We start from the raw sequence: 57,671 nt of genomic DNA, 5'->3' as shown, positions 1-57,671 counted from the left end.
AAGTCTGTGGGAAAGGTAACAAATCTGCCCCGGTCCAGTTCAGGCGTCTGCTGCGGCGCCCTCATTGTCTGCTGCCAGTGGCTATTCCAGCCCTCCCGGTTGGCAGCGCCACGAACAACGGCGCCGCAAGGGAACTCATGCCACAACACGCTATGTTGATGACACCAGTCAGCCACCGCTTTGTCTCTTTCCCAGGTCTGATTCAGACCTGTTTCCTGGTGACTGTAGAGGCGACGAATGGCAAAACTCTGGCCAAGCCTGTCGAGTACTGACAGTAATTCATCTCTGAACACCGCCAAACCCGCATCCATCAACCGTAGATGACTCTGCAAATTCACCAGAGATTGCCAAATAAAGCGCCAGTGGCGTTGGCTGTAATGGGGATTAGCAATCAAGCTGGGCTCGAAGCTGTAAAACACCAGAACAGGAAAACCTGAGTCGATGGCCGCCTTAAGTGGTGCATGGTCTTCCAACCGCAGATCCCGCTTTAACCATACCAGTGCAACCGGGGGCCTGTGCTCGCACCTCAACTTGTCATTTTTCAGCATGGCCAGTCCACCGCGTCAGTATGATCCAACTGATCATCTGCTTTATCCCCTCGCCACAGGCGCACAAACTCACCTGCCGGGTCATGCTTTGCGGTTTGCCAGGCAAGATCAAAGTGTTTTGGCTGCTGACCGCCAAACGCTCCGGCTATGTACTGCCAGTTGCCCCAGTTCACAGGGAGATCGAAATCCACCAGCTGCTGCTGGAAGTAACCGGCACCGGCACGCCAATCTATACCCATTTCATGGATCAGGGCGCTGGCCACCAGCTGACGACCGCGGTTGCTCATATAGCCGGTTTGGTTAAGCTGATTCATGCAGGCATTCACCACAGGCCAGGGCGTATTGCCTTCACACCATTTGCGGAATCTCTCCGGGTAGAAACAGCCAGCCAGTCCTTTGCCTGATCGGCCTTTTTGCAAAAACAGAGCTTTGGGGAAAAAATGTCCGTACCAATGAAAGTATTCACGCCACAAGAGTTCCATCGCTATCCACTCAGTTGAGGCATTGCCGCCCCAGCGACTTTCATAATCTCTCAGCTGATGCCACACCTGTCGCACACTTAAACAGCCCGATGCCAGCCAGGGTGACAGCTTGGTGGACTGATACCAACCATCCAGTCTGTCTCTGGTCTCTTTGAAACTCTGCGCATGACCACTGGCCAGATAAGCCTGCCAGTTGGCCATTCCCTGGGACTCGCCGCCGATATAACCTGAGCTCACTGTGGCAGTCAGCTCAGGTAGTTCCGGGGTTAACCTCACTTTGGAAATAGCTGAAGGCCAGTGCCCGGAGCTGAGTATCGGCTCCGATACCTTCAACTTGCTGTCGGCGAGTTTTCTGAATTTGCTAAAGCTGCGGGGAAAGTCGAGGTGATTAAATGGCAGCAATGCGTGCTGAAACAGGGTGTCAGTATCCAACTGGACGATCTCAAGGCCGCCACACTGCTGTTGCAGGACTTTAAGTCTGCGTCGCTCCCAATATCCCTGAGGACGGGAGCAAAAGAGTTTGTCTGCCCGGCAGGCCCGAACCAATTGCACCATCCCTGTCAGCCAGTCACCTGTCACCAGCTCAAGGTGATGACCGGGGTAACTCAGGCTCTGCTGCAGATGATGAAGGCTCTCCAGCAAAAACCTGCGTCTGTGCTTACCCAGCATCAGATTGCCAAACCTGTCACCCTGGTTGTTGTCGGGCAAATAGGCGACCAACTGCAACTGACCCGCCTGCAGGCAGGCCTGCATCAGCGCATAGTTATCCGACAGTCGCAAGTCCTGGTCAAACAGATAGAGTATTCGGCTGGCCACCTTGTCTCCGGAATTGGTTATTGGTCTCCAGAAGTACGCAGCGGCAGGGGCGAATGATCAGTAAAAGCGGTGACTGAAACCCAGATTATTTGCCCGGTTTGGCTTTTGGCCAGGGCTGCTGGGAGGCGGGTGACCAGGCAGCCATTTGTGCCTTCACGCCGTCCAGCTCAAATGCAGCCCCCTGAAGCGGCTCTGCGCAGAATTGATAATCCAGCCCCTGATAGTTGAACTCCAACTGCCAGGCATGCAGATAACAACGGTCTGAGGCTTCACCACCATACAAGGCATCCCCCAGGATTGGGCATCCAAGACTGGCCAGCGCGACCCGAAGCTGATGGGTTTTGCCACTCAAGGGCTTAAGCAGATACAGGCGCATGCCTTCATCAACCGACTGCGAGAAAAACTGAGTCACAGCGGGATTTGCCGTACTGCGCAGCAGCTTGTATTGGCTACGGCGGGATTTCGCCATATCACCAATCACCCAACCCTGTTTCTTTTTGGGCTTACCTTTGGCCAGAGCCAGATAGTACTTCTGTACCTTATGGGCGCTGAACAGCTCAGTAAAACGTGCTGCCGCCTGGGAAGATTTGGCCAGGATGATCAGGCCTGAGGTAGGTGTATCCAGCCGGTGGACCGGATAGAGTTTAATATTCAGATCCAGCTCAACCCGGGCAACCACCCCGGCTTCGCCATCCTGACTGTGAAAATGCACATCGGCCGACTTACTGATCACCAGGAAGTCGGCCTCGTCTTGAATTATTTGGTACAAAATTAGGTCCGGAACGTGACAGTCACCATCAACCCGGGATGATTGTCACTGAGCTCAATCCGGGCCTGATGGCGGGATAATATCGCTTTTACCATGGACAGGCCAAGACCGGTACCCGCGTGGTGGCGGCTGGGGTCCAAACGCACCAGGCGTTCAAACACCCTGTCTTTATCCAACTCGGGAATTCCCGGGCCATTATCACTGATGCGGATGACCGCACCTTCCTGTTCAATGCGGATTACTGAGCCGTCACCTGAATACTTGATGGCATTGTCGATCAGGTTATACAGAGCCATAAACAGCAAGCTCTTATCACCTGTGATCTGACAGTCAGTGCCCGTAGTCAGCGACAGCTGTTGATCCTGCATCTCAGCCACTGCAGAGGCCATCTCTTCCAGGTCACGGCAAAGATCCACCAAGCTCACCTGTTGCAGCTCCAGCTTCTGTTGCCCCTCTTCGATGCGGGTCAACGACAGCATGGCGTTGAAGGTTGCCAGACACATATCCAGCTCCTCAATCAACACGGCACAGTTCTCCGGTACCTCTTCGGCTGGCTTGTTGGCCAGCTCCTCAATGCCGATTCGGATATGGCTCAGGGGCGTTCGCAGATCATGGGCGATATTGTCAGTTACCCCACGCACCGCATCCAGATTGTTCTGCAGCGTATCCAGCACCCGGTTGAACTGGGTAGCCAGCATATCAAACTCGTCAGGATGTTCGGATGTGGGGAAACGGGTATCGTAATGCCCCTGCTCAATGCGTCGGCTCAGCTTGCTATATCTCACCATACGGCCCAGTAAGGCCTTGGAGAACAGGTAGCCTGCCGCCAGCGTGAGCAAAATCGTCACCATCATGGCCGTCGCCGCAGCACTGATGAACTTATCGATCAAGGTCGCCAGCTGATCGGTACGGCTTGCCAGCAGCACAGGACCATAACGGGTATGCACCAGTCCACCGGTGAAGATATGCAACTTCTCCGGGCCACCGGTCAGAATCGGGAACTCTTTGGTTTCCGGCAGATAGGGCATATCCGTCGGCATAAAACTGAGAGCCCCCTCCAGCTGGTTGTCGTGCTGCCATACCACCAACATGGTTTTGGGGTCGGCAGTTCGCACCTGGGCAGCAAATGCCTGCCTGCCAGAGGTCAGCGCCAGCTGCTGGTATTGAATGCGCTCAGACTCCAGGTGGATCTCCACCTGGTGCTGCTGCTCCAGAATCAGCTCGCGGTACATGGCGAATAACAGTGCCCCGATGATAAGGGTCACCAGGGTGGTAAAGATAATGGTTATTCGCCAGGCACTGCTTTGAAGCGGCTTAAAAACGTTGACGGAGCCGATAACCTGCACCTCTTACCGTTTCAATCAACTCACCATATCCCAGCTCCTCAAACTTGCGTCTCAGCTTGGCGATATGTACGTCGATAACATTGGTGCGCGGGTCAAAGTGATAGTCCCACACAGCCTCAAACAGCAGGGTACGGCTGATCACCTGATTGGCATGTTCCATCAGGTATTTTAATAATTGGAATTCTTTAGGTTGCAGGATCAGTTCCTGACCACCCAGAGTGACATTGCGGGTCAGCAATTCCATCTCCAGTGGACCCACCTTAATGGCGGTTTGTACTGGTTTGGACTGGCCGCGTTGCATCAGTTTCTCAGCACGAACCAGCAGCTCAGAAAAGGCAAAGGGCTTGGTCATATAGTCGTCGCCACCGGCACGCAGGCCTTTGACGCGCTCATCGACATGGCTTAGAGCAGACAGGATAAGTACCGGTGTTTCATTTCCGGTTGCGCGCAGTGCGGCCAACACCTTAAGGCCGTCAAGCTGAGGCAGCATCCGGTCGAGAATCATCAGGTCATAGTGGCCACTGGTTGCCAGCAGCAGGCCCTGATGGCCATCACTGGCCGTTTCGATATTGTATCCCTGCTCGGAAAATCCCTTGACGATATAGTCAATGGTTGTGGCGTCATCTTCCACCAACAAAACTTTCATTATATCTCCTTATGCCCGGTACTCCGGGAAAGAGACCAGGCGAAACAGGATAGTCGGATTCAACTCCAGGTCAGCAGCGGCAGTGGTTTTTGTTGGTCGATGTCGAACGCGAGCTTGACCTTGCCATCTGCATTGAGCAGTTCAAGTTCAAGGTAATTGATCCCGAGGTCTCGATCCAGCTGTGCTTCGACCACAAACGCCTGATGCGTCTGCATTGCCTGGTTTATCAGTTGAGAAAAGGTTTGATTGTGCTCAAGAATTTTTGCTGCAGCCTGAAGTTCATTTTTATCTTCAGAAGTCAGATTTCCTGTTTGTCGGCGCAGCAACTGGCCATCGCGGGCGCGATACACCAATTCTGTCATGCTTTTATCTTTGGGATTGATCACATCAATCTCATAGGTCAGCACACCGTCATCCAGCTCTGTGCTGAACTCGGCGATCACTCCGGGGAATTGGCGTTCGACGTCCTGCATCAGTTTGATTGGCGCAACATGCTGCACCTGAGACAGATGCTGCCACAGGTCAGATTCGGCGAAAGCAACGCCGGAAATCAGCATTAAACCAAGCAAGAGGCGCGACACTTTATTCTCCAGATTCAACAAACTAAGTAAATTGCAGCGACTTCAATCTAACATAGATGAAGCCGGGGAAATGCGGCATAAGCCAGACAATCCCCAAATATGCAAAACCGATCTCACTTTGCCCCGGGCTGAAGCAGGTTCAGCAGGCAAAGCGGAGATCAGTTTAAGGATAGATTACTTGTGATCTGCCACAGTCTCTGTGGCGGGCGTATCGTTCAGCAGATTGATAACGTCAATTTCCACTTCCTGACCGTTCCAGTCACTATCGACTTCACCCACAAGTACAACCGGGGTGTTTTCATCAATATGAATGTTGCGCAGCAGGTCATCATCAATTTCAATCACCACAACACCGGATTCATCCTGGAACTGGTACTTCTCGTCACCCAGGCTCTTGATGATTTTTCCGGTCAGTTGGGTTTTAGCGCCGTCTTTGGCGTCTTTAACCGCGCTGGCAGTGGTGATCTGGGCGTCAATACCCGGACCTGTATAGGCAGCCATGGCGCTGGCTGAAACCAGAGAAGCCATTAGCAAAATGGCAGCAGCTTTGTTACTCATAGCGAATACCCTCATATTTTTTGGGATATCTTAGCTCAGAGCCACTGAAGCTGCCGTGAATCGCGGATTAAGTTTCGCTAATGTTAATGGTAAGGAACCAAATGCTTAGCAAGGTTCGAGGATATGAATTTGGTCAGATTTCAGCGCGACTGTAGTACGCACACCTTCCGCCAGCGCCAGCTTGGTAGCCAGGTGCAACGGCACTTCGGTATTCAATTGCCCCTCAATCCCCACCACATTACAGATAAGCCGCACGGTTTCACCCATCACCAGCATGGAGTCAATAATCACATCCAGCTTGTTGAAGCTGCGACATAAACGGCCACTGGCAATAGCGTTAAAGCGGATGCCCTGATTGGGGATAACCCAACGCACCTTACTGCCAATATCCAAACTGCCGCCATAATCGCTGGCGATCAGTATCTCGCCCATCTTCAGCCAGGTAATGCCCTGCTCTTCATCCTGAGCCACCACATGGGCATTAAACAGATTACGCAGGCCCATCTGTCGGGCAACGGCTTCATTACGGGGACGGGCAAGCACCTCATGGGGTTTGCCCTGTTGCAGCATTTTACCCTGACTGATCAGTATCATGCGGTCAGCCAGCAGCAGCGCCTCGTTAAGATCATGGGTCACCATAATCACAGGCACAGCCAACTGAGATTTCAATCTGGCCAGTTCCAGATACAGGCGCTCCCGGGTTTCTCTGTCTACTGCGGAGAAAGGCTCATCCAGCAGCAGAATCGAGGGTTCCCGCGCCAATGCACGCGCCAGCGCCACACGCTGTTTTTGGCCACCGGACAGCTGGGATGGCAAACGGTCCGGCATCCCCTGCAGGTTCACCCGCTCCAGCCAGTCCAGTGCTCTGGGCACTCTCTCATCCAGAGGGATATGATCCAGCGCGCTGACCACGTTTTGCAGCGCAGTCAGATTGGGGAACAGGCCGAAGTGCTGGGGTACATAGCCAATGTGTCTGGCCTGAGGCGACAAACAGGTACCGTTATTGTCGAACCAGACAGTATCGCCACTGCGGATCTCACCCTGAGTGGGTTTGCCCAGACCGGCTATCATTCGCAGCAAAGTGGTTTTACCGCCACCGGAAGGCCCCACTACAGCCAGCACTTCACCGGCATGGCAGGTGAAATCAGCATTCAGCGGGATTGGCAGGGTTTGATTAACCCGGCAATGCAGATCAACGGCCATGCTGACCTCCCAAACGACGGGTGAAACTGGTCGTCAGGGCCAATGCAGTAATCGCGAACAGCAGCAGCACCAGCGACATGGTACCGGCAGCATTGAAGTCAAACGCCTGTACACTGTCGTAAATAGCAATGGAGATAGTCTTGGTTTCGCCGGCAATATTACCGCCCATCATCAACACCACGCCAAACTCCCCCAGCACATGGGAGAAACAGAGCACAACCGCGGTCAGGACACCTGGCCATACCATGGGCAGTTCAATCCGCCACAGTGAGGTCCAGCGGTTCATACCGCAACAGGCAGCGGCATCCCGCACATCCTGGGGAATGGTTTCAAAAGCGCGCTGAATCGGCTGCACTGCAAAGGGAATATTGACGATAACTGACGCCACCACCAGACCGGAAAAATGGAACACCAGCTGCTGACCAAACAGGCTTTCAATCAACTGTCCCAGCCAGCTTTGACTGCCCAGTCCGACTAAAAGGTAATAACCAATTACAGTGGGAGGCAGCACCAGAGGCACCATGATCAGGGCCTCAACCCAGGACTTACCCCGGAACTGACCATAGGCCAGCGCCCTGCCGGTAAGAACCGCCATAGGGATCAAAACAATAACTGTGATGGCACTCAGCTTGACGGACAACCACAGGGCTTCCCAATCCATAGTCCAGTTTCCTATTCAGCCGGCAGACCGAATCCGTAGTTGAGGAATACCTGCCTGGCCCTGTCGGACTGCAGATACTGATAGAAAGATTGCGCCACTTCTCCGGCATTGGGCAGCAGCACCATATCCTGAGCCAGACTGCCGTGGAATTCATTCGGCAACTCAATATAGTTGGCGCGGGCCATAAACTGCGGCGCTTTTACCAGCGACAAAGGCACTATGCCGCCCTGCGTTGAACCACTGATAGCGAACTGCGCCGCCTGAGAGGCATTTTCACCATAGATGAGTTTGGGCTCGGCTTGCTGCCACAGGCTGAAGTGCTCAAGGTACTCTTTGGCACGCTCTCCATAGGGGGCATGTTCAGGGTTGGCGATGGCAAAGCGCTTAATTTTTCCCGCCACCAGCATGGCCTTAAGGCCATTAAGCTCTGTATCCAGGGTCAGTGGCGAGTTTTTCGGTGCCGCCAGAGCCAACCGACCGACGGCGTATTCCACCGGCTCAGCGCTCACCAGACCGTCCGCCGTCAGTTGATGGATATACTTCTCATCCGCCGACATAAACAGCTGAAACGGTGCACCATTTTTAATCTGGGCAACAAAGTTGCCGGAGGAACCATAGGAGATTCTGACCCTGTGTCCCGTGTCACGGGTAAAGCCTTTGGCGATGTCGTCGAGGGCAAACTTGATATTGGCTGCAGCAGCAATCGCCGGAGTATCAGCAAAGGCCGGTACCATCAGCGTTGGCAGCAATATCCCCAGCCCCAAAGAGATGGACATCAGGAATCGCGACAGCGACCGGGTCAGGATTTTCACAGCAGATTACTCCTGTTCCCACATTTTGGCAGCCTGCTCGTCGGAGTCACGGGCTTCCACCCAGTGCTCACCCTGCTCACCGGCTTCCAGTTTCCAGAAAGGTGCCTTGGTTTTAAGGAAATCGATCAGGAACTCACAGGCAGCAAAAGCAGCCTTGCGGTGGGCACTGGATACGCCAATAAAGACGATCTGCTCACCCAGAGCCATAGTCCCCACACGGTGGATAATGGTGACATGGTTCAGGGGCCAGCGCTCGCGGGCCTCAGCCTCAATCTGCTCCAGCACAGACTCTGTCATGCCCGGATAGTGCTCCAGGGTCAGGTCGGTCACACTGCTGCCGTCGTTGAAATCACGCACTTTACCCACGAAGGTCACAACAGCGCCGTCACTGTGGTCGACGGCAATTCTGGCGTACTCGGTTGGTACGTCGAAATCCTGAGTCTGAACCCGAATCATATTAACCTCCGGTAACCGGTGGGAAGAAGGCCACTTCGTCGCCATCTTTGACACCAGCTTCCCAGTTGCTGATGGTCTGATTCACCGCCACCAGCAGCTTATCGTTGGCCATCACCCGGCCCCACTTCTCGTCCTGTGCCGCCAGATGGGCGCGCAGGGCTTCAGTAGTGGTCAGGCTTTCATCGAAGGCCACTTCAACTTTGGCCGTGCCCAGAAGCTCACGAACCTGAGCAAAAAACAGTACATTAATCATCTTATTACACCTTGAAGTGACCGGATTTTCCGCCACGCTTCTCCAGCAGGCGAACCTGGGTAATCACCATATCTTTCTGCACCGCCTTACACATGTCATAGATGGTCAGGGCTGCAGCAGAGGCCGCTGTCAGGGCCTCCATCTCTACGCCTGTCTTACCGGACAGCTTGCACAGAGAGGTAATGCGCACACGGTTATGTTCAACCTGAGGCTCAAGCTCTACCTCAACCTTGGTCAGCATCAATGGGTGACACAGAGGAATAAGGTCTGAGGTTTTCTTGGCGGCCTGAATACCTGCGATACGGGCAGTGGCGAACACATCACCCTTGTGGTGACTGCCGCTCATAATCATTGCCAGCGTATCCGGCGCCATTTCGATAAAAGCCTCGGCACGGGCTTCGCGCTCGGTAACCTGTTTGTCGGTCACATCAACCATGTGAGCGTTGCCGTCGGCATTGATATGGGTAAAAGCCTGGGTCATGGGAAATCCTTAACGTTTATTCTGCCACCGACTTCAGGTGAGGCACGAAATTACAGGGTCTGTGGCGTGCGTCCAGCTGCTCGGCCAGAATCTTCCAGCCAGTGCGGCAGGCGCCGGTTGAACCGGGCAGACAAAATATTGCTGTGCCATTGGCCATGCCACCCAGGGCACGAGACTGCACAGTGGAGCTGCCCAGCTCCAGAAAACTTAAATGACGAAACAGTTCGCCGAAACCTTCAATGCTGCGGTCAAACAACACGCTCACGGCTTCCGGGGTATTGTCCCTTTTGGTGAAACCTGTGCCACCGGTTGAGATCACAACCTGCACATTCTCATCGGCAATCCACTGAGAGATCACGCTGCGGATAAGGTACTTGTCATCTTTGATCAATTTGCGGTCCACCAGCTTGTGGCCGGCTTCAGTCAGTGCATCTTCCAGAAACTGACCAGAGGTATCATTGTCAAAGGTACGGGTATCCGACAGGGTCAGCACGGCAATATTCAGCGGCTGAAACTGGCTTTGAGTACAGTGTCCCATAAAGCTTCCAACTTAAATTGTTCAAACGCGATGGCGCATCGCTGGCGGCAATATCAGCCGCCAATCGATGCCAGATGCTGGGTTACCCCGGTCACACCCTGGTGCAGATAGTGGGTTTCTTTCTTGTTGTGCAGCTGCTGATGCAGCCGCTCAATCAACTCACCCTGTTGCTCAGGGGACTGCAGCAGATCCCTCAGGTCGACACCTGACTCGGTAAACAGGCACAGGTGCAGCTTACCCTTGGCGGATACCCGCAGTCGGTTACAACTGGCGCAGAAGTTCTGCTCATAGGGCATGATCAGACCGATACGCCCCTGGTAATCAGGGTGGCTGAAGTTTTGTGCCGGACCATCTTCACTGCTGCTGATATCTTTGCTCCAACCGCTTTGCAGCAGTTGCGCACGAATATCGGCACCCGCCAGATGGTGGGCCTTGAAGTAATCATGACCAAGACCGGTTTCCATCAGCTCGATAAATCTCAGGTCGATTGGCGTGCCCTTAATCCAGTTAAGGAAAGCAGGCAGATCTTTGTCATTGAGATCTTTCAGCAGAACCGCATTCACCTTTACCCGCTCGAAACCGGCTTCCAGCGCCGCATCGATTCCCCGCATCACCTCATCGAACTTGTTCTCGCCGGTGATCTGGTAAAACATGCGCGGGTCCAGGCTATCCACAGAGACATTGATACGGCGCAGGCCTGCGTCGTACCACTCTTTGGCGTGCTGGGCCAGGCGATAACCATTGGTAGTAGTCGCCACAGTGCGAATATCCTGATGGTCTGCCACCAGACGCACTATGTCAGTGAAGTCTTTGCGCAGGGTTGGCTCACCGCCGGTAATACGTACCTTGCGGGTACCCACTTTGGCGAAGGCACTGATCAGGTTTTCAATCTCATTGAGATTAAGAAACTTGGGCTTACCGTCCGGACGATAGCCGTCAGGCAGACAGTAGCTGCATTTGAAATTACACACATCGGTAACCGACATGCGCAAATATTGAAATTTGCGACCGAAGTCGTCTTGAAGCAGGGACATGATCACCTTTCCAAACACGGGAGGCGAAGTCATTTCTTTCTTCACCCCGGTGGCTTTTTCACCACGGCTAACAACCCGTATCATGTGGACGTAGGGTTAGAAGCTCGGAGAACCGTCAATACCGCATTATATGCTCAAAAATCGTCGAATTAACACCTGAATTGCCGCTAATTCATCCAGGCGTTAACCTTTGCGTGAACTATTTGTGACACTGGTCACCCATAAAAAATAAATATTGAACCATGCCGCACATTATCTCTCGCTGGGACACAGTACGAATTTGGGGTATGGTGGACAAAAAATCTCAACCCCGTCCAATAAAACAACAAAAACAATTGGAAAATCACCGGGACAACAAAAGGAGTGAGGGAGAATGGAACGCGAATTTATGGAGTTTGATGTTGTCATCGTGGGCGCAGGTCCGGCCGGCCTGGCCACCGCTTGCCGCCTGATGCAGATTTCCAGGGATTCAGGCAAAGAACTGACGGTATGCGTGGTAGAAAAAGGCTCCGAAGTGGGTGCCCATATTCTGTCCGGTGCCGTGTTCGAGCCCAAAGTACTGACCGAACTCTTCCCTGACTGGCAGGAGCGTGGAGCCCCACTGCATACCCCTGTCAGCCACGATGAAATTTATCTGTTTAAGTCTGAAAGTGACTCAAAGCTGATGCCCGAGTCGCTGACGCCCAGAAGTATGCACAATCAGGGCAACTATATTATCAGCGTGGGTAACCTGTGCCGCTGGCTCGCCGAACAGGCTGAAGAGATGGGCGTTGAAATCTTCCCCGGCTTTGCCGCCAGTGAAATGCTGTACCACGAAGATGGCAGCGTCAAAGGCATACTGATTGGCGATATGGGCATAGGTGCCGATGGTCAACCAAAAGATGGCCATATGCCGGGTATGGAACTGCACGCCAAGTACACTGTGTTGTCTGAAGGGTGTCACGGCCATCTGGGCAAACAGCTGATTGAACAATTCCACCTGGATAACGGCAAATCACCTCAACACTATGGCCTGGGCTTTAAAGAGTTGTGGACAGTACCGGATGAGCTTCACCAGCCTGGCAAGGTGGTCCACAGTGGGGGCTGGCCACTGAATCAAGGCGCATCGGGCGGTGGCTTCCTCTATCATTTGGAGAACAATCAAGTAGTAGTAGGCCTGATTGTTGACCTTAACTACTCAAACCCACACCTGAGCCCCTTTGATGAGTTCCAACGCTTCAAGACCCATCCTGTGATTGCCACCAATCTGGCCGGTGGTGAAAGGGTTACCTATGGTGCTCGCGCCATTGCCAAGGGCGGCCTGAACTCACTGCCCAAGATGAGCTTCCCCGGTGGCCTGATGATCGGCTGCGACGCCGGTACCCTGAACTTCGCCAAGATTAAAGGCACCCACACAGCGATTAAGAGTGGCATGCTGGCAGCGGATACGCTGGGCGAAGCTCTGATGGCTGGCGTAGAGGGCGGCAAAGATCTGAACTGCTTCCAGGACAGGTTTGAGCAATCCTGGCTCCATGAGGAGCTTTACCGCTCCCGCAACTTTGGCCCGGCCATGCACAAGTTCGGCACCTTGCTGGGTGGCGCGTTCAACTATGTGGACCAAAACTGGTTTGGCGGCAAATTCCCTGTCACCTTGCGGGATGACAAGCCGGACTATGCCCAGATGGCGGCCGCCAGCGACTATCCAAAGATTGAGTATCCCAAGCCGGACGGCAAACTCACCTTCGACAAACTCTCTTCTGTCTATCTGTCCAACACCTATCACGAGGAAGACCAGCCCTGTCATCTCAAGCTGACCGACCCTAATATTCCGGTGCAGGTGAATCTGATCAAATATGATGAGCCGGCCCAGCGTTACTGCCCTGCAGGAGTATATGAGATTGTTGAGGATGAAGGTCAGCCAAAGTTTGTGATTAACAGTCAGAACTGCATCCACTGTAAAACCTGTGATATCAAGGACCCAAGTCAAAACATCACCTGGGTCACCCCTGAGGGTGGCGGCGGCCCCAACTATCCGAATATGTAATCCTGTTTCAGGGCAGGACCACTGAAACGTAAAAAGCCGGGCGGTGCCCGGCTTTTTAATAACATGTTGACCAGTCAGTCTTTGTACTTCTCGGCGATCTCCATAAACTGATGTTCAATTTCAAAGAAGGCATCGATCAGGTCCGGGTCGAAGTGACTGCCGCGCCCTTCGCGGATAATTTCCAGCGCCTTGTCATGGGGCATGGCATCCTTGTATACACGCTTACTGATCAGCGCGTCGTACACATCGGCAATCGCCATCAAGCGGGCCGACAATGGAATATCCTCACCGCTCAAACCATTGGGATAACCACTGCCATCCCACTTTTCATGGTGATAGTGGGCAATATCCTTGGCTGCGGTCAAAAAGGAATCCTCCGTACCTATCTCCTGCTCCGCCATCTCCAGCGCATGGAACCCAAGGTAGGCGTGCCCCTTCATGATTTCGAACTCTTCAGCGGTCAGCTTGCCCGGTTTTAGCAGCACGTTGTCGGCGATACCCACTTTACCCACATCATGCAAAGGCGCAGACTTAAAAAAGGCATCAATGATTTCCGGGGTCAACTCATCACAAAATCTGGGGTGATCCTTCACTTTCTCAGCCAACAACTTCACATACCACTGGGTGCGGCGAATATGGTAACCGGTTTCCTGATCCCGGGTTTCGGCCAGACTGGCCAGCGCCGAGATAGTCACATCCTGCACTTCGCTGACCTGCTTCATCCGCTTGCGAACTTCCGCTTCAAGGAAGGAGTTCTGATCTTTCAGAAAATCCTGAGACGCTTTTACCTGCAGATGCGTACGCACCCGGGCCAGCACCACGGGCGGACTCACCGGCTTGGCAATGTAGTCGCTGGCCCCCAAATCAAAGCCGTACTGCTCATCCCTGCTTGAGTCTTTGGCGGTAAGAAAAATCACCGGAATATCAGAATACTTACTATCTGCCTTAAGGCGGCGGCAGACCTCATAGCCATCCATCATTGGCATAACAACATCGAGCAATATGATATCTATGGGCGTTTTTTCCACTATCTCCAGTGCGCGCTCGCCATTGTTGGCGGCTTTGACCTGATAACTGTCCTTCAGCAAGCCATTCAGCAGCTGCAGGTTTTCAGGTGCATCGTCCACGATCAACACGTTCGATTTTGTTTTAGTTTCCACTGTGTTGTCCTCTTTGCCCGGTTATGGGCCATTTGCCACAAAAAACTCCCCTGTGACCTACACTTAATCTGGTCGGCAAGTGCATGCCATAAATTAAATCTAGTCGGTGTCAGCAAAAATAGGCAACTCAGGCGATAACAGGACAACACAATGAGCTCGATTCGGATTATTTTCCTTGTTCTCTTTTCAGTGATCACCCTGTTGATGATCACGATGGGCATATTGTTCGTGCAAATTGAGGAACAAAGCAGGAACCTTGATCAGCGTATGTTGCTGACCCAGGAGCGCATCTTGTTGGCGCAGGAGTTAAAGCAGAGCTCAGACAATCTGACTAAATTCGCCAGAGCCTATGCAGCCACAGGTAATCCCAAGTGGAAACAACTGTTTAACCAGGTCCTCGCGGTACGCAATGGCGCTTCACCTGTACCGGATGGCCATCAGTTTGAATACTGGGACAGGGTTGCCATGCCCTCTGAAATACTGCGCCCGGGCAACAACCCGGATAAACGCTATGCCTCGTTGCTTGAGCGCATGTCTGAGTCCGGCATTAATGAGATGGAACTGGGCCTGCTGCGCCAGGCACTGGCCTACTCAGATAACCTGGTCAATCTGGAGCGCCAGGCGTTCGATGCCGTGGAAGGATTGGAGCGCAACAAGAAAGGGATACTTAAGGTCTCACCAGACCAACAAAAAGCACTGGATCTGCTGTTTGGAAACAGTTACTTCCAGGAAAAAGGGCGCATTATGAGCCCGATTGGCGACTTCTACCGTAACGTCAGCGACAGAGCCACCAGCGAATGGCAGGCCTCCAGTGATCAACTGCATACCCTTAACTATCTGCAGATGTGGATCTTCTCTATTACCCTGCTCGCTCTGGTCAGTTGCTTTTTCTTCCTGTGGCGCTGGTATCTGTCACCGGCAGACAGAATGCAGAAGCGTCTGGTGAACCAGGTCGCCAAACGCGACTATGAGTTCCAGCTCAGAGAGAACAACAAGGGTGCCTTTACCCCCCAGGCCAAAGCACTCAACCTGATTTTCAGCGAAGTCAGCAACCAGCTGAAATCCAACGCCTCCATTAAAGAGTTCACCGATGTGATGCGTGACAGTGAGAACGGTGAAGATTTCGGTCGTTGCATTATCGACTTCCTGGCCAGTCGCTTCCAGCTGCCTTTGATTGGCCTGTACACCTATGACAACGACCAATTGGTTCGTATTTCCGGCTTTGGCTACAGCGAAGACGCCTCCAAAGAACTGACTGCAGCAGACAGTATCCAGATGAGTCTGCTCTACTCCAAAAAGCACTTCGCCCTGCGTGACCTGGGTGACAAGTACAAGATCCCTCTGGTCAGCGGCGAGCTGACTTTGTGCGAGTTGCACTTCTTCCCTCTGCAGGTGAATGAAAGGGTCATCGGCTTGCTGGAGTTGGGAACCGCCTCGCCACTGCAGGATGCCAGTCTGGATTGGCTGGGGCTTATCCGCTCTGATCTGGCCATCAACCTTGAGCTGACCCGTAACGCCGAACAACAAGCTAAGGCTGAGCGTCAGATTGCTGAACAACTCGAATTTAACCAGCAGGTACTCAATGCGATTCCAAGCCCCATGTACTTCCGGGATGCGGAAGGCAAGTACCTGGGTGTGAACAATGGCTTCAGTGACTTTATCGGTATGTTTGAAACCGACATTCTGCAAACCAAGCCTGAGGATCACTTCCCTGCCGATATCGCAGCTATCTTCGACAATGCCGAAAAAGCCCTGATGGACTCTCCCGGCGCCACCCAGTACGAATTAAACCTCAAGAATGCTGAAGATCAGCAACGTCATATCAGTATTTATGAGGCGACCTACTACTCCAGCAAAGGCGCGCCAAAAGGTATTGTGGGTCTGTTTGTAGATGTTACCGAACAGAAAGACCTGGAGCTTGAGCTGCGCTCCGCCAAAGATGCCGCCGATGATGCCTCCAAGGCCAAGGGTGAGTTCCTGGCCAATATGAGTCACGAAATCCGTACTCCAATGAATGCCATTATCGGTATGGCTCACCTGGCCATGAACTCAGGCCTGAACGACAAACAACAGCACTATGTCACCAAGATAGATAATGCCGCCAAGTCCTTGTTGGGCATCATCAATGACATCCTCGACTTCTCCAAAGTGGAAGCGGGCAAACTGTCAGTGGAGAACATCGACTTCCTGCTGGATGAGGTGCTGGACAACCTCGCCAATGTGATTGGTATCAAGGCTGACGAGAAAGGACTGGAGTTCCTGTTTGATATCGAACCCAACCTGCCTACTGCTCTGGTGGGTGACCCTCTGCGTCTCGCCCAGGTGCTGATCAACCTGTGTGGTAACTCCATCAAGTTTACCGAGAAGGGCGAAGTGATTGTCCGGGTCAAACAGACCGAACAGTTCGACGACGGCATCATGTTGCAGGTGGAGATCCAGGATTCAGGTATTGGCATGTCAGAAGAGCAACTGGGCCGCCTGTTCAAATCCTTCTCCCAGGCTGATGGCTCTATTACCCGCAAATACGGCGGCACAGGTTTGGGCCTGACCATCTCCAAGAGTCTGGTGGAGCTTATGGGTGGCCGTATCTGGGTGACCAGCGAGCCGGGTAAAGGCTCGATCTTCGGCTTTACCATCAAGGCGGGTCTGCAGGATGCCAAGGCCAAGCGCTTCTACCAGCCCCAGGCCGATATGAATAACAAGCGCATTCTGGTCGTGGACGACAATGATGCCGCCCGCGAAATTATGCTGGGATTACTTGAAGCCATGACCTTCAGGGTCACCACTGTCAGCACAGGCTTTGAGGCGATTTCCGCGGTCAGCAAGGCCGAATCCGATGGTGACCCCTATGAAGTGATCTTTATGGATTGGATGCTACCGGGTATGGATGGCATAGAGACGACTCGTCAGCTCAGAGAGAAACAGCTGGCCTCAGCACCTAAGGTGATTATGGTCACCGCCTACGGCCGCGAGATAGGCCTGAGTGGCGAAAACGAGAAACTGTTCGACGGTCTGGTGATCAAGCCGGTGAATCCATCGCTGATCTTCGACTCCATCATGAATGCCTTCGGTATTCAGCGGGAAACCACCCTGCCCAGCCACAGGATCAAGAAGGACGCCGACGGCAGCGCCATGAAGGATGCGCGGTTGTTGCTGGTTGAAGACAATGAAACCAATCAGGAAGTGGCCAAAGGTATTCTCGAGCCTTATGGACCGGTAGTAATTGTCGCCAACAACGGCCAGGAAGCACTGGATGCACTGGCCAAAGAGAAGTTCGATCTGGTGCTGATGGATATGCAGATGCCAGTGATGGACGGTATCACTGCCACCAAAGAGATCCGTAAAGATCCAACTTTGCATAAGCTGCCGGTGCTGGCCATGACAGCTAACGCCATGGATCAGGATGTAGAAACCTGTTTGAAAGCGGGGATGAACGACCATATCGGTAAGCCGATCAATGTCGATGAACTGGTCTCCAAAATCTGCCGCTGGCTGGATACAGATGACAACCAACCGGGCCCTGATAAACCCGGCACTGACAAACAGGAATCCAGTAATGTTATCGAGCTGGAGCCTGAAGCGGTACAGGAGGAGCAGCCAGCTCAAAACACCGCGCCGGAGCCGGTTGCCCAGCAGCCAGCCAAGGCAGAGCCAGCCCCTGAGCCCGTATCAAAGCCAAAACCCGCTGAAGCCCCTGCGACTGAACCCAGTGGCAGCGCCAATACCCAGGGTGACTATCAGGCCCAGGTGCTGGATGTGGATGATGGCCTGGGAAGACTTGGGGGTAACCAAAAGCTCTACTGGCAGATCACCGATTCCTTCTTGCAAAGCCGTAAACAGGAACTGGATACCCTTAGAAATGCACTGGAAGAGGCCGACTATGATTATCTGCGCCTTGCAGGGCATACCATTAAAGGCGCCGCAGCCAATATCTCCGCAGACAGGCTGTCACAGCTGGGACGCCAGCTGGAAACCAATGGTGCCAACAAGGAGCTGCCCGACGCCGACTTTATTGACACCCTGCGGGATCTGATGGAAAGACTGGAGCAGGATATTGTCCATCTTGGCCCACAGAAAGATGCACAGGAGCAGACTCCAAGAGAGGTCCGCCCCTATGATGCCGACGAGTTTATGATGGAGCTGCAACAACTCTCTATGCTACTGCAGAATTTTGATACCCAGGCCATAGACTTTATCGACCTGCTGAAGCAAAACGCCGATGCCCTGGATCACCTGGGCATAGACTTCAGTCTGGTTGAATCAGCGATTAACGAGTTTGACTTTACCAAGGCACAGACCGAGCTGGATAAACTCATCACCCAAAGTAAAACCGGTACCTAATTGCAGATGGGCGGACACGAATGGATCAGCAATTAAAAACAACCAACAAAACAACTCTGACCCTGCTGGAACAGATGGGCTTAAATGAGTACGAGATAGAGCAACGAAAGCAGCTGTTTGGGTTTGAGTCCAGTGATGCGGTGATTCTCAGAGGGTGCCATGACCTGATCGATGCCGAACTTGAAGATCTGCTGTTTAAGTTCCATGACTTCCAGACCGGCGTGCCCGAGATTGTCCAGCTGATAGGAGATTCAGACACCATGGCCCGTCTGAGTTCGGCCCAAAGTCGCTATATTTTGCAGTTGTTCAGCGGTGACTATGGTATCTCCTATGTCAACGACATACTGCGTATCGGCATGGTACACAAACGTATTGGAGTAGAACCCAAACTCTATTTCTCAGCCATGCTGGAACTGAAGAACATTCTGTTTGAAGTGATGCGTAAAGAGCTGCAATCCGAAGAGGAGTACGACAGAGTCACCAAGGCGTTGGAAAAGCTGCTGATGTTCGACAACACCCTGGTGTTCGACACCTATATTCACTCCCTGGTATCAGAAGTGCAGATAGCCAGGGTCAGATCGGAAGAGTACGCCAGAGAGTTGGAGCTCAAGGTAATGGAGCGAACCAAACAGCTGGAGGAGCAATCCCGCACCGACCCACTCACAGGCCTGCTGAACGTCAGACATTTGCAATCCATCATGAATCAGGTGCTTAAAGCCGCTCAACGCAGGAATGAAGCTGTCTGTTTTATCTATATGGATATCGACAATTTTAAGCCCATCAACGATGAGCTGGGGCACCTGGCGGGGGATAAGGTACTCAAAGGTGTTGCCAGACTCATCAAGTCCTGCTGCCGTGAGGAGGACAGATGTTTCCGCTATGGCGGCGATGAGTTCTGCATACTGCTGCCCAATTGTGATGCCGAACATGCAGAAAAGGTGGTCTGTGAGCGCATCAGGGTAGCCCTGGGAAAGGAGTGGGAGTCTTTGGAGATCAGCATGGGGCTGGCAGATACCCAACCGCCCGACTACATCTCGTCCGACGATCTGATCCGCAAGGCTGATGCGGCCATGTACGCCAACAAAAAACAGAGTAAGGCAGCCAGAGCCGAGAGCGGCAGCAGCGATGAGCCCCCCACAGAGAAATCGGCCTGATCCCCGGCAACAGAAAGCCCGGCATTAAGCCGGGCTTTTATTATGCGCGTCGTGATTATCTGCGGAGACCAGCCGTGGCATCCCTCGCCTTGGCAATCGCCTCGGCAACAATCAAATCACTGAACACCTTATTAAATACATCCAGGCGACTGGTATACACCTTGTACAACCTGCGGGTATCGGGTTCAGCGGCATCCAGCTGGTAACGTTTGCAAAAAACGGAGTAGTTGACCGGTTTGCTCATTTCGCAGCCTTTTCGCAATATGTGTTGCCTGAATGTTAGGCCAATCTATTATTTGAATCAATACAGGCAGATATAACCGCAATATTACTAATATAAGATACCAAAGCATCCAAAACAGTCAGATTTAAAGTGATCCGCATTGCAAACAACGAGTTAACTGTGTCAGGGAAGTGATTTGGGCAGGATTTGATCGGCGAATATTTTTTATCCAGAACTATGCCCACAAGCCAAAATACCCAGTTTCCCGACGGTCCTGGGCATAAAAAGGGCTTTTACCCTATTTCAGGCACAAAAAAGCCCGGATATTCCGGGCTTTATCATCACTTGCTACAGCGGGGCTGTTACATGTCGCAAGGCTTCAGCGGCTTACGCAGCTGGGCACGGACGTTATCCATACCTGAGTAGAACTCTTTCATCATCAACAGGCCCATCATCTTACCGTTATCAGTGATGATCAGCTCTTCCGGGTTGTTCGGGTCATTCTTCAGCGCGCCGATCGCCTTCATGGCGGTCATCTCTTTAAACAGCGCAGTATCCAGGTTCACACCAAAGGTGTCGCGGAAATACTTGCGGGACAGACGGCCTGAGAACATGCCCAACAGGAAGCGATACTGCATCACATCTTTCTTGCTGTACTTCTTCTGCTGCTCCACGCCCATCTTACCGGCAGCAATACGCTCCTGGTACTTGCGCAGGGAGAAGGTGTTCACATATAGGGTGTCATCCAGGAAGCTGAATGAGCCCGAGCCCACACCCAGATACTCGTCATAGTCGATCACATACTCGTCGAAGCCTTCATCGTTGGCCTTGCCGAACGCCCAGGCTGTCAGCTGGTTGTACTGACCATTGAGTGAGTTGAGGATCTGGCGGTACTGGTTAGCCATATCTTTCTGCTCAGCCGCCAGCTTACCCTTCACGCTCTTGCGGGTCTGATGGGTGATCATCAGAGGGTAAGTGGTGATCTGACGAGGGTCCAGTCGACGGGCCATCTCCAGATCGTGCTGAATAATCTCTTCTGTCTGACCTCGGAAGCCGAAGATCAGATCCACGTTAACGATAGGGAACAGCTCTTTGGCTGCCGCCACCTTGTCAAACACCTGCTGACCACTGCCGAACTTCTCAAGACGCTCGGTCATCTTCAGAATGCCGTCGTCGAAGCTCTGCACACCGATAGACATACGGTCTACTAGGCCCTTGAGCATCTTGAACCCTGGGGTATCCAGATGGCGGGGATCAGACTCACAGGACACTTCCTTGATGGAAGGGAACAGCTTGCGCGCGTGTTCAATGGTCTTCACCAGCTCGTCTTCCAGCACGGTTGTGGTGCCGCCGCCGATATACATGGCTTCGAAGTCGTAACCCAGAGACTTCACCATATCCATCTCTTTACGCAGAGAGATAAAGTAAGCACGGGCCTTGTCTTCCTTAAACAGGAAGCGGTGGAAGGTACAGTAGGAACACAGGGTATGGCAGAAAGGCACATGGGCATACAGCATGTACTTCTTGCCCGGCTGTGGCACTGGCATCACCTCGGCAGACACAGTATCCAGACGCAGGTTCTTATCCACATAGTGTTGCATCACCCGCTCCATACCGGACAGCATCCAGTTGGGAACAGTGATATTGGCTTCATACGGCTTAATCAGGCCATTATCCAAAGTGTGAATTATCTGCGACATAGTGTTTCCTGAAGATTGGTGATATCCGCATCCGGCATCTTACCGGAAGGCCACGCAGCCATACCTCAAAATGGTTAACTTTGTGAGCAACAGAGGTTAACGGGAATAAATGTCGTAAACCGTGAGGCAGTCGGAAATTACGTTCTCTAACCAAAAAATAACCAGCAAATTGTTAACTCGATCTCATAATTCAGATGTTGCTAATCATGTGATTTAGTCAATAAACACAATATTTTGGGCTGAAAGCAGCCCTGTACCACCAAGTCTAGTAATTGCCATTGCATGGGGCGGGCTCAGAAGCGCCAGGAAACGCCCAGATTAATATTGAAAACCGTAAGGTCGCCCAAAGGGATAAGCTGATACTCGGCATTCACGCCGAATTGGTCGGAGAACCTGTGTTCGAAGCCAAAAGCGCCGACAAACCCCTGATCATGAGCGCGTTGAGGCACTTTATTGAGGTCGTAATCTATATCGAACAAGCCATAGCCGACTTTGCCATACAGACTGCCGTCACTGTAGATGGGAAAGGCTCGATAAACCGAGGCTCTGGCACCTGAATATTGCAGATTGCGGATGCTGGAAATCGGGTCCCAAATCCCCCGAAAATAGCCGCCTTCGCCCCCCATATAGCCCAGCTCCACGCCCCAGTCATCGCTGAGCATATAGCGATACCAGAGATCCAGAGCCACGCCATCACCGCCGTCGTATACATCGTCATTGCGGTTATCGTATTCCAGCGCGCCATAACCGACGCTGCCGCCGACAATATGGTTACCCTCACTGGCGTGAGCGGCCCCCACTGCCAGTGTACTTATCAGTACTGCCGTCACTCCAGACTTCACCATTACCTCCAACTGCCATAAAGGGGTTATGTGTTGTCTTAAGTGTATGGTTTTGCAGCTGTATAGGAACTTAATGGTTGAGGTTATACCTCAGGTGTCGGTGGGACTTTTTGATCAGGTGTTCTGTTTGGAGGTGAAGCATGGGATTAGAATCCGATGGCTATTCGCATCATTAAGTGAGCCGAATAGCATGTCTATTCTCATCATTTGGTGATGAGATTAGCGGCCTTCCTTTGCCAGCAGTCATATTCGACAGGTGCTACTTGCACCAAGAGTGCGGCCAACTGTATCCATTTACATTAACTACGACAGTAAATCCCATATTTAGCCTCTGACTCAGAAGCGCCATGACAGGCCAAAGTTGAAACTGTCGCCGGTTAGTTTATCCAGAGACAAACGCTGATACTCGACATGCAACCCCAGGCCGCTATTAAATCTGTGCTGAAAGCCCAGCGAACCGACAAATCCCTGGTCACTGGTATCCTGACCGACATCATCAAGATCATAACGAACGTTATAACTGCCATAGCCCGCTTTGGCATAAAGACCGCCTCTGCGATACAGAGGAAGTTCGCCATAAACAGATACTCTGCCACCGTGATATCTGAGATCGCTGATATTGGAAATAGAGTCGAATATGGCGCTGATGATGCCGCTTTCACCACCCATATAACTCAGCTCAGCGCCCCAGTGCTCACTGAACATATAGCGATACCAGATATCCATAGTCGCGCCATCGCCGCCGTCATAAAGCTGGCTGTTACGATGCTCAAACTCCAGCGAGCCGTAACCTACACTCCCCCCTATCAAATGGGGACTATCTTCCGCCTGTGCACAGCCAATAGCCATCGCACCCAACATCAAAGCCACGATTGATGCTCTCACTGAAACCTCCACTATTAATTGTGAATTATGGTGTCAGCCATAACCCAGCAACACTGTGGATACCAGCGTTAAATCGGCAGTTGTTAGTGATAACAGATAATATTAAACGAATAGGTTAATACCTTAGCTCTAGTAAGAGTTTCATGAGCCAGTATAGGTACAGGCAAGCATTCGCCCTTTAGATCTCCCCTGCGGCCCCAAGCGAAGTTGCCATCCATCGTCAAATGACCTCAATTACGCAACCGCCACCGATTCCCCGAAGCACGTCCTTGTACTTCCTATCCAGCTTGGCAGGTCCTGGGCTCGCGCTTGTGACCTTATCGCTTCGCGATACTCGACTCTGGCATCCTGCTTCGTTCTACCTCCTGCATCCAGGCAGTCGTCCGGCAACTTCGGACGGGGAATTGGTGTAACCTGATTTTCTCCAGCCAGACTCAACTGCGCCACAACACACAAAGTAGATTTAAATCAAGTTATTACCAAAATCGTGCTGTTAGCTTTAGGCATCCAAAGACATCTTTCAGGAACAATTATGTCAGCTAATCCCGAGCTCAAGTTTGAAAGTCGCGACGAGTTTCAACGTCGAAAAATTGCAGAGAAAGTTATCAAACTCCTCAAGTCTGAGATCTCCGTGTCTCCCATGGTGATTGATGGCACTTGGGGGCTTGGGAAAACCGAGTTCTGCCACAAGCTTATTGACTTGATGCAGGAAGAAGACTGTCATGAATTAATCTATATCGACGCGTTTAAAGCCGATCATGCAAATGAGCCATTGCTGACAGTGCTAGCTGAAGTGGTTAAGTCTCTTCCTGATGACAATCAGCGAAATAACCTCATTCAAAAAGCTCTACCAGCACTCAGATATAGCTTAAAAGCTGGAGCAAAAGCAGTTGTCTCCCACTTGCTTAAACAGGACGTAGCCGATGTTGTTGAAGGGTTTGAACAAGAAGTACAGCAAGTAACCGACAAAGCTATCGATACTTCTGTCGAGTCTCTGTTGAAAGACCACGTTGATGCTGAAAAGAATCTGGAGGCACTTCGGAAGAGCCTGGCGACAGTAACTGCTGACAAACCGCTGGTAATCTTCATAGATGAGCTTGATAGATGTCGCCCTGACTTTGCGGTGCTGATGCTGGAGACCATCAAACACACCTTTGATGTTGAAGGCGTACAGTTCGTTTTAGTTACCAATACAGAACAATTAAAGGCATCTATCAATCATTGTTATGGTCCAACGATAGATGCCCAGCGATATCTGGACAAATTCCTGAAGTTCTCATTCACTCTTCCCAGCACAATTAGAAACTACAACTACGAAACTCGCCTTGCTTCTGCACAACATTATATTAATCAAATTTTGCACAGTCCTATTTTGAAGGATAGTGGACTGGAAAGAGACTCATACCTAGCCCTAATGGAGCGAATCATAGAGGTCAATAAAATCTCTCTTAGGGAAGTTGAGACCTTTGTTAGGCATTTAGAGATTTATCAAATGCTGAGCGATGAGGATCCCTTAGGTAATAAGGTATGGTCCTACAAACTACTCCGTTTACTGGGAATATCGCTGTACTGCTTCAATCCTGAATTAGCTAAAGAGACCGTAGGTAACAAACTTGATGCGAAAAGACTAGGAGAATTCCTTTTACTGCAGGGAGAACTTCCAGCCTTAGATCAAAATGGACATTACCCAGAGTATGCGGACATTATCCTTTTCGCCCTAAGTAAAGAGTGCAAATTTAATGTCGATTTTTACAATTCGAGCAACTCTGAATTGGAAACAAAATGGCAAAGTTTAGCAGAGCAGATTTTTGAAGACCGATATTGGATATCAAAAGGAGAACGTCTGAAGGTTGTAATCGAAGCCGTAATCTCACTGGGACTAACTGAGTCAAGATAGCTAAATAAAGAACACATCATAGTCGCAGGTAACACCAGTCCCCGTCCGGAGTTGCCGGAGGGAAATGGATTCAATAGCAAGACCCGTCAGGGATGACGGGGCAGACGCCGCTGAGCCAGGGACGGCGAATCGGCGGCGTTTGCGTACATTGAAGGCATTTTACGATGGGTCACAACTTCGGTTGGGGCGGCAGGGGGTTTGCAAAGGGGCGAAGCCGCCTAGTCCCCTTTGCCCGGGTGTGGGTCGGAGACCCACGACTTTCTGCATGGCGAAGCCTTGCCAAATCAATCAGCGACAGCTGATCAGTTGACTTTTACAAGCGAAGCTTGGCTGATCAACCCAACAGCATGCGCAGCATGATCAATCTATGGCTGACGTCAGCAGAAACACCAAGTCCCCATTGCCGACAGGCAATAAAAAACCCCGCGTCAGCGGGGTTTTTTCAGTACTTAAAAGTTAAGTCGAAGACTTACTCTTTGTACTTCAAAGTACCATTAGCTTTGATTTCATCAAACCACAGGTTGTGATGCTGGGTAGCCCAGTTCTCGTCACAGTAGCCGGAAACCATACACTCCATACCGCCCTCAGACATAGCAGTTGCCATGAAGATGTGAACGATAGAGAAAGCACAGATAATGATGGCAGATACGCCGTGCAGAATCAGTGCCAGCAGGCTCAGGTTGCGGCTTGGTTCGAACAGGTTCGGGAACAGCAGCAGCATACCGGATACAGAGATCACCAGACCAAAGATAGCGAAGGCCCAGAACCACAGTTTTTCACCAGCGTTGGCGAAACCTGCGTCAGGGTGCTTACCTTTGAATGGACCGAAGTTGATGTAACCACCAACTACCATGAACCATTTGATGTCATACATCTTTGGCATCTGGTTTTTAGCCCACAGTACAGTCATCAGCAACCAGCCAATCATGAATGGGATAGCCAGTACGTCGTGTACCTGCTTGGCACCATTCACCAGGCCAGCCCAAACGCCTTCACCCAGGTATGGCTGTATGAAGAAACGACCAGCCAGCAGAACCAGACCAGTCAGGATCAACAGCAGACATGGGATGGCACCCAACCAGTGGATAGCCACGTCAGCTTTGGACCAACGGTAAACCATCTTGCCGGAGAAACCGTGGTGCAATTTGGAGATACCGTTAATTTTGATGAAAACGATAAAGATGGCAATCATACCGAACAGCGCAGCCATCAGAGCTGGCGCCAGCCAGTCGGCACGCAGATCCAGTACACGCAGATCATAGGTGTTGATCGCCTGTCCGTGGAACTCGCTCTTGGAGGCAGTGTAGCCGACTGCACCGTCTTTCAGTTGTGCCCACATCTGAGCATCTGAAGCCTGTGCAACCGCCTGCTCACCACCATTGGCGAAGCAAACAGCACTGAACAGCAGTGCGAATGCTACACCCAAGTGTTTGAACAGTTTGTTCATAATCTATCCTCATTGACTGCCCCGGCAAGCCGGAGCAGTAGATGGATTGTCCTTTAAACCCGGGAATTAACCCCAGGCTGCGTTCTTGGCACCACGGTAAGCCACACGCTCGCGGAAGATTGCAGATACAACATCTGCATCACCAGCCAGCAGAGACTTGGTAGCACACAGTTCAGCACACATTGGCAGCTTGCCTTCAGCAATACGGTTAGAACCGTACTTCTTCATCTCAGCTTCAGAGTGGTTCTCTTCAGGGCCACCGGCACAGAAGGTACACTTGTCCATCTTGCCGCGAGCACCGAAGGCACCGCTCTTAGGGAACTGAGGCGCGCCGAATGGGCACGCGTACAGGCAGTAGCCACAACCGATACAGGTATCTTTGTTGTGCAGGACCAGACCATCTTCAGTCTTGTAGAAGCAGTTAGCTGGACAAACAGCCATACAAGGCGCGTCGTCACAGTGCATACAAGCAACAGAGATAGAAGCTTCGCCTTGCTTACCATCATTGATGGTAACTACGCGGCGACGGTTAATACCCCACTCCAGAGCGGAGGCGTTTTCGTTCTTACAAGCAGTGACACAGCCGTTACATTCGATGCAGCGCTTGGTGTCACACAAAAATTTCAATGTAGCCATATTGGCATATCTCCTGAATTAAGCTGCATTAGGCCTTTTCGATCTGACACAGAGAAGCTTTGGTTTCCTGCATCTGGGTCACTGGGTCATAACCATAGGTCAGAGCAGTGTTACAGGATTCGCCCAATACGTAAGGTACGGTACCTTCCGGATAGTTAGGCTCCAGGCTTTCACCATGCATCACACCGGCAAAGTGGTAAGGCATCCAGGTAATACCCTTAGGTACACGTGGAGTTACCATTGCCATCACCTTGATGCGGCCGCCTTCAGCGCCTTCCAGCCATACCATTTCGCCATCACGCAGACCGCGATCAGCAGCATCAGCTGGGTGGATTTCAACGAACATTTCCTGCTGCAGTTCAGCCAGCCATGGGTTAGAACGTGATTCTTCACCACCACCTTCGTACTCAACCAGACGACCGGAAGTCAGTACCAGTGGGTACTTCTTGTCCAGGTTGTCGGTGATAACCTTGTCCTGAATAGACTTGTACAGCGTCGGCAGACGGTGTACCTGCATGTCAGCGTAGGTTGGGTACTTGGCGATCAGGTCACGACGAGAGGTATACAGAGGCTCGCGGTGCACTGGGAACTGATCTGGGAAGGTCCAAACGATACAACGCGCTTTAGCATTACCGAATGGGATACAACCGTGCTTAACAGCAACGCGTACGATGCCGCCAGACAGGTCAGTCTTCCAGTTCTTACCTTCTGCAGAAGCTTTCTCTTCAGCAGTCAGCTCGTCCCACCAACCCAGCTGCTTCAGCATCTTGTCAGTGAATTCAGGGAAGCCGTCTTCCAGCTCACAACCCTTGGAGAATGAACCTTCAGCCAGGATGTTCTGACCGTTGTGCTCAACACCGTAACGGGCACGGAAGTTACCGCCACCGTCTTTAACGTGCTTGTGCGTGTTGTACAGGATCTGGGTGCCTGGGTGCTTCTGCTCAGGAGTACCCCAACATGGCCAAGGCAGACCGTAGGTTTCACCCTTACATGGGCCACCTTCAGCTTCCAGAGTCTTGTTGGAGAAAGTGCCCCAGTTCATGGTGTGCTGCTTGATACGCTCAGGGCTCTGACCGGTGTAACCGATAGTCCACATACCACGGTTGATTTCGCGGGAGATATCTTCAGTAACTGGCTTGCCGTCTTTGATTTCCCAACGCTTGGCCCACTGGTCGGCAATGCCTACCTTCTTGGCCAGCAGGTACATGATCTCGATGTCGTTCTTGGACTCAAACAGAGGCTGAACAACCTGCTCACGCCACTGGATAGAACGGCCTGAGTTAGAGATAGCACCGGAAGCTTCAAACTGAGTACAAGCTGGCAGCAGGTATACGCCATTCTTACGACGGTGCATTACACCAGCCATAGTTGGGAATGGGTCAACAACTACTACTGTGTCCATCTTGTCCAGTGCATCACGCACTTCAGCCTGACGGGTTTCAGTGTTTACAGACTGACCCCAGAAGAACGCCAGACGGATGTTGTCTTTCTGAGCCAGTTTGTCTTTTTCCAGCAGCACGCCGTCGTGCCAACGGGAGCAAGGAATACCAGGAGTGGTCATTGGCTCACGACCCAGGTAAGTACCGTGGTCGAAACGGCCTTTAACCCATTCCATGTCCAGTTCCCAAACATTGGTCCAGTGCTGCCATGCAGCAGAGGTCAGACCGTAGTAACCAGGCAGGTTGTCGAACAGCAGACCCAGGTCGGTTGCGCCCTGTACGTTGTCGTGACCACGGAAAATGTTGGTACCACCACCGGAAACACCCATGTTACCCAGAGCCAGCTGCAGCAAGCAGTATGCACGGGTGTTGGCGTTACCTACGTGGTGCTGGGTACCACCCATACACCAAACTACGGTGCCAGGACGGTTTTCAGCCATCAGTTTGGCTGCCTGATAGATCACGTCTTCAGATACGCCACAAACGTCAGCGACTTCTTTAGGAGGGAACTTCTTGGCTTCGGCACGGATTTCATCCATAGCGTAGGTACGCTGCTCGATGAAAGTCTTGTCTTCCCAGCCGTTTTCGAAGATGTGCCACAGCATACCGTAGATAAACGGAATGTCGGTACCTGGACGGATAGCACAGTGCAGATCAGAGTGAGCCGCGGTACGGGTGTAACGAGGGTCAACTACGATGATCTTGGCGTTGTTCTTCTCTTTGGCGATCAGAATGTGCTGCATGGAAACCGGGTGGGCTTCAGCAGGGTTGGCACCAATGAAGAAAATCGCATTGGCGTTCTGAATGTCGTTGAAAGAGTTGGTTTGCGCACCGTAACCCCAGGTGTTTGCTACACCGGCTACAGTGGTAGAGTGACAGATACGAGCTGAGTGGTCGACGTTGTTGGTACCCCACATAGCTGCCAGCTTACGGTAGGAGTAACAACCTTCGTTGGAGAACTTGGCAGAGCCCATGAAGTATACGGAGTCAGGACCGGATTCCTTGCGGATTTCCAGCATTTTGTCGCCAACTTCGTTGATCGCCTGATCCCAGGAGATTTTCTTCCACTTGCCATCAACAAGCTTCATTGGGTACTTCAGACGCTTCTCACCGTGACCGTGTTCACGCAGAGCAGCACCTTTGGCACAGTGACCACCGGCGTTGAATGGGTGATCGAAAGCTGGTTCCTGACCAGTCCAAACACCGTTCTGTACTTCAGCGTACAGACCACAACCTACCGCACAGGCAGAACAGATGGTGCGCTTGATTTCGATTGGTGCATCGTATGGTACGTCAGCAGCTTCAGCGCGACGCATCATGCCAGTGCCCATCAGAGAGGCAGCGGCGATACCACCGGTAGCGATACCAGCGTGCTTCATAAACTGACGACGGCTGATACCCAGTGCTGGTTTGTCAGCCACTGGGGCGACATTAGACTTGCGAGTTAATTTCATCGCTGATTATCTCCTGATTAGCTGCGCAGGCTGTTGTAGTAAGCACGGATGTGCGCAGTTTCGTGGTAACCATCTTTGTTTTGCTTGGATACCGCGTTGCCTTCTTTTGCGTGAGCGACACTGATTCCGGAAGCAGCTACCACGGCGGTGGCCGCGCTGCCGACAGTCAGGGTCTTCAGCAAAGATCTGCGGCTCAGATCTGGCTGTTGCTTTTTCATTTTTGCTCCTGATAGAAATGGCTCAGTACTCTCCCCTGAGCCGGGGATAATCTACCTGCCTGTTCCACTCTCAAATGTTGCAAACAAGTAAAAACTCTAGATGGAAGAAGCACTTCCAAATATTGCGGGGCAAATATAAAAGAAAAGGTCGGACGAGTATTGATCCCAGCCCAAAAGTTAATCTTAAAACACGCTTAAATATCAGCGTTTTGCCAAGCGGATCACACTTTCAAATCCCGCACTGGTGATACGCGCGTGCACGCGCAAAATTCGGCCAAAACAAGCCATTAACAATTGCGGAAAATGAAAATAGAAAAAGCCCCCTGAATCAGGTTGAACAGGGGGAAAGGTCACGGAAGAAAAGCAATACAGGGAGAGGAAAAGCGGTAGTGAAAACTATCCGTATTTGTCATTCAGATACGGGGCTCAATGGGTCGCTGGCAGCTCAAACCACAGTGCTTGTGTCTGGCTATCTGCGGTCAGGGTCAGTGCCGTGTCGGCTGCAATCGCCACAGCGTCACCATCAGTAAGATTCAGGCCTCCAGCCTGTAGCTCACCTGAGATCAGATGCAAATAGGCCGGTCCGCCACGACTGCTAAGCTGGATCGACTCCCCCGCCCCAAGCACCAGCCTCGACAGACTGGCATCCTGATGCATAGTCACTGAGCCATCCACGCCATCAGGGGTCACAAGTGGCGTCAGCGCGCCACTTTGGCGGATGCGCGCCTGCTGGTATCCAGGCGCAATGCCACGGGCTTTAGGCTGAATCCAGATCTGTAACAGGTGCACAGGCTCGCTGTCAGAAGCATTGAACTCCGAGTGGGTGATACCACTGCCGGCGCTCATGCGCTGTACTTCACCGGCACACACGGTGAACTCGTTACCCATGCTGTCTTTATGTTTGAGCGCCCCTTCAAGCATATAGGTGATTATCTCCATATCCCTGTGACCATGGGTGTCAAAACCGGCTCCCGGTTTAACCCAGTCATCATTGATCACCCGCAGCACAGAAACCCCCATGTACTTTGGGTCATAGTATTGACCGAAGGAAAAACTGTGGTTGCTCTCCAGCCAGCCGAGATTGACGCTGCCCCGCTCGTTGGCACGACGCACATAGAGAATGTTGGATGCTGCAGTCATAGTGATGCTCCTGTCTCAAACTGAATAACGCCAGTCTAGGACAGGGGACAAAGAACAGAAATGAGCAAATTTCGCGCAATATATTCGTCAAAAACGAATTTAACCGTGATGGGTGTTGACATAATCCGGCAAAAGCATGACCTGGCTCACAATCCAGGCGTTGCCGGGGTCACACAGATCTCATTCGCTCGCCGTGCGGGGATATTGAATGACTGATATCTGCTCGCTCTGGAACCTGATTTCAGCCATCAGGGTTCTGGCCGCAGGCCCCAGCATGTCGCCATCATTGAACATCAGATACAACTGACCTTTGCGTCGCCCCGCCGACCCCAGAGGTAAAGGCTTGAGTAACCCCTGATTAAGTTGCTCGGTAATCGCGGTAATGGGCAGAAAGGCGTAACCCAGCCCGCGACTGATCATCTCCACCGAAGTGCGAATATGGGATACGGTCCAGCGAGAGTCGGCTCCGAGCCAGCCTGAGTCCTGACCCTGGCCCATGGCAGAGTCGCGTACCACTATCTGTCTGTGGCTGCGCAAACAATCAAAGGTCAGCGGCCTGTCACAATGATGCAGCGGATGATCCGGGTGCGCCACGGCAACAAACTCCACCAGGCATAACTCTTCACTGAACCCCCTGTGCTCGATAAATGGAGAGATAGCCAGATCTACCTTCTCCTGCGCCAGCAGTTCACTGGCACCGGTCAATACCGACTCCTGCAACTCAATATTGAGCATGGGAAACTCCTGTGACACCTTGTCCAGCACCCGGTACAGAAAATCCTGGGGGAATATCTCATCCACTGCGATACGCAGCTTGGTTTCACAGCCTTTGCCCACCTCCTGAGCAATCGATTCCAGCTTGGCCGCTTCATCCAGCAGATAGTTGGCCCGGCGTAACATCAGCTCGCCCGCCTCGGTCAGGTGGGTACGCCGCCCTTTCACCTCCAGCAGTTTGACGCCCAGGGAGTTTTCCAGTTTTTGCACCGCGTTATAGATACTGGACTGACTCTTGTGCACCTCCTGTCCCGCCTGATTAAAACCGCCATACTCGGCCACTGAACGGAACATACGCCACTGCTCAAGTGTGGTTTTCAGCATAAACCTATCCTTAATCGATTATCTAACCAGTTTATATCTGCTTATTATTCGATCAATCAGAACAGATAACAGAAGCGCTGACAAGTCAGAGAGTTGGGTAATTTTGGCGACAGATAAACTCTCTGTGCAGACAATAAAAAAGCCCGCCTTTGGGCGGGCTTTGGGTGACCGTTCATTGTTATGAACGTGCATCATCAAGATTTCAGGTTCCGGGTTTATACTCCAACGAGCCGTCGGCCTTGATTTCGTCATACCAGATGTTGTGGTGCCTGTGGTTGTAAAAGGCCCAGCAGAACTGGGCCTTCAGACATCAGGTTTTATACTCTAAAGAGCCGTCGGCCTTGATTTCGTCGTACCAGATGTTGTGGTGCTGGATCGCCCAGTTCTCATCACAATAGCCGGATACCATGGACTCCAGACCACCTTCACTGAGGGCGGTCGCCATCCAGATATGAACTATGGTGAAGCCAATTAGAATAGCGGCACTGAAACCGTGGATGATCAGGGCAACAAAGGAGTTCTCCCTGGTGATCACCAGATCCGGCAGCACCAGCATCACCCCGGTTACCGAGATAAACAGGCCAAACAGTGCCAGGGTCCAGAACCAGAGTTTTTCACCGGCGTTGGCAAAACCGCTTTCCGGGTGCTTCCCTTTGAATGGACCGAAGTGAACATAGCCCCCCGCGGTCATAAACCAGTTGAAGTCATAGCGTTTAAACATCTGCAGCGGCATCCACTTAAGGATGCACAGCGCCCAGGACACAATAAACACAGGTCCTGTCCAGTCGTGCAGCGTCTTACTGCCATAAATCAACCCGGCCCAGACATCCGCTGACATCCAGCCCTCCAGTGCATGACGTCCCCAGGCAATAATCAGCCCGGTGATCATCAGCAGCAGACAGGAGATAGCCATCAGCCAGTGCAGCAACATATCGGCACTGCTCCAACGACGAACCATCTTGCCGGAAAAGCCCTTGGTTAAACGGGCTGGCCCATTGATCAGGTAGAACAACAGGAACAGGGCAAATACCCCCACCAGCATGGCACCCAATGTGGGAATGACATACTGATCGCGGATTAACCTGCCCTCCTGCCCCACGGCATTGATCAGGCGTCCCGACTCTGCCCCGGGCGCCACCGTGTAACCGGCATCACCGGCACGAACGGCGCGCCAAAGGTCGGCGTCGCTGGCCTGAGGTTGTGCCTGTAACTGACTCAATTGCTGCTGTTCACCGGCCAACACTTTCTGTTGTTGAGCCATTAACGCAGCTTCCTGCTGTTGCTGCTCATCCGACGCAAGCGCCGGATTGACCGCCAGCAAACACAAGATCAAGGGCAGCAGCAGACGATGCAAGCATTGTCTAATCATGTTTTTGCCCTCCAGATCAGTTACCGGTTTCCGGTACATATCCCCATATGGTGTCCGGATTGCTGCGGGCAGCAACACGGGCACGGTAGATACTGGAAATCACCTCTGCATCACCGGCCAACAGCGCCTTGGTGGAGCACATTTCGGCACACAGGGGCAGCTTGCCTTCGGCGATGCGGTTGGCACCGTAAAGACGTTGCTCCTCCTCCGAGAAATCCGGAACTGGGCCGCCGGCGCAATAGGTACATTTGTCCATTTTGCCGCGTGAGCCGAAGGCGGTTTTCTTCGGAAACTGTGGTGCACCGAAGGGACATGCATAGAAGCAATAACCGCAACCAATGCAGGTTTCCTTGTTGTGCAGCACTATGCCATCGTCCGTGGTGTAGAAGCAGTTGGCAGGACACACAGCCTTACAGGGTGCGTCGCTGCAATGCATACAGGCTACGGAAATGGATGCCTCACCGGGTTCACCGTCGTGCAGGGTGACGACTCTGCGCCGCATGGTGCCGAAGGTCAGCGCCTCCGAGTTTGAGTTGGAACATGCAGTGACACAGCCGTTACACTCGATGCAGCGTTTGGTGTCACATAAGAATTTCATGACTGCCATAAGTTTCTCCTCATCAAGTGTCAGGCCTTGGCGATCTGACAAAGCGTCGCCTTGGTTTCCTGCATCTGAGTCACCACGTCATAACCATAGGTCATGGCGGTATTGGCTGACTCCCCGATTACGAACGGCTCAGTGCCGGGTGGGTAATCCCCTGCCAGACTCTTCATTTCGAATACACCGGCGAAATGGAATGGCATAAAGGTTTCACCCGGGATCACCCTTGGAGTGACCATAGCTTTAATCTCAATAGTGGCACCGTCCGGGCTGAACAGCTTCACATTGTCACCGTCGCGAATGCCGCGGTCGTCCGCATCCTGTGGATTGATCTCCACATACATTTCGCGCTGCAACTGTGCCAGCCAGGGGTTGGAGCGGGTCTCTTCACCACCACCTTCGTACTCCACCAATCGGCCTGAAGTCAGCACCAGTGGGAACTTCTTGGCAAAGTCCTGCTGCTGGATTGACTTGTACAGGGTCGGCAGACGGGCCACCATTCTGTCCTCATAGGTGGGATAGATAGGTACCAGATCCCGGCGCGGGGTATACAGGGGTTCACGGTGGATAGGGATATCGTCGGGGAAGGTCCAGACAATACAGCGGGCCTTGGCGTTACCAAATGGAATACAGTTGTTGGCAATGGCTACCCGCTGGATACCACCTGACAGGTCGGTCTTCCAGTTTCTGCCCTCTGCCGCCACCTGCTCTTCCGGAGTCAGTTGATCCCACCAGCCAAGTTGCTTGAGCATCTTGTCGGTGAACTCAGGGTAACCATCTTCGATGGCACTGCCCTTGGACCAGGAATCTTCTGCCAGAATGTTCACACCATCGTGCTCAACACCATAACGGGCCCGGAAGGTACCGCCACCGTTACGTACTTCACGGTCGGTACGATACAGGATCTGAGTCCCCGGATGTTTCATTTCCGGCGTTCCCCAACATGGCCATGGCAGACCATAGGTTTCTCCTTCACAGGGACCACCAGCGGCTTCCATGGTATCGACGTTGAAGGTGCCCCAGTTTTCCTGATGCAACTTAAGGCGTTCAGGACTCTGGCCTGTGTAGCCAACGGTCCACATGCCTTTGTTGAACTCGCGGGTAATATCCTCAATCAAAGGCTCGGTGCCATTGACCTTGATATGCTTGAACATCTCTTTTTCGAAACCAAATTTCTGCGCCAGCAGATACATGATTTCATGGTCAGGCTTACACTCGAACAAGGGTTCAATCACCTTGGAGCGCCACTGCAGTGAACGGTTACTGGCAGAAACTGAACCATAGGTTTCAAACTGAGTCGCCGCAGGCAGCAGAATCACCCCATCCTGACGCTCGGGCATCACCCCAGCCATGGTTGGATATGGGTCAACCACCACTACCATGTCCATCTTGTTCAGAGCTTCGCGCACCACAGGACCACGGGTTTCGGTATTAACCGACTGTCCCCAGAAGAAGGACATACGGATATTGTCACGCTGGGCGATCTTGTCTTTATCTTCCAGCACACCATCCTGCCAGCGGGAGCAGGGAATACCGGTTGAGTTCATGGGAACCTGACCCAGATATGTGCCCTGGTCGAAGCGGGACTTGGCCCACTCGTAATCAATGTCCCATACCCGGCACCAGTGCTGCCACGAGCCTGTCTTCAGGCCGTAGTACCCCGGCAGAGTATCGAACAGCAGACCAAAGTCGGTGGCACCCTGTACGTTATCGTGACCACGGAAGATATTGGTCCCACCTCCAGACACGCCCATGTTACCCAGCGCCAGTTGCAGAATGCAGTAACTGCGGGTGTTGGAGTTACCCATATGGTGCTGAGTACCACCCATACACCAGACGATGGTCCCGGGACGGTTATCGGCCAGAGTCTTGGCTACCCGATACATCTGATCTTTGGGTACCCCGGCCACATTCTCCACCACTTCCGGCGGGAACTTGGCGACCTCTTCACGGATTTTGTCCATGCCGTAAACCCGCTCGGCAATGAACTGCTTGTCTTCCCAACCGTTATCAAAGATGTGCCACAGCAGACCATAGATAAAGGGAATGTCAGTACCCGGGCGGATATGCACATACTCATCAGCCTTGGCTGCGGTATGGGTAAATCTTGGATCCACCACAATCACCTTGGCGCCGCGCTCCTTACCCACCAGGATATGTTGCATGGCCACAGGGTGTGCCTCGGATGGATTGGAACCCACAAACAACATGCACTTGGCATTACGCATATCATTGATGGAGTTGGTTTGCGCACCATAGCCCCAGGTGTTGGCCACCCCGGCTACCGTGGTGGAGTGGCAGATTCGGGCACTGTGGTCGACATTGTTAGTGCCCCACATGGCCGCGAACTTGCGGTACAGATAGGCCTGTTCGTTGGAGAACTTGGCGCTGCCCATAAAGAATATGGAATCCGGACCTGACTCCTCGCGGATTTTCAGTGCCATGGCACTGACTTCGTTGATGGCTTCATCCCACGAGATACGCTTCCACTTACCACCCTCTTTCTTCATAGGGTACTTAAGGCGCTTATCGCCGTGACCCACTTCCCGCACCGCTGCGCCTTTGGCACAGTGACCGCCCGAGTTAATGGGGTGATCGAATGCAGGTTCCTGATGGGTCCATACCCCTTCCTGTACATGGGCGTAGATACCGCAGCCGACCGCACAGTGGGAACAGATGGTTTTTTTAACTTCGACGGGAGCGTCGTGGGGGATAAACTCGGCGCGTGCCTTGCGCATCATACCTGTGCCAAGCACAGATGCAGCGGCAACACCACCGGCAGAAAGACCGGCCGTCTTGAGGAACTGACGGCGGTTGAGACCCAGGCTTGGCTTATCAGCCGGTTTTACCTGGCTCGATGTGCGTGTCAATCGCATCACACATCCTCCTATGTTAGCAACACAGCCTCAGCGGAAAACTGATACTGTGCCATTCGCAGCCGAACGGCTACGTGAAGTGCAACTGGTTACTGTTGCAGCGACGCGTAATAGGCGCGAATGTGGTCTGTTTCTCTGTAACCTTCACCTTTAACTTCTTTGGTGACTTCTTCTGATTCAGCTTTGGCTTCACCCACATGGGATGATGCCGCCACCGCTGCACCGCCTACGACCAGAGTTTTTAATGCCTGGCGTCGACTTATGCCGGAAGCTTGCTTCTTCATAAGGTCTCCTGGTTGATACAAGGGCCTGAGCCCGGTTAATGGGGAGATCCATCTCCCCGCCTATGCCGCCGACATCCTGATACCGCTTGGTACCGGCGACCCCAGTGAAAGGACTAAATGCCCTCTCAGTTAACCTGCACTTTTTCTTCTTCGGCAGATTGCATATCGTCGTTGCCCGGACAGTTCACCGGAATGTCCAGACTCAGCTGTTCAAATTCAATGGCTTCCAGATCGAAGAAGGCTTTACACAGCTGGCCCACGGTGGCGTAAAACGCCGCACTTGGAGAGGTGCTCAGCTTCTCAATAAAGCGCTCTATCCAGCTGGCCATGTGGCGCTGGTAGAAAGCCAGCTGGCGGTAGCCAGGCGCTTCCAGGATCAGGGTACCCATCACTTCACACAGGGCAGCCACGTGATCTTCAGGCTCTTTCACATCTTCTTCGCGGGCAAAGCCCAGTTGCAGCAGGTCCTGACGCAGCAGAGCCAACGGCTTGTCCATCAGCGAGCCAGTCATAAACCAGCTGCCGTATGGCAGGATTTCACCACAGCCAACACCCACGAACAGGGCGAAGTACTCATCTTCCAGCTGCTCTTCGGTGAACTGGCCAGCGGCCAGCTTCAGCGCCAGCCAGGCTTTGGTCATGTCGTTGTCCTGCTCGGCATCAACTTCAAGGTTGGCCAGGAAATCCAGCAATTCTGCGGAAGGGGTACGACGCAACAAGGCAGCGATCAGCTGGTAGATATCGGCACGCAGTTGATCTTTTTCGCTTACATTTCTTACTGATTCGGTCATAAAAAACTCTTAACGCAGTTGCTTTTCCGGGTCTTGAAGTATGTCTTCAAACAGGTCTTTCACACGGCAATCGCCGCACATTTTCAAACGCTCGATATTGGCGTTAAAGGCACTGTGTTCGCCCACCATATCCAGCATGCGATGTACCATAGACTGGGTCGCGAAAGGCGTGCCACAGACGATACATTCAAAAGGAGGTTCTTCCTTCAGTACGCGCAGTTCCTGACGGGAAGCACGGTCGAAGTTAACCTGAGGCGTAATGCTGATTACTTTCTCAGGACAGGCCTGCTCACACAGACCACACTGCACACAGTCCTGCTCCACAAAGCGCAGCGCCGGCTCATCGCCGCCATCTTTCAGCGCCTGGGTAGGACAGGTAGCCACACAGCTCAGACACAGGGTGCAGTTATCTGCAGCGACCTTGACTGTGCCGTAAGGAATATTGGCCAACTTAAGTTGGGTATCGATAGCCGCCGCCTGACTGTTCAGGTGGTCAATGGCCAGATACAGAGTGGCGCGTTTGTCGGACGCCGCGAATGAGCCCGGTACAGTCACAGGCCAGTCACAGCTGATATCCAAAGTGGCAGACAGAGCGTCAGCCTGGATGTCGGACACCAGGGTAATACGCTGTGGTTGACCCATTTCATCCAGAATAGTGTTAGCCAGTGAGACTTCGCCTTCCAGCATTTGAGTCAGGGTAGGGGCAGTCGCCTCAGTGTTGTAAATCAACACCTGACGGGCACCCCAGGCCAGCACAGACATCCAGTGGTCGATAGCGGCAACAGTAATCTCTTCCAGCGCAACCGGCAGGATTTCACCCGGCAGCTCATCACCCACCAGCTCAGCCGGTACGTTTTCATCGTGGAACAGAATGACTGGTGCTTCACCAGCTTGCTCCAGATAGCGGCTGACCAACTTCTGCAGATAGTTGTGCAGAGACTGAGGCGCAGGCAGGTCGTAGCTCAGCGCACCGGTCGGACAGGCATTGGTACAGCTGCCGGCACCGTGGCACAGGTATGGGTCGATTTCGATAACATTGTCGACACTGGCAATAGCGTCAGCAGGACAGAAGTTCAGACAGCGGTTACAACCGTTCATGCCATGACGGTAGTGAGCACAGATATCGCTGTTCACTTTGACATAACGGGGCTTGTCGAACTCACCGATAAGATCCGGGATTTGCGCCAGTGCATCTTCCAGCTTGGCGTCATCACGACCCACGTAGAAGTACCCCGGAGGCAGCATTTCCAGATTCAGGCATGGCTCCAGACTCAGGTCCAGCACGATATCGAAGTGTGGCTTGCGAATGGCAACCTGACTGAGTTGAACCGTCTTTTCACCACCGGCAGCTTCGTTTTCTACCAGCACCTGGAACTGGCCCAGGAAACCTTTGATAGCGTGCAGATGGTTGTAGTAGCTCTCCACCTGAGGACAGGCGTTCATCACCTTTTCCAGATGATCGTCGTCCTGAGAGGTAATAGGGTCGTTGGCCAGAATTACCAGGCTGGACATGGCAGACAGTCGGGCCGCTGCCAGACGGGTTAAATCTTCAGGGCCTATGATCAGCACATTACCCTGAGTCGTATAACTCACGGTAGGCGGGATCAGGTTCTGAATGATCCGGGTTTGCGCCATCACACTCTGGCGAGCCAGCTTCAGTTGAGGCTGGCTGTGCATCTTAATTTGTTCTGAGCTCACATTGCGTTCCTGAACAGTTTTCGGCTGTCTCTAATTGTTGGTGCCGTTCCGACTGCAATCGGGTGAGGCAGCAATAGACGTACCAAAATATTCGACAATAAACTTAACTAAACTGACCTTTTCCAACCGTCACTTCAACAGTTGAAGGCTCATCTGGTACATTCTGGGACACCAGTTCCTGTGAGTCGTGCAAACTGTCTTCAATTTGCGCGGCTGGCTGAGGCTGAGTCTCATCAGCAGGACTTTGTGGCAACTCGGCCTGCTGGGCAGCAAGGCGTTCAGCGCGCTCCTGCTCTTCTCTCTCTTTCTCTTCTTTCTCGATAACCCGGCGGAATACTTTCTTCACCAGATCAGCAGAGTCGGCTGCCGACAACAGCGGCTGGTTACTGTAGTCCAGGGCGTATTCAGCCATACCGCACACCTCATTGTAGTGAGGCTGCTTCCACAGCGCCCGCAGCGCGGCTTTTTTGGCTGAAGGGTCGACATTCTTGGCCATAAAGGCGGCAAAACTGCCACCCTCTTCGATTTTGTCAGGATCGGGCAGGTCTTCCGCCGTTAGTACCTTATCTTCAGCCGCTTCAACCGACTGAGTATCAGTCTCGGAACTGGCTTCGCTCTGAGCAGGTTGAGCTTCTTGCACGACCTGTTGAAGCTCCTCCTCAGCCTGCTGCAGTTGCGTCTTTTCGGCCTCTTCAGCTACCTGTTCACGGCGTTGCTGCCAGCGGCTGAAAAAACCGCTTGGTTTATCACTCATAGACTTTTGCGCCTCTGATCTGCAGCCAGTTCCTTACGGCGGTTAACGTGTTTACGGCGATGGGCACAAATCTCCACTTCGCCGTGACGGGTAATAAATGCTTCCATCCAACAGGCAACGGCATCTGGCATCGGCATGCTCAGCACAGGGGTGTCCCCCTCCATCGCGCCGGCCGCGACATTCTGGCAAGCGGACAGTGCCGCGGGCACCCAGGTGCCATCAACCAACTCATCGCACACCAGGTAAAGCTGAGGCGTATCCAGATCCAGGTTCAGTCGGTAACTGGCGCGTTCATCGCGGTGCAGTTCCAGCAACACCAACTTGCTGCCTTCCGGCTGTTCACAGGAAGCCGGGACGACTTCACCCAACTCCCACTGGACTGAGCTCCAGCGTCCAACCTGTTTCTCCACCTTGTTAAGGGAAACGTAAACGGGCCATACATTGTCTGTGTGTTGCATATTCAAATGTCCTGAACTGGAATTTGCAGCCGGTCTTCGCCGGATGGTATAGATTCACTTAAGCAAGGATAGTGCCACCCATATCAGGTGAGTGTTTTTTTTGAGGTGGATCATCAAACCCACCCCCAGCATAGGACAATTTGTCCCACCAGCAATATCCCCTTGGGCATAAACGTCCGACTCTCGCCATGCTTTTGTGATTCACTTGGCAATTTTGGTCAGCATCATGGTTCGGGTACGAATATTGCTAGTGAAGCAGCACGCATACTTGAGTTATTAACTTTGCAGGATCCGATGAGCCAGACAACCCCTTCCCTCTCCATAGTGAAAACCCGGGCCGAAGTGCCACTGACTATCCCTGTTACCGCAGTGAATGAACGCGGTGAAGTGGAAAACAAGTTTATCGCCTGTGAACGCCCACTGACTGTGTACCTGAACTGGCGTCCCATTGTGACTCTGATGACCCTGGGGGCCAAAGCTGAGTCGCTGGCACTGGGTTATCTGAAAAATCAGGGCTTTATTTCCGATGTCAGCCAGCTGGAGTCAGTGATTGTCGACTGGGACACCAACTCAGCCGCCATCATCACCAAAGAGCAAACTGAAGATCTGGATAAAAAGCTGTCTGAAAAGACGGTGACCACGGGTTGTGGCCAGGGCACGGTTTACGGTGGCTTTATGCAGGGGCTGGAAGATATCCAACTGCCGACGCCAACGCTCAAGCAAAGCACCCTGTATGCGCTGTTGAAAAACATCAGCGAATACAACGAAACCTATAAAAACGCCGGTGCCGTTCATGGCTGCGGTTTGTGCCAGAACGAAAAGATTATGGCCTTTGTAGAAGATGTAGGTCGTCACAATGCGGTGGATACCCTGGCCGGTGATATGTGGCTGGCCAGCGAGTCAGGTCACGACAAGATTTTCTATACCACGGGACGTCTGACCTCTGAGATGGTGATAAAGGTGGCCAAGATGGGCATTCCTCTGTTGCTGTCCCGCAGTGGCGTAACCCAAATGGGTCTGGAGCTGGCACAAAAACTGGGCATTACCATTATTGCCCGTGCCAAAGGACGTCATTTCCTGGTTTATCACGGCGCTGAAAACCTCGAGTTTGACGTCAGCAAGGAGTCCTGATGACACAAGCAAGTGATCTGGTCTACATGAGTGCCAGGCAGGTAGCCGAGTACCTGGATCTGAACGAGAAGAAAGTCTATGCCATGGCCAATGACAGGATCCTGCCTGCCACCAAGATTACCGGCAAATGGCTGTTCCCCAAGATCCTGATTGACCGCTGGATTATGGATTCCTGCCACTCAGGTATGCTGACCGACAGACTGCTGATCACCGGCAGTGATGACCCGCTGTTGGCCATGTTGGTAGCCCGCCTGATGTCTCAGGTCGGCAGTCGCGAACTGATCAGCTACAGCGCCACAGGCTCACGTCTGGGTCTGGAGCTGTTGTCCAAAGGCTATGCTGACGTCTGTACCCTGCACTGGGGCAGCCTGGAGGAGCGCAATATTCGCCATCCAGCACTGCTTAAGGGCTATGCCAACCACCAGCAGTGGATCATGATCCACGGCTATACCCGTCAACAGGGTTTGATTGTACGTCCTGATATCCAGCACAGATGTCTGGAACAGTCGCAGATTCTGGGGCAACCATGGCGCTGGGTATTCCGTCAGGAAGGTGCAGGCAGTCAGCAGCATCTGGAGCACTGGCTGCTGAGTCAGGGAGCCAGGGCAGATCAGCTCAATGCTATTTTGACCGCCCACAGCGAACGAGAGCTGGCAGGCTATATCGCCCGTGGTGATGCCGATATTGGTTTTGGTTGTCAGGCGGTGGCCGCCGAGAGTGGGCTGGGATTTGTTCCCTTGCTGAATGAGTCTTTCGACTTTGTGATGACCCAGAGCATCTACTTCCGACGCCAATTACAGCAGCTGTTTACCATGCTGGCCAGTCCACAAACCCGGCAGATGGCAGGGGTGCTGACGGGTTACGACCTGAGCAATACCGGCCAGCTGATCTGGACCGCAGCCCAGTAAAATGGTTCAAATTGATAAACAAAGACCGGCATTTGCCGGTCTTTGTTTCATACCACTACAAATACGGTGCATTCAGGCTTTGAATTTTGACCACAGCTTACGCTGCTCATCAGTTAAAAAGCTCCATGCCAATACCCTGGTAATCTTGTTACCCTGATGCATCTCAATCACACGTACCGACTCAGCCTCCAGCTTCTGCAGCAGACGACGGCAAGGCCTTAGATTGTCAGACTTGGAAACCAGCGAGGTGAACCACTGACATTGACCGGCAAACTGCTGGCTTTCACGGATCATATCCTCAAGAAATCTCAGTTCGCCCCCTTCGCACCAAAGCTCAGCCTTCTGTCCACCAAAGTTAAGCTTGAGTTTAGTGTCATGCTTAACTCCTTTACTGGCCGCCAGGTTCTTCAGTTTCTTCTGAGTTCCTGCAGCCGCTTCTTCCAAAGAGGCGTGAAAAGGCGGGTTACACATGCTGGCATCGTATCGCTCACCCGATTGGATAATACCGCTGAAGGTATGTTTGGCCTGGCCTTGCAGCCGCAGCGCTATTTTGCGGTCCAGCTTATTGGCTCTGATAATGGCGCTGAAGTTTTCCAGTGAAACCGGGTCAATATCGCTGGCAACAAAGTGCCAGCCAAAACTTTTATGCCCGACCAGGGGGTAAATACCGTTGGCGCCGGTACCTATATCCAGCACTGAGACTTTTTGTCCCTTTGGTATTTTGCCGCCATCAGCCAGCAGGTCAGCCAGATGATGAATATAGTCGGCGCGTCCCGGCACAGGCGGACATAAGAAGCCCTCGGGAATGTCCCATGCCTGGATATCATAGTGGTGTCCCAGCAGGGCTGAGTTGAGGGCTTTAACAGCCTGGGGATCAGCAAAGTCCACCGAGAGGTTGCCGTAGGGATTGGGCTTTACGAATCGCTTAAGTCGTGGCTCCACCTTGATAAGCTCGTCAAAGTCATAGCCACGATTCATAGGATTATATGGGTGCAGCCCTTTGCCAGCCAGCTTGCTTGCGCCGGTGTGACCAACCTGTTTGCGCCTGGACGCTGGCGTTTTACCGGCTTTAGGTGTGCCTGAATCCGGCTTTTTGGCCGCTCTGTTTTTGGCTGCCGCCCTGGACTTGCGAGCAGCTGGGGAAGGATTGGCAGACTGGGACTTTTTTGCAGCTTTCATGAATGGTGCCGGTGATGACCGACACCATAATTAAACTCAGATGTCAGTCGTAGAGATAACGGGTAAAAAGCAGGTTGACCACCCGGGCTTCGCCGGTTTCCTGCTTAAGCAATTGATTGACGGTATCGTAGCACTCACGGCGGATATCTTCACGCCCGGTCATGGACTTGATCTGCTCTTCCTGTTGATTCCCCAATATCTCCACAATGGCGGAACGCAACAGAGGGTCATGGTGCTCCATCATCAAGAGGTCATCGGGAGATTTCACCATCAACTCAACGCTGACCCTGACAAATCCCAACTTTTTACGATTGGAGATATAGTTGGTCACAATTTCCGGCTCAAACCCATAATAGGCGTACTCGGCCTGAGGCTGAGCTTCGTTGGCGCGGGCATTGCCGGCCAATAGCGTCATCAAAAAGGCTGTCGCAATTACTAGGGCTTTCATGGGCGCGATAAACTCCTTTATCCAATCAAATCCATATTCAGGCGGGTTCTACCTGTGACCGTCAGCCTGTGCTAGACTGCCGGAGTTCGCAGTATTTGTAACGAGTAATCAGATGGATGTGACCCGCTTCAGTTTTCCTTATGGTGAATCAATTCAGTGGTTTTCGCCAGCAAAAGCGGAAAATTTACCTTCATCTCCCCTCTATGACTGGCTGCTGTCAAAAGACAGTCTGACCGCAAAATTAAAGCTCTGCTGTCGGGACTTTTCCGTCGAACTTGTCGGTGAGCAGTGGCATCAGGGTCAGACAACCCGCTACTGGACCCGTGAAGTCCTGCTCTATCTGGACAATGTGCCCTGGGTGTTTGCCAGTACACTTATCCCGGAAACCCTGATGCAGGATGATGAAACCGGCCTGCAAACCCTGGGAAACCGTCCCCTGGGTGAACTTCTGTACTCAAGTAAAGCATACACTCCCGGCGAGATAGAAGTGGCAAAATTTGACTCCTGTGTGCGACTTGAGCAACTGACCCAAAAGCTACAGCAGCGTCAGCAAGAGCCACTGTGGGGGCGCAGACGTTATTTCGACTATCAGGGACAAACCCTGATAGTCAGTGAAGTGTTCCTGCCCGCTGCAGTGGATGCCATTCAACAGCGATAATTGAATTGCTGTTGATCACTATCAATTGGTTATTCCCTGTGGCTTGAGCCACACTTTTATTTCCGCCCCAGTTGCGAATGATTTTCACTACTGACCAGCGTAAATTGTGCTGCTATAATGTGCGGCCTTTCTTTCTCTGTGCCCCGTGGGTTCCATGCTGTATTTATTTGCCAGTTGCATTGCCTTACTTATAGGCCCTTTGTTTTACCGCTATTTTTCCTCTGGGAGCGGTCTGCAAAAAGGCTTGGATGGCTTTATTTTTGTCTCCCTCGGCGGCCTGGTACTGGTACATATCCTGCCGGAACTCCTGCATCACGGTGGATTCCTGTCACTACTGTTTGTGGTACTTGGACTTTGGGGGCCCACCGCCAGTGAGCGCCTGTTTCACCGCTACTCAGAGATCACCCATAACCTGACACTGGCATTGGGTATTGGTGGCCTGCTGCTGCATACACTGACAGACGGCGGCGCCATGGTACTGGCTCAGCAGGAAGGTAACTCTCCGCTGTTGGCGCTGGGCGTCATTCTGCACCGCTTGCCCGTGGGCCTGGCTATTTGGTGGCTGTTGAAGCCTCAGGTCGGTACCAAATGGGCCAGTCTGGTTATTGCCGCCATGATGGTACTGACCTCTGTAGGCTACTTTGCCAGTGCCCAACTGCTCAGCCAGCTGAGTATTGATAACACTGTCTACTTACAGGCCTTTGTAACAGGTTCTATTCTGCATGTGGTGCTGCATCAGCCCCATGGTCAGCATGACCCGGATCGTCAGGGTAAATTTGAATATCAGGCAGGTATCGGCAGTCTTTTGGGTATTGGACTACTGGCGCTTCTGTTACTGCTGGACTCAGGTGGTCACCACCATCACAGCGGCCATGAACACAGTATCGATCAGCTGTTGTCGTGGACAACCCAGGTCGCCCCGGCTCTGTTGCTGGCCTATATGCTGGCAGCGACGCGTTTTTCTTTTGGCCTGACGCCGACAACAGACAAATTGCCTCTGCTCTGGTTGCAACGTCTGGCGGGGCCTGAAGCCCTGTTGGTCACCCTATTGCTGTTGGGGCCTGAATTTATGCTGGCACAACTGCTCGGCTTGCTGGTGATTGGTGCCTGTCTGACCCTGTTTAAGGTGCAGCCGACAGATCCTCATCCAACCGGGAACCAGAGTGCATTGCAGTTTGGTTTTAGCCAACTGGTCGATCGCAGCGCCCCCTGGGTGGTTCTGAGCCTGGTGTTGGCCAACCTGATAGGTCACCCTTCAGTGCCACTGGATCACCCCTTAATGCAGGTGCTGATTTTGATGCTGGTGTTCCTGCCAACCCGATTCTGCAATCTCGGTGGCGTTGTGCTGGCGGTGTCGCTGGCATGGAGTGGTTGGTCAGACTCGGCGGTAATGCTGGCGCTGCTGGCGGCACCTATCCTGAACTGGTCGCAACTCAAATTAATGAGCCTGAAACAAAGTGCGGTCCTGGTTGCTATCGTCGGCGGCTTGCTGCTGATTGCCCATCAGATATTCCTGGTGAAGGAGAGCCTGATCGCTTTCCCGGAAAGCCTGCAATGGCTGGCCCTGGCCTTACTGGCATTGATCTTTGGTGCCAGTTTAATGCGCCTTGGCCCACGTAAGTTTCTGCGCCGTCTGATGATTACCAAACCTCTGGTTCACAGTCATCAACATGGCCATGATCATCACCATCACTAGCAGGCATTTTCCCGCTGGGATTTGTTACTAGAACAGGCTAACTTATAAGGACTTTTCCTTGTAGGTTAGCCTATGTGTATCCTCTTTATCGCCCAGAACCGCCACCCGGATTATCCCCTTATCATCTGCGCCAACCGGGATGAGTTTCATCACAGAGCCACCCAACATATGCATGAGTGGCCGGGGACTAATGGCATCAGAGCAGGGAAAGACCTTAAAGCGGGCGGAACCTGGCTGGGATTCAACGCCATGGGTGAAGTCTCTGCACTGACCAATATCCGCGATTTGTCAGCCACTCAGGAAGACAGGTTAAGTCGGGGTGAGCTGGTATTAAAGGCGCTGAAAGCCGAACTGTCCGATGACTGGCTGGCGCAACACAGCGAGAGTTATAACCCTTTCAATCTGCTCTATCAGCAGCAAAACCAACTCTATGTTTTTAATAGCAGAAGCAAAGAAAACAGCCTGATCTCAGATGGATTTCATGCGGTAAGCAATGGTGATCTTGATGATATCTGGCCGAAAATGGCCAGGGGAAAAATGGCGCTGGAACAGGCTATTGTCAGTCAGCAGAGCATAACGCCTGAATCTCTGTTACCCATGATGCTGGATCAGAGCCTGCCCCCGGAAGACAGCTTGCCCAATACCGGCGTCAGTCTGGAGTGGGAGCGCAGACTATCCAGTATCTTTATCTGCCATCCTGAATACGGCACCCGTTCAACCAGTATTTTACTCTGGCACAGTTCAGGCAAACTGGAGTGTCTGGAGGTCAGGTATAACCCCAAAGGAAAGGAGCTGAGCAGGGATAAATTCCGGCTGTAACTGAGTTAGTCTGACGAGTGATCATGGGTGATCACCCACTGATCGTCGATCCGCTCAACCAGTAGTGTGAACATGCCAGCGGGAGCATCTTTTATTCGTTTCAGTTGCCAGTGCCCAACCACCAGAGCCGCATAGTTGCTGAGCATCTTGATCTCTTCTATCTTGAAGTTCAGTTGCCCCATAGCGGCTTTGTCGGGGTAGTTTTTACGGTAGGCATCCAGGGTAGTTTGCCAGCCATATCTGACCGTGCCATTGGACACAAAGCGTAGCTTGTCATCCTGCCAATACCCTGACATATAGCCTTCAATATCGCCCTGGTTCCAGGCTTGCTCCTGCTGCCTTAGCATGGAGCTGATGTCATCTGTCGGCACGGCCATTGCGTTCAGGGACAGCAGCATCAGCATAATGGCCCCTATTTTTAAGCACATACAATTTCTCCTTTAACCCCATGCCTTTGCACTATACCTTGGTAAACTATAGAGGTTTACCTATCAATCCTACTCAGAGAATCAGGGTTATGTTTTCCAAATTTTGTCGCTGGCTGATGAAAATGACAGGCTGGCAGTTCGAAGGGGAACTGCCATCAGACGGCAGATATATCATTATAGTGGGACCTCATACCAGCAACTGGGATTTTATTGTTGGAGTCATGGCCCGGGGAGCGCTTAACAGAAACATTCACTTTCTGGGAAAGCATCAGCTATTTATCCCGCCATGGGGCTGGCTGTTCAAGGCCATGGGGGGCAGCCCGGTCGACCGGCGTAAAAACAATAATCTGGTGGATGCCGTCGCTCAGCTGTTTGCCGAAGATCCCGGGTACAAACTGGCACTGGCACCAGAGGGCACCCGCAGCGAAGTTAAGCGCTGGAAAACCGGCTTCTACCATATCGCCAAAAAAGCTCAGGTTCCTATTATCCCTATCGGATTTGATTTTGACCGCAAGACCATAGTGATCACTGCCCCGCTCACACCGGGTGACAACATGGTTGAAGATATGAATCGACTGATGCAGTTCTTCCGCACCATCAAGGGCAAGAAGCCCAAAGTGATTCCGGATTTCACTGAATAAATAAAAAAGCCTGCTAATGCAGGCTTTTTACTTTTTTGAAATCAATTATTTGTTGAGTTGCTGCTCAACCAGCTTCTGCCAGAATCCAACGCCACGCATCAGGATTCTGTCATTGAAGTCGTAGAAAGGGTTGTGCAGGGCAGTACCACCACACTCACCCACGCCGTTACCTACCAGGATGTAACAGCCAGGTGCCTGACGCAGCATAAAGGAGAAGTCTTCACTGATAGTGAATGGCTCACAGGCACCGTTAACATTCTCTTCGCCAACCAGGGCGATAGCCGCCGCAGTCGCATAACCCGCTTCAGCAGCTGTGTTGATGGTCGACAGGAAGCTGTTGTTGAAGCTGTATTTGTAATCAACACCTGCAGCCATACAGTGACCGGCAACAATACGTTCGATACCTTTTTCAATCTTGGCCAGCGCTTCATCGGTAAAGGAGCGGGTATCGCCCTTGATGGTGACTGAAGATGGGATCACGTTAACCGTGCCATTGGTCTTGAATTCAGTAACAGAGATAACGGCCGTCTCGTGAATCGCGCTCAGGTGACGGGATACCAGAGTCTGGATACCCAGAACAATTTGCGAACCCACAACAATAGGGTCAGTACCCATGTGTGGCATTGCCGCGTGGCCGCCGGTGGCCAGGATCTCAATTTCAAAGGCGCTTTCGCTGGCCATCAGAGAGCCCGGACGGGTCACAAACTTGCCTTCTTCAATGCCTGGCAGGTTGTGCATTGCGTAAACCGCATCAATTTTCCAGCGGGTGAACAGACCATCGGCGATCATCGCCTTGGCGCCTACGCCATGCTCTTCACCTGGCTGGAAAATAAAATAAACTGTGCCGTCGAAATTACGGCTCTTGGACAGCTCATGGGCTGCACCCAGCAGCATGGCTGTATGGCCATCGTGACCACAGGCGTGCATTACGCCTTCATTCACAGAGGCGTGGGAGAAGTCGTTCTTCTCACAAATGTGCAGCGCATCCATATCAGCGCGCAGACCGATAGAACGGTCGCTGTCGCCACACTTCAAAATACCTACAACGCCGGTTTGACCAATGTTGCGGTGTACTTCCAAACCAAAGCTTTCCAGCAAATCAGCCACCATGGCGGAGGTTTCAAACTCCTCAAAACCAAATTCCGGGTGCTTGTGAATATGCTGACGCCATTCGGTAACTTTTTGCTCGATGCACATAACTTGTTTCTCTTCTTACGATAAGCCGGTGACTGAGTCACCGGCGGTCAAAATTAGGGTTTGATTACTGGCTGCGGCAAGGACGGGAAGACATCACGTCTTTTGCTGTCTCAGGCTCTGCAACTGCAGCCTGCTTTTTGCTGCCAGCTTTCATAAAGGCCATCATAGAGATGATAACTACAGCGATTGCCACCAAACGCATTGGGGTCACCTGCTCACCCAGAGCAAATACCGCCAGTACGAAGGAGGACAGAGGCATCAGGTTCAGTGCCATACCGGTACCGTCAACACCCACACGCTCCATACCATAGATGTAGATCAGGTAGCTGATACCTGAGATACCCACACCCAGAATGGCGATACACAGAATGCGCAGTGGAGAGCTGAACACGTTCAGTGCAGAGCTGAAATCAGCGCCAACCACGAACAGGTACAGACCGAAGCCCAGAGAGGCGAATACGAACTGGTGGAACATGGTCGCTACAGAGCCATACTTCTCAGCCAGCTTGGCACGGGCATAAGCCATGGTCGCGAAGCTTGCAGCTGAACCGAAACAGATCAGGTGACCAATGTTGAAACCGTTGGTTTCAGACTGAGGGTCCATTACCAGAATCGCCACACCAACAAACGCGCCCAGAGCACACATCATCTGCATCACAGTGAAGCGCTCGCCATGACGCAGGAAGCCCACGCACAGGATAAGAATCGGGATCAGCCCCTGGATAACGCCGTTCTCAGAGGCGGTAATGTAATCCAGAGACAGGAATGACAGGAAGCTGAAAGCGCCCTGACCAATGATACCGCAGCATGCAGCCCAAAAGATGTCGTTGCGGTTAGCCCAGTTCAGTTTGAAGTCGGCTTTCTTTTTCATCTTGCCGGTGGCCAGACCGATGTTGAAGATCAGGCCCAGGGTGATAAAGGCGATGGTATAGCGCAGCCATACCAGCACCTGTGGATCCATTACTTCCAGAATAGGTGTACCAACAATCCACGGGATACCCCACAGCAAACCGATGAAAATCGCGGCCAGCCAACCTTTTTGTGTATTAGTCATCTCAGTGTTCCCTTATGTATTTTATGATTAGGGATTAATTAATTTGGTTACTTTGCTTTTTTAAGCTTTATATTTTTTATTTGCCGTTCAGCAGCTTGCCATAGCCCGGACACTGAGCAGTGTTGCCGGTCAGGTGCATGGCGTGCCAGAACATAGCTGAGTTACTACAAACAACAGGCAGGCCGAAGCGCTCTTCAATTTCCTGGATATGGTCCAGTACACGCAGGTTGGTGCAGGACATAAATACCAGCTCAGCATCAGAGTCTTTCAGCATGGTTTCCAGAGCCTCGAACATGGACTCTTTGGCAACCAAAGTGATATCGGTATCGCGCTCAATTCCCAGTGAGCCCAGAGTCACAACCTCGAAACCAGCATTGGTCAGCTGCTGATACAGTGGGTAGTTAACACTGGTTGGGTACGGGGAAAATACGGCGATTTTTTTCGCGTTCAGGTGGCGGAAAGCAGCCTGGGCAGCGGTCCATGGGTTGGTGGCAGGAATATCACCACGGTTTTTGGTCAACAGCTGGGCGACTTTCTCTTCACCGATAATGATAGAAGCGGAAGTACAACCAAATGCCATCACATCCATTGGCAGACCGGTCGCAATCAGATCAGATGCTTCGCTGATGCCGGTGGCGATTTGATCCAGGGCCTCAGGAGTCATTTCACTGGAGTAGTACACACGTGAACTGAACACACCAGCCTGGGTACCGAGCAGCTTGGCCCAATCCATTTCCAGACTGTGGTCAGTACTCAGCTGCACCAGACCAATATGCACACGGTTAATACGCGGTGCTTGCTGGTGATCCAGCGGTTGTTCAAACGAAGTGAACTCTTCAAAACTCATCATAATGAGATTCTCTTGGTTAATGACGTTTTCCGGCCCCCCTCCGAAAAACGCCATGGCGGTTAAATTCAGTCGATAATCGGCAGCTCAGGGGCAGCACGGCGGCTCAGCCACTCGGCACCGTTTTCAGTGATCACAATGTTCTCTTCGTGAACCATAGACTTGCCCGGTGCGTACACCATGCCTGGCTCCAGAGTCATTACCATGCCTGGCTTCAGTACAGTGTTGTCGGTCGCTGTGTTGGATGGACGCTCAGTCAGCTCCATACCCAGGCCGTGCCCCAGACGACCTACGTCGTTACCCAGGGCGCCATTGGCTTCCAGTACTTTCCACATTGCGTTGTAGATATCAGAAGTGGTGTTACCAGGACGGGCAGCTTCAAAACCGGCAGTTGTGGCTTCATACGTGGCGCGGTAAGCCGCTTTGGTCTGCTCGCTGGCATGGCCGAATGCCCAGTTGCGGTCGAAGTCAGAGAAGTAACCGTCGCGTACAGCACCGGTATCGATAATCAGCACGTCGCCTTCTTCGATGACACGATCAGTTGGGCCCATGATGATGCTGTCGTAACCATCCAGGCCTGAGCCAGCGATGATGTAAGGACATTCGTCAGCGCCTTCCATCAGCATGTCGATACCAAACTGCTTACAGATTTCACGTTCAGTCATGCCCACTTTGGCGTAGGAAGCGATCTTGTCGAAACCAACATTGGTGATACGACAGATTTCACGGGTCTTTTCGATTTCAGCGGCAGACTTCACCTGACGCAGCTCATGGATAGCCAGAGACACGTCAACAAACTCTTTAGTTACCAATTTAGTCAGTTGCAGGTAATTGTTTACCGGCATGCGCAAATGGGACTCGATACCCAGGGTCGCACCTACGCGGCCGAAGCGAGATGGCAGGCTGTTCAGTACACTGGCAACAATGCTGATGCCATCATCTTCAGGACATGGAGACGCCCAGGTACGAATGTCTTCAACCCAGGTACCGGCCATACCGCTGGCCCCAATTTCAGGGATAACAGCAATCGGCTTGCCTTCTGCAGGCAGGATCAGGAACCATGGACGGGTTGGGCTGTGCCAGAACTGAGTGTGGAAGCCAGAGAAGTAACGAACGTTTGGCTCGGTAGTTAACACGATGGCGTCAACTTCCTTTTCGCGCATCATTTGCTGTGCTTTAGTTGCACGCATTTCAAATTCAGCAGTTGTAAATCCACGCTGCAGTATGCTTTTCATTATTACTCTCCACTTCTCACACAACTGACCTAGTTGCAATACGGGTCACAAAAGTGACCTAAAGACTCTTTAAGTCAACTATCGTTAACTGATGTGGCGAATAATACTGTTTGCTGAATTAAAAAATGTGACCTGAATCCCATGGTCAACGTTTGTTAACCATACCCCGGTCACTTGCGCTCGAAAACATGATCACAGTCAAAAATATTGAACCAGAGTTAAATTTGACTTGCCTGAAGCAGTAAAAAAACGTCCCATAGTTAACGAAAGTTGATTCTAAACTTGAAATGAAATCCGGATAGGTTGAAAATACCGCCACCTAAAGTTCACAAAAGTAATCTGAAATGAGTAAAACGACAGAACGTCTGCAAAAAATGGAATTTACCCAAAGGGATAGAGAGTTGCTGGAAGGCTACTTTCGACTGGCAGACAGTATGGCTGACCTGATCGGACCGCACTGCGAAGTCGTTATTCATTCACTGGAAAGCTTTGAACAGTCGGTAGTTAAAATAGTTAACGGTCACCATACAGGCCGTAAAGAGGGTTCACCTATTACCGATCTGGGTCTGAAGATGTTGCGCCTTTATGAGCAAACCGGTGATGTCACGCCGAAAAGCTACTTCAGTACCAATAAAGATGGCTCAATGCTGAAATCCAGCACCTGCATCCTGGCCGGTGAAGATGGCAAGCCAATCGGTATGTTCTGCGTCAACATGAATCTGTCTTATCCATTTCCGGAGATTATTAAGACACTGATGCCTGACATGTCGCAGCAACCCAACCTGGCGATTAAAGAGAACTTCAGTTCCTCAGCAGGTGAAGTGGTTGAGCAGGCACTGCAACACGCAGTCAATGACGTGGATGCCGACCCTTCAGTTAACTTGAAGGGACGTAATAAAGCTATTACCAAGATACTGTTTGATAACGGTATTTTTGAATTGAAAGAGGCAACAAACATTGTTGCTAACCATCTGAACATTACAAAACATGCGGTGTACAAGTACATCCGTGAATTTAAATCTTAATCAGCAGAGACGATTCGACTTATGAAAAACGTAATCCACACTGAAAACGCACCAGCAGCCATCGGTCCATACTCTCAAGCCCTGGCTTTCCAGAACCTGGTATTCACCTCTGGTCAGCTGCCTCTGGATCCAGCCACCATGGCTTTCCCGGAAGGCGGTATCAAAGAGCAGGCTTATCAGTCTCTGGCTAACCTGAAAGCTGTTCTGGAACAAGCTGGTGCCGGTACCGATACTGTTCTGAAAACCACTTGCTTCCTGGCTAACATGGAAGACTTCGTGGCTTTCAACGAAGTTTACACCGAAGTTTTCGGCACTGACGCGGCTCCAGCCCGTTCCTGTGTACAGGCTGCCCGTCTGCCAAAAGACGCTCTGGTAGAAGTTGAAGCGATCGCCTTCATCAAATAATTAGTTCCAAATAACAAGTTATTCCGGCTCCCCTTCAGACAAGTTAGTCGAAGGGGACAGGGGTCCCTTTGTCTCTGATAAAAGTGGTTACTATGCTAAAGCTGACTCAAAACGCGTTCTTTAACGGCGAAACCTCTGCCCTGTTTACCGCACAGATCGCTGAACAAACCCGTCAATTCCATCAACAAATTGAGGGTTACAAGCCAACTCCACTGGTTTCACTGGAGCAGTTGGCAGCCCGCCTGGGCGTCAAAGCCATTCTGGTAAAGGACGAATCTTTCCGATTTGGCCTGAATGCGTTCAAAGTATTGGGCGGCTCTTATGCACTGGGTAAGCAACTGGCTGAGCACCTGGGTGTAGATATCAGTGAGATCGACCTGAAGACAGTGTCTGAGAAACTGAGCGAACCTTTGGTATTCGCCACTGCAACAGCTGGTAACCACGGAACAGGTGTTGCCTGGGCTGCCCGTGAAATGGGTCAGAAAGCAGTAGTGTACATGCCAAAAGGCTCTCCGCAGGCCAGCGTAGACCGCATCAAAGGATTGGGTGCTGAGTGTATCGTTACTGATGTGAACTATGACGACACAGTACGTATTGCCAACCAGACAGCCGAAGAAAATGGCTGGATGCTGGTGCAGGACACTGCATGGGAAGGCTATGAGAAGATCCCTACCTGGATTTCTCAGGGTTATATGACCATGGCAGTTGAAGCGCAGGAACAAGTAGAAGAGCTGGGTATCAAGCCTACTCATATCATGCTGCAGGCAGGTGTTGGTGCCATGGCCGGCGGTATCCTGGGTTACTTCGCCGACAAACTGGGCGCAGAAAACTTCAAGACCATTATCGCTGAGCCACGTGCCGCTGACTGTATCTACCGTTCAGGTAGCAGTGAGCAAGGTGGTATGGTCGCAGTAGGCGGTGATCTGAGCTCTATCATGGCTGGCCTGGCTTGTGGTGAACCAAACCCTGTGACCTGGCCAATCCTGAAGCAGTGCAGCAGCTTCTTTGCTTCTGTAGAAGACAAGGTATCTGCTACCGGTATGCGTGTACTGGGTAACCCACTGGCAGGCGACACCAAGGTGATCAGTGGTGAGTCAGGTGCAGTGACCCTGGGTCTGCTGTATATGCTGGCAAGTCGTGAAGATTACGCAGAGCAGCGTCAACAGCTGGGCCTGGATAAGGATGCCGTGATTATGCTGTTCAGCACTGAAGGCGACACCAACCCTGTTCGCTACCGCCAGATCGTATGGGAAGGCATGCTGGATACAGCTAACTAATTATTCTGACTATCTTGTACCCTCCCCCCAAAGTCACCCAAGGCCCAGGCCGAGGGTGGCTTTTTCTTTTATAGCCGTGAAACAGGCTTTCGCTAATTCCTTATATTAACTGAGCTACAGTTGCCACCACAAAATGGGGTCTACGCACTGTTGTGCCCCCCTAAAGTGTCTCTCCAACCAAACTCAAAGTCCGTTTTCACAGCAAACCATATGTCAGATACAGGCTCACCAGATGGTGTAGCTAACCTCTTGTGCTTAAGCGGAATATTCAACATTCATGCTTCGTATGTTTGCTGACATTTCTCCAGATATCTCTTCTGCCAGGCAATTCAGAGTGCTGCAACCAGATACTGAAATCACGTCATTTGTTAATAACGCCAGTACCAGGAACTGATCGCCAATCGAACTAAACCAGGACGACATGCTGTGGTGGTAATGGATGTTGCAGGGTGGCATATCAATGACGTTGCAGTTGATATCCCCAACTTATCGATACTCAAATTGCCGCCCTATTCCCCGGAGCTCAACCCCATTGAACAGGTGTGGAGCAGGCTGCGCCAACATCATCTCGCTAATCGCTGTTTCAAAGGATATGAGGACATAAGGGAATCCTGCAGTCAGGCTTGGAACAAGTTCGTAAGCTATACACAGCAAGTGATAAAGGTGTTTGCCAGCGACTGGGCAAAGGTGACTGAACAGGAATGCGGAATGGTATAACAGGGCTGTTAAGCAGGGACGCTGTTGGACGGGACGCCCGCAGCACTTTCAGGAGCGTTAAATACAAAAAAGCCTCGTCATTTCTGACGAGGCTTTTTTGTAAGTGGCGGAGCGGACGGGACTCGAACCCGCGACCCCCGGCGTGACAGGCCGGTATTCTAACCAACTGAACTACCGCTCCAACTCGTTTTTGATTTCACTTTTTACAAAAAGTGGAAACCAGAAATTGGCGCTTGGCAATGACCTACTCTCACATGGGGAAGCCCCACACTACCATCGGCGCAGCTGCGTTTCACTTCTGAGTTCGGAATGGGATCAGGTGGGACCACAGCGC

54 protein-coding genes, 1 tRNA gene, 1 rRNA gene, 1 pseudogene and 1 riboswitch (1 of these 58 running past the window's edge) are annotated in these 57,671 nt (G+C 52.1%); of the genes and pseudogenes, 14 read left to right on the top strand and 43 right to left on the bottom strand.

All coding sequences use genetic code 11. The annotated features are described in order from the left end of the window. From L2725_RS20600 to moaA, 15 genes are all read right to left on the bottom strand, one after another. On the bottom strand, window positions 1–548 hold the 5' portion of the coding sequence (locus tag L2725_RS20600) for an FAD-binding domain-containing protein (RefSeq protein ID WP_249250687.1). The gene continues 946 nt to the left of window position 1, outside the view; the window shows 548 of its 1,494 coding nt (coding positions 1–548); the start codon lies at window positions 546–548; its stop codon lies beyond the left edge, outside the window. Then, window positions 542–1,846 (bottom strand): DASH family cryptochrome, encoded by a 1,305-nt coding sequence (locus L2725_RS20595; protein ID WP_249250686.1) that lies wholly within the window; start codon window positions 1,844–1,846, stop codon window positions 542–544. Before L2725_RS20595 ends, L2725_RS20600 begins: the two co-directional genes overlap by 7 nt. 85 nt (window positions 1,847–1,931) lie before the next feature. After that, window positions 1,932–2,615 (bottom strand): TIGR01621 family pseudouridine synthase, encoded by a 684-nt coding sequence (locus L2725_RS20590; protein ID WP_249250684.1) that lies wholly within the window; start codon window positions 2,613–2,615, stop codon window positions 1,932–1,934. Window positions 2,616–2,617: 2 nt separating this feature from the next. Further along, window positions 2,618–3,880 (bottom strand): sensor histidine kinase, encoded by a 1,263-nt coding sequence (locus L2725_RS20585; RefSeq protein ID WP_249250727.1) that lies wholly within the window; start codon window positions 3,878–3,880, stop codon window positions 2,618–2,620. Between the two features lie 49 nt (window positions 3,881–3,929). Continuing rightward, window positions 3,930–4,607 carry a response regulator transcription factor gene (locus L2725_RS20580; protein WP_115139143.1) on the bottom strand — a complete coding sequence of 226 codons (678 nt, stop codon included), beginning with the start codon at window positions 4,605–4,607 and terminating at the stop codon, window positions 3,930–3,932. Between the two features lie 59 nt (window positions 4,608–4,666). After that, entirely contained in the window at window positions 4,667–5,188 is a 522-nt protein-coding gene (locus L2725_RS20575) for a PepSY domain-containing protein (protein ID WP_249250682.1), read from the bottom strand. Window positions 5,189–5,362: 174 nt separating this feature from the next. Continuing rightward, the gene (locus tag L2725_RS20570; RefSeq protein WP_249250681.1) at window positions 5,363–5,746 is read right to left on the bottom strand and encodes a NirD/YgiW/YdeI family stress tolerance protein; all 384 of its coding nucleotides are present in this window, start codon (window positions 5,744–5,746) and stop codon (window positions 5,363–5,365) included. Window positions 5,747–5,851: 105 nt separating this feature from the next. Beyond that, window positions 5,852–6,949 (bottom strand): ABC transporter ATP-binding protein, encoded by a 1,098-nt coding sequence (locus tag L2725_RS20565; protein ID WP_249250680.1) that lies wholly within the window; start codon window positions 6,947–6,949, stop codon window positions 5,852–5,854. Then, window positions 6,939–7,610: a molybdate ABC transporter permease subunit gene (gene modB / locus L2725_RS20560; protein WP_249250679.1), complete on the bottom strand. Its 672-nt coding sequence runs from the start codon at window positions 7,608–7,610 to the stop codon at window positions 6,939–6,941. The genes L2725_RS20565 and modB overlap by 11 nt, the downstream gene beginning before the upstream one ends. Window positions 7,611–7,621: 11 nt before the next feature. After that, window positions 7,622–8,386, bottom strand: a complete 765-nt coding sequence (modA, locus tag L2725_RS20555; protein ID WP_428985309.1) for a molybdate ABC transporter substrate-binding protein — start codon at window positions 8,384–8,386, stop codon at window positions 7,622–7,624. Window positions 8,387–8,428: 42 nt separating this feature from the next. Next, window positions 8,429–8,878, bottom strand: a complete 450-nt coding sequence (moaE, locus tag L2725_RS20550) for a molybdopterin synthase catalytic subunit MoaE (protein WP_115139148.1) — start codon at window positions 8,876–8,878, stop codon at window positions 8,429–8,431. A 1-nt stretch (window position 8,879) separates the two neighbouring features. Next, window positions 8,880–9,131 (bottom strand): molybdopterin synthase sulfur carrier subunit, encoded by a 252-nt coding sequence (gene moaD / locus L2725_RS20545; RefSeq protein ID WP_115139149.1) that lies wholly within the window; start codon window positions 9,129–9,131, stop codon window positions 8,880–8,882. A 4-nt stretch (window positions 9,132–9,135) separates the two neighbouring features. Next, complete coding sequence (moaC, locus tag L2725_RS20540) at window positions 9,136–9,612, bottom strand: cyclic pyranopterin monophosphate synthase MoaC (RefSeq protein WP_248937519.1); 477 nt, start codon at window positions 9,610–9,612, stop codon at window positions 9,136–9,138. Window positions 9,613–9,628: 16 nt separating this feature from the next. Next, window positions 9,629–10,150, bottom strand: a complete 522-nt coding sequence (moaB, locus tag L2725_RS20535) for a molybdenum cofactor biosynthesis protein B (protein ID WP_248937518.1) — start codon at window positions 10,148–10,150, stop codon at window positions 9,629–9,631. A 53-nt stretch (window positions 10,151–10,203) separates the two neighbouring features. Then, window positions 10,204–11,184 (bottom strand): GTP 3',8-cyclase MoaA, encoded by a 981-nt coding sequence (moaA, locus tag L2725_RS20530; RefSeq protein ID WP_248937517.1) that lies wholly within the window; start codon window positions 11,182–11,184, stop codon window positions 10,204–10,206. Further along, a riboswitch (molybdenum cofactor riboswitch) is annotated at window positions 11,172–11,306 on the bottom strand. (Overlaps the previous gene by 13 nt.) Window positions 11,307–11,557: 251 nt before the next feature. On the opposite strand from moaA, the gene L2725_RS20525 reads away from it, so the two are divergent. Next, window positions 11,558–13,207 carry an electron transfer flavoprotein-ubiquinone oxidoreductase gene (locus L2725_RS20525; RefSeq protein ID WP_249250678.1) on the top strand — a complete coding sequence of 550 codons (1,650 nt, stop codon included), beginning with the start codon at window positions 11,558–11,560 and terminating at the stop codon, window positions 13,205–13,207. Window positions 13,208–13,281: 74 nt separating this feature from the next. On the opposite strand, the gene L2725_RS20520 is transcribed toward L2725_RS20525, so the two are convergent. Further along, entirely contained in the window at window positions 13,282–14,367 is a 1,086-nt protein-coding gene (locus tag L2725_RS20520) for a response regulator (RefSeq protein ID WP_249250677.1), read from the bottom strand. Between the two features lie 150 nt (window positions 14,368–14,517). Between L2725_RS20520 and L2725_RS20515 the strand changes: the two genes are divergently transcribed. Further along, on the top strand, window positions 14,518–18,708 hold the full coding sequence (locus tag L2725_RS20515; protein WP_249250676.1) for a response regulator: 4,191 nt from the start codon (window positions 14,518–14,520) through the stop codon (window positions 18,706–18,708). A gap of 20 nt (window positions 18,709–18,728) precedes the next feature. Beyond that, window positions 18,729–19,862 (top strand): GGDEF domain-containing protein, encoded by a 1,134-nt coding sequence (locus L2725_RS20510; protein ID WP_249250675.1) that lies wholly within the window; start codon window positions 18,729–18,731, stop codon window positions 19,860–19,862. Window positions 19,863–19,917: 55 nt separating this feature from the next. Here L2725_RS20510 and L2725_RS20505 read toward each other — a convergent pair whose 3' ends face one another. The 4 genes from L2725_RS20505 to L2725_RS20490 all read right to left on the bottom strand — a co-directional run bounded on the left by L2725_RS20505 (window position 19,918) and on the right by L2725_RS20490 (window position 23,512). Next, window positions 19,918–20,106, bottom strand: coding sequence for a hypothetical protein (locus L2725_RS20505; RefSeq protein ID WP_249250673.1), 189 nt, complete (start codon window positions 20,104–20,106; stop codon window positions 19,918–19,920). A 341-nt stretch (window positions 20,107–20,447) separates the two neighbouring features. Next, a complete protein-coding gene (locus tag L2725_RS20500; RefSeq protein ID WP_248937512.1) occupies window positions 20,448–21,785 on the bottom strand; it encodes a coproporphyrinogen III oxidase family protein in 1,338 nt (445 codons plus the stop codon). Between the two features lie 293 nt (window positions 21,786–22,078). Next, on the bottom strand, window positions 22,079–22,630 hold the full coding sequence (locus L2725_RS20495) for a porin family protein (RefSeq protein WP_249250672.1): 552 nt from the start codon (window positions 22,628–22,630) through the stop codon (window positions 22,079–22,081). A 333-nt stretch (window positions 22,631–22,963) separates the two neighbouring features. After that, on the bottom strand, window positions 22,964–23,512 hold the full coding sequence (locus tag L2725_RS20490) for a porin family protein (RefSeq protein WP_249250671.1): 549 nt from the start codon (window positions 23,510–23,512) through the stop codon (window positions 22,964–22,966). 532 nt (window positions 23,513–24,044) lie between these two features. On the opposite strand from L2725_RS20490, the gene L2725_RS20485 reads away from it, so the two are divergent. After that, window positions 24,045–25,409 (top strand): KAP family NTPase, encoded by a 1,365-nt coding sequence (locus tag L2725_RS20485; RefSeq protein ID WP_249250670.1) that lies wholly within the window; start codon window positions 24,045–24,047, stop codon window positions 25,407–25,409. A 469-nt stretch (window positions 25,410–25,878) separates the two neighbouring features. Here L2725_RS20485 and L2725_RS20480 read toward each other — a convergent pair whose 3' ends face one another. The 14 genes from L2725_RS20480 to L2725_RS20415 all read right to left on the bottom strand — a co-directional run bounded on the left by L2725_RS20480 (window position 25,879) and on the right by L2725_RS20415 (window position 41,672). Continuing rightward, window positions 25,879–26,856, bottom strand: coding sequence for a formate dehydrogenase subunit gamma (locus tag L2725_RS20480; protein ID WP_249250669.1), 978 nt, complete (start codon window positions 26,854–26,856; stop codon window positions 25,879–25,881). 66 nt (window positions 26,857–26,922) lie between these two features. Beyond that, entirely contained in the window at window positions 26,923–27,492 is a 570-nt protein-coding gene (fdh3B, locus tag L2725_RS20475) for a formate dehydrogenase FDH3 subunit beta (RefSeq protein WP_248937506.1), read from the bottom strand. A gap of 28 nt (window positions 27,493–27,520) precedes the next feature. Continuing rightward, entirely contained in the window at window positions 27,521–30,385 is a 2,865-nt protein-coding gene (locus L2725_RS20470) for a molybdopterin-dependent oxidoreductase (protein ID WP_249250668.1), read from the bottom strand. Window positions 30,386–30,402: 17 nt separating this feature from the next. Continuing rightward, the gene (locus L2725_RS20465; protein WP_115139105.1) at window positions 30,403–30,603 is read right to left on the bottom strand and encodes a twin-arginine translocation signal domain-containing protein; all 201 of its coding nucleotides are present in this window, start codon (window positions 30,601–30,603) and stop codon (window positions 30,403–30,405) included. A gap of 426 nt (window positions 30,604–31,029) precedes the next feature. Beyond that, window positions 31,030–31,725, bottom strand: coding sequence for a pirin family protein (locus tag L2725_RS20460; protein WP_249250723.1), 696 nt, complete (start codon window positions 31,723–31,725; stop codon window positions 31,030–31,032). A 198-nt stretch (window positions 31,726–31,923) separates the two neighbouring features. Then, complete coding sequence (locus tag L2725_RS20455) at window positions 31,924–32,841, bottom strand: LysR family transcriptional regulator (RefSeq protein WP_249250667.1); 918 nt, start codon at window positions 32,839–32,841, stop codon at window positions 31,924–31,926. Window positions 32,842–33,151: 310 nt separating this feature from the next. After that, on the bottom strand, window positions 33,152–34,102 hold the full coding sequence (locus L2725_RS20450) for a formate dehydrogenase subunit gamma (RefSeq protein ID WP_249250722.1): 951 nt from the start codon (window positions 34,100–34,102) through the stop codon (window positions 33,152–33,154). A gap of 124 nt (window positions 34,103–34,226) precedes the next feature. Continuing rightward, window positions 34,227–34,817, bottom strand: coding sequence for a formate dehydrogenase FDH3 subunit beta (gene fdh3B, locus L2725_RS20445; protein WP_249250666.1), 591 nt, complete (start codon window positions 34,815–34,817; stop codon window positions 34,227–34,229). A gap of 20 nt (window positions 34,818–34,837) precedes the next feature. Beyond that, window positions 34,838–37,687 (bottom strand): molybdopterin-dependent oxidoreductase, encoded by a 2,850-nt coding sequence (locus L2725_RS20440; RefSeq protein WP_249250665.1) that lies wholly within the window; start codon window positions 37,685–37,687, stop codon window positions 34,838–34,840. 89 nt (window positions 37,688–37,776) lie between these two features. Beyond that, the gene (locus tag L2725_RS20435; RefSeq protein WP_115139108.1) at window positions 37,777–37,971 is read right to left on the bottom strand and encodes a twin-arginine translocation signal domain-containing protein; all 195 of its coding nucleotides are present in this window, start codon (window positions 37,969–37,971) and stop codon (window positions 37,777–37,779) included. A 125-nt stretch (window positions 37,972–38,096) separates the two neighbouring features. Continuing rightward, the gene (locus tag L2725_RS20430; protein ID WP_249250664.1) at window positions 38,097–38,762 is read right to left on the bottom strand and encodes a TorD/DmsD family molecular chaperone; all 666 of its coding nucleotides are present in this window, start codon (window positions 38,760–38,762) and stop codon (window positions 38,097–38,099) included. Window positions 38,763–38,771: 9 nt separating this feature from the next. Next, window positions 38,772–40,439 carry a 4Fe-4S binding protein gene (locus L2725_RS20425; protein WP_249250721.1) on the bottom strand — a complete coding sequence of 556 codons (1,668 nt, stop codon included), beginning with the start codon at window positions 40,437–40,439 and terminating at the stop codon, window positions 38,772–38,774. Window positions 40,440–40,563: 124 nt separating this feature from the next. Then, a complete protein-coding gene (locus L2725_RS20420; RefSeq protein ID WP_249250662.1) occupies window positions 40,564–41,214 on the bottom strand; it encodes a DUF3306 domain-containing protein in 651 nt (216 codons plus the stop codon). Then, the gene (locus tag L2725_RS20415; protein WP_115139111.1) at window positions 41,211–41,672 is read right to left on the bottom strand and encodes a DUF3305 domain-containing protein; all 462 of its coding nucleotides are present in this window, start codon (window positions 41,670–41,672) and stop codon (window positions 41,211–41,213) included. Before L2725_RS20415 ends, L2725_RS20420 begins: the two co-directional genes overlap by 4 nt. A gap of 294 nt (window positions 41,673–41,966) precedes the next feature. Between L2725_RS20415 and L2725_RS20410 the strand changes: the two genes are divergently transcribed. Together L2725_RS20410 and L2725_RS20405 are read left to right on the top strand one after the other, a co-directional pair. Next, window positions 41,967–42,803, top strand: coding sequence for a formate dehydrogenase accessory sulfurtransferase FdhD (locus tag L2725_RS20410; protein ID WP_248937500.1), 837 nt, complete (start codon window positions 41,967–41,969; stop codon window positions 42,801–42,803). Continuing rightward, window positions 42,803–43,711 (top strand): substrate-binding domain-containing protein, encoded by a 909-nt coding sequence (locus L2725_RS20405; RefSeq protein WP_248937499.1) that lies wholly within the window; start codon window positions 42,803–42,805, stop codon window positions 43,709–43,711. The genes L2725_RS20410 and L2725_RS20405 overlap by 1 nt, the downstream gene beginning before the upstream one ends. A 72-nt stretch (window positions 43,712–43,783) precedes the next feature. On the opposite strand, the gene rlmF is transcribed toward L2725_RS20405, so the two are convergent. Then, the gene (gene rlmF / locus L2725_RS20400) at window positions 43,784–44,890 is read right to left on the bottom strand and encodes a 23S rRNA (adenine(1618)-N(6))-methyltransferase RlmF (protein WP_249250660.1); all 1,107 of its coding nucleotides are present in this window, start codon (window positions 44,888–44,890) and stop codon (window positions 43,784–43,786) included. Window positions 44,891–44,933: 43 nt separating this feature from the next. Continuing rightward, window positions 44,934–45,305 (bottom strand): flagellar basal body-associated protein FliL, encoded by a 372-nt coding sequence (locus L2725_RS20395; protein ID WP_240317174.1) that lies wholly within the window; start codon window positions 45,303–45,305, stop codon window positions 44,934–44,936. A 145-nt stretch (window positions 45,306–45,450) separates the two neighbouring features. Between L2725_RS20395 and L2725_RS20390 the strand changes: the two genes are divergently transcribed. The 3 genes from L2725_RS20390 (at window position 45,451) to L2725_RS20380 (ending at window position 48,511) form a co-directional block, all read left to right on the top strand. Continuing rightward, window positions 45,451–45,996 (top strand): chorismate--pyruvate lyase family protein, encoded by a 546-nt coding sequence (locus tag L2725_RS20390; protein WP_249250658.1) that lies wholly within the window; start codon window positions 45,451–45,453, stop codon window positions 45,994–45,996. Between the two features lie 154 nt (window positions 45,997–46,150). Next, window positions 46,151–47,692: a metal transporter gene (locus L2725_RS20385; RefSeq protein ID WP_249250657.1), complete on the top strand. Its 1,542-nt coding sequence runs from the start codon at window positions 46,151–46,153 to the stop codon at window positions 47,690–47,692. Between the two features lie 72 nt (window positions 47,693–47,764). Further along, window positions 47,765–48,511, top strand: a complete 747-nt coding sequence (locus tag L2725_RS20380; protein WP_249250656.1) for an NRDE family protein — start codon at window positions 47,765–47,767, stop codon at window positions 48,509–48,511. A 5-nt stretch (window positions 48,512–48,516) separates the two neighbouring features. Here L2725_RS20380 and L2725_RS20375 read toward each other — a convergent pair whose 3' ends face one another. After that, complete coding sequence (locus L2725_RS20375) at window positions 48,517–48,939, bottom strand: YybH family protein (RefSeq protein ID WP_249250655.1); 423 nt, start codon at window positions 48,937–48,939, stop codon at window positions 48,517–48,519. An 89-nt stretch (window positions 48,940–49,028) separates the two neighbouring features. Between L2725_RS20375 and L2725_RS20370 the strand changes: the two genes are divergently transcribed. Then, on the top strand, window positions 49,029–49,580 hold the full coding sequence (locus L2725_RS20370) for a lysophospholipid acyltransferase family protein (protein WP_249250654.1): 552 nt from the start codon (window positions 49,029–49,031) through the stop codon (window positions 49,578–49,580). A gap of 45 nt (window positions 49,581–49,625) precedes the next feature. Here the strand turns inward: L2725_RS20370 and L2725_RS20365 are convergent, their stop codons facing one another. The 4 genes from L2725_RS20365 to L2725_RS20350 form a co-directional block, all read right to left on the bottom strand. Further along, complete coding sequence (locus tag L2725_RS20365) at window positions 49,626–50,777, bottom strand: M20 aminoacylase family protein (protein ID WP_115139120.1); 1,152 nt, start codon at window positions 50,775–50,777, stop codon at window positions 49,626–49,628. Between the two features lie 64 nt (window positions 50,778–50,841). Then, window positions 50,842–51,831 (bottom strand): DMT family transporter, encoded by a 990-nt coding sequence (locus L2725_RS20360; RefSeq protein ID WP_249250653.1) that lies wholly within the window; start codon window positions 51,829–51,831, stop codon window positions 50,842–50,844. Window positions 51,832–51,907: 76 nt separating this feature from the next. Then, complete coding sequence (locus L2725_RS20355) at window positions 51,908–52,681, bottom strand: maleate cis-trans isomerase family protein (protein ID WP_249250652.1); 774 nt, start codon at window positions 52,679–52,681, stop codon at window positions 51,908–51,910. A 65-nt stretch (window positions 52,682–52,746) separates the two neighbouring features. Next, entirely contained in the window at window positions 52,747–53,913 is a 1,167-nt protein-coding gene (locus L2725_RS20350) for a M24 family metallopeptidase (protein ID WP_249250651.1), read from the bottom strand. Between the two features lie 344 nt (window positions 53,914–54,257). Between L2725_RS20350 and L2725_RS20345 the strand changes: the two genes are divergently transcribed. The 4 genes and pseudogenes from L2725_RS20345 to L2725_RS20330 form a co-directional block, all read left to right on the top strand. Beyond that, window positions 54,258–54,938, top strand: a complete 681-nt coding sequence (locus L2725_RS20345) for a helix-turn-helix transcriptional regulator (RefSeq protein WP_115139124.1) — start codon at window positions 54,258–54,260, stop codon at window positions 54,936–54,938. Between the two features lie 21 nt (window positions 54,939–54,959). After that, a complete protein-coding gene (locus L2725_RS20340; protein ID WP_115139125.1) occupies window positions 54,960–55,343 on the top strand; it encodes a RidA family protein in 384 nt (127 codons plus the stop codon). A 92-nt stretch (window positions 55,344–55,435) separates the two neighbouring features. Then, on the top strand, window positions 55,436–56,620 hold the full coding sequence (gene dpaL / locus L2725_RS20335; protein WP_249250720.1) for a diaminopropionate ammonia-lyase: 1,185 nt from the start codon (window positions 55,436–55,438) through the stop codon (window positions 56,618–56,620). Window positions 56,621–57,025: 405 nt separating this feature from the next. Continuing rightward, window positions 57,026–57,257 (top strand): annotated as a pseudogene (locus tag L2725_RS20330) (transposase); the annotation flags it as partial. Between the two features lie 184 nt (window positions 57,258–57,441). On the opposite strand, the gene L2725_RS20325 reads toward L2725_RS20330, so the two are convergent. Together L2725_RS20325 and rrf are read right to left on the bottom strand one after the other, a co-directional pair. Then, window positions 57,442–57,518 (bottom strand) — tRNA-Asp (locus L2725_RS20325). Window positions 57,519–57,568: 50 nt separating this feature from the next. After that, a 5S ribosomal RNA gene (gene rrf, locus L2725_RS20320) occupies window positions 57,569–57,671 on the bottom strand; the annotation flags it as partial.

The sequence above is a fragment of the Shewanella corallii genome (assembly GCF_023349125.1).
Lineage (GTDB): Bacteria > Pseudomonadota > Gammaproteobacteria > Enterobacterales > Shewanellaceae > Shewanella > Shewanella corallii.
This window is presented reverse-complemented; position numbering and strand designations above follow the sequence as displayed.

What these genes read in the sequence shown, in the direction of transcription:
- L2725_RS20580 (WP_115139143.1), bottom strand. Translation starts at nt 4,607, where the DNA reads ATGAAAGTTTTGTTGGTGGAAGATGACGCCACAACCATTGACTATATC.
- L2725_RS20570 (WP_249250681.1), bottom strand. Translation starts at nt 5,746, where the DNA reads ATGAGTAACAAAGCTGCTGCCATTTTGCTAATGGCTTCTCTGGTTTCA.
- L2725_RS20565 (WP_249250680.1), bottom strand. Translation starts at nt 6,949, where the DNA reads ATGGCCGTTGATCTGCATTGCCGGGTTAATCAAACCCTGCCAATCCCG.
- modB (WP_249250679.1), bottom strand. Translation starts at nt 7,610, where the DNA reads ATGGATTGGGAAGCCCTGTGGTTGTCCGTCAAGCTGAGTGCCATCACA.
- modA (WP_428985309.1), bottom strand. Translation starts at nt 8,386, where the DNA reads ATGTCCATCTCTTTGGGGCTGGGGATATTGCTGCCAACGCTGATGGTA.
- moaE (WP_115139148.1), bottom strand. Translation starts at nt 8,878, where the DNA reads ATGATTCGGGTTCAGACTCAGGATTTCGACGTACCAACCGAGTACGCC.
- moaD (WP_115139149.1), bottom strand. Translation starts at nt 9,131, where the DNA reads ATGATTAATGTACTGTTTTTTGCTCAGGTTCGTGAGCTTCTGGGCACG.
- moaC (WP_248937519.1), bottom strand. Translation starts at nt 9,612, where the DNA reads ATGACCCAGGCTTTTACCCATATCAATGCCGACGGCAACGCTCACATG.
- moaB (WP_248937518.1), bottom strand. Translation starts at nt 10,150, where the DNA reads ATGGGACACTGTACTCAAAGCCAGTTTCAGCCGCTGAATATTGCCGTG.
- moaA (WP_248937517.1), bottom strand. Translation starts at nt 11,184, where the DNA reads ATGTCCCTGCTTCAAGACGACTTCGGTCGCAAATTTCAATATTTGCGC.
- L2725_RS20525 (WP_249250678.1), top strand. Translation starts at nt 11,558, where the DNA reads ATGGAACGCGAATTTATGGAGTTTGATGTTGTCATCGTGGGCGCAGGT.
- L2725_RS20515 (WP_249250676.1), top strand. Translation starts at nt 14,518, where the DNA reads ATGAGCTCGATTCGGATTATTTTCCTTGTTCTCTTTTCAGTGATCACC.
- L2725_RS20510 (WP_249250675.1), top strand. Translation starts at nt 18,729, where the DNA reads ATGGATCAGCAATTAAAAACAACCAACAAAACAACTCTGACCCTGCTG.
- L2725_RS20505 (WP_249250673.1), bottom strand. Translation starts at nt 20,106, where the DNA reads ATGAGCAAACCGGTCAACTACTCCGTTTTTTGCAAACGTTACCAGCTG.
- L2725_RS20500 (WP_248937512.1), bottom strand. Translation starts at nt 21,785, where the DNA reads ATGTCGCAGATAATTCACACTTTGGATAATGGCCTGATTAAGCCGTAT.
- L2725_RS20495 (WP_249250672.1), bottom strand. Translation starts at nt 22,630, where the DNA reads ATGGTGAAGTCTGGAGTGACGGCAGTACTGATAAGTACACTGGCAGTG.
- L2725_RS20485 (WP_249250670.1), top strand. Translation starts at nt 24,045, where the DNA reads ATGTCAGCTAATCCCGAGCTCAAGTTTGAAAGTCGCGACGAGTTTCAA.
- L2725_RS20480 (WP_249250669.1), bottom strand. Translation starts at nt 26,856, where the DNA reads ATGAACAAACTGTTCAAACACTTGGGTGTAGCATTCGCACTGCTGTTC.
- fdh3B (WP_248937506.1), bottom strand. Translation starts at nt 27,492, where the DNA reads ATGGCTACATTGAAATTTTTGTGTGACACCAAGCGCTGCATCGAATGT.
- L2725_RS20470 (WP_249250668.1), bottom strand. Translation starts at nt 30,385, where the DNA reads ATGAAATTAACTCGCAAGTCTAATGTCGCCCCAGTGGCTGACAAACCA.
- L2725_RS20465 (WP_115139105.1), bottom strand. Translation starts at nt 30,603, where the DNA reads ATGAAAAAGCAACAGCCAGATCTGAGCCGCAGATCTTTGCTGAAGACC.
- L2725_RS20455 (WP_249250667.1), bottom strand. Translation starts at nt 32,841, where the DNA reads ATGCTGAAAACCACACTTGAGCAGTGGCGTATGTTCCGTTCAGTGGCC.
- L2725_RS20450 (WP_249250722.1), bottom strand. Translation starts at nt 34,102, where the DNA reads ATGGCTCAACAACAGAAAGTGTTGGCCGGTGAACAGCAGCAATTGAGT.
- fdh3B (WP_249250666.1), bottom strand. Translation starts at nt 34,817, where the DNA reads ATGGCAGTCATGAAATTCTTATGTGACACCAAACGCTGCATCGAGTGT.
- L2725_RS20440 (WP_249250665.1), bottom strand. Translation starts at nt 37,687, where the DNA reads ATGCGATTGACACGCACATCGAGCCAGGTAAAACCGGCTGATAAGCCA.
- L2725_RS20435 (WP_115139108.1), bottom strand. Translation starts at nt 37,971, where the DNA reads ATGAAGAAGCAAGCTTCCGGCATAAGTCGACGCCAGGCATTAAAAACT.
- L2725_RS20430 (WP_249250664.1), bottom strand. Translation starts at nt 38,762, where the DNA reads ATGACCGAATCAGTAAGAAATGTAAGCGAAAAAGATCAACTGCGTGCC.
- L2725_RS20425 (WP_249250721.1), bottom strand. Translation starts at nt 40,439, where the DNA reads ATGCACAGCCAGCCTCAACTGAAGCTGGCTCGCCAGAGTGTGATGGCG.
- L2725_RS20420 (WP_249250662.1), bottom strand. Translation starts at nt 41,214, where the DNA reads ATGAGTGATAAACCAAGCGGTTTTTTCAGCCGCTGGCAGCAACGCCGT.
- L2725_RS20415 (WP_115139111.1), bottom strand. Translation starts at nt 41,672, where the DNA reads ATGCAACACACAGACAATGTATGGCCCGTTTACGTTTCCCTTAACAAG.
- L2725_RS20410 (WP_248937500.1), top strand. Translation starts at nt 41,967, where the DNA reads ATGAGCCAGACAACCCCTTCCCTCTCCATAGTGAAAACCCGGGCCGAA.
- L2725_RS20405 (WP_248937499.1), top strand. Translation starts at nt 42,803, where the DNA reads ATGACACAAGCAAGTGATCTGGTCTACATGAGTGCCAGGCAGGTAGCC.
- rlmF (WP_249250660.1), bottom strand. Translation starts at nt 44,890, where the DNA reads ATGAAAGCTGCAAAAAAGTCCCAGTCTGCCAATCCTTCCCCAGCTGCT.
- L2725_RS20395 (WP_240317174.1), bottom strand. Translation starts at nt 45,305, where the DNA reads ATGACGCTATTGGCCGGCAATGCCCGCGCCAACGAAGCTCAGCCTCAG.
- L2725_RS20390 (WP_249250658.1), top strand. Translation starts at nt 45,451, where the DNA reads ATGGATGTGACCCGCTTCAGTTTTCCTTATGGTGAATCAATTCAGTGG.
- L2725_RS20385 (WP_249250657.1), top strand. Translation starts at nt 46,151, where the DNA reads ATGCTGTATTTATTTGCCAGTTGCATTGCCTTACTTATAGGCCCTTTG.
- L2725_RS20380 (WP_249250656.1), top strand. Translation starts at nt 47,765, where the DNA reads ATGTGTATCCTCTTTATCGCCCAGAACCGCCACCCGGATTATCCCCTT.
- L2725_RS20375 (WP_249250655.1), bottom strand. Translation starts at nt 48,939, where the DNA reads ATGTGCTTAAAAATAGGGGCCATTATGCTGATGCTGCTGTCCCTGAAC.
- L2725_RS20370 (WP_249250654.1), top strand. Translation starts at nt 49,029, where the DNA reads ATGTTTTCCAAATTTTGTCGCTGGCTGATGAAAATGACAGGCTGGCAG.
- L2725_RS20365 (WP_115139120.1), bottom strand. Translation starts at nt 50,777, where the DNA reads ATGTGCATCGAGCAAAAAGTTACCGAATGGCGTCAGCATATTCACAAG.
- L2725_RS20360 (WP_249250653.1), bottom strand. Translation starts at nt 51,831, where the DNA reads ATGACTAATACACAAAAAGGTTGGCTGGCCGCGATTTTCATCGGTTTG.
- L2725_RS20355 (WP_249250652.1), bottom strand. Translation starts at nt 52,681, where the DNA reads ATGATGAGTTTTGAAGAGTTCACTTCGTTTGAACAACCGCTGGATCAC.
- L2725_RS20350 (WP_249250651.1), bottom strand. Translation starts at nt 53,913, where the DNA reads ATGAAAAGCATACTGCAGCGTGGATTTACAACTGCTGAATTTGAAATG.
- L2725_RS20345 (WP_115139124.1), top strand. Translation starts at nt 54,258, where the DNA reads ATGAGTAAAACGACAGAACGTCTGCAAAAAATGGAATTTACCCAAAGG.
- L2725_RS20340 (WP_115139125.1), top strand. Translation starts at nt 54,960, where the DNA reads ATGAAAAACGTAATCCACACTGAAAACGCACCAGCAGCCATCGGTCCA.
- dpaL (WP_249250720.1), top strand. Translation starts at nt 55,436, where the DNA reads ATGCTAAAGCTGACTCAAAACGCGTTCTTTAACGGCGAAACCTCTGCC.